Source organism: Sporanaerobacter sp., from assembly GCF_047830725.1.
Taxonomy (GTDB): domain Bacteria; phylum Bacillota; class Clostridia; order Tissierellales; family Sporanaerobacteraceae; genus Sporanaerobacter.
In genome coordinates this window covers 1,384,113-1,441,783 of the sequence record NZ_CP181252.1, presented here as the reverse complement: position 1 = coordinate 1,441,783, position 57,671 = coordinate 1,384,113, and the positions used below count along the sequence as shown (strand labels likewise).

General features: G+C 31.8%; 50 protein-coding genes, 1 tRNA gene and 3 other annotated features (1 of these 54 only partly in view). Of the genes, 2 read left to right on the top strand and 49 right to left on the bottom strand.

Going from position 1 to position 57,671, the window contains the following annotated elements:
* Nucleotides 1-116: 116 nt before the first annotated feature.
* The 21 genes from tuf to ACFWUA_RS06845 form a co-directional block, all read right to left on the bottom strand.
* On the bottom strand, nt 117-1,310 hold the full coding sequence (gene tuf, locus ACFWUA_RS06945; protein WP_416197330.1) for an elongation factor Tu: 1,194 nt from the start codon (nt 1,308-1,310) through the stop codon (nt 117-119).
* Between the two features lie 72 nt (nt 1,311-1,382).
* Nucleotides 1,383-1,458 (bottom strand) — tRNA-Thr (locus tag ACFWUA_RS06940).
* Nucleotides 1,459-1,518: 60 nt separating this feature from the next.
* On the bottom strand, nt 1,519-2,142 hold the full coding sequence (sigH, locus tag ACFWUA_RS06935; RefSeq protein ID WP_416199185.1) for an RNA polymerase sporulation sigma factor SigH: 624 nt from the start codon (nt 2,140-2,142) through the stop codon (nt 1,519-1,521).
* A gap of 114 nt (nt 2,143-2,256) precedes the next feature.
* A complete protein-coding gene (locus tag ACFWUA_RS06930; RefSeq protein WP_416197329.1) occupies nt 2,257-2,790 on the bottom strand; it encodes an NYN domain-containing protein in 534 nt (177 codons plus the stop codon).
* The gene (rlmB, locus tag ACFWUA_RS06925; RefSeq protein WP_416197328.1) at nt 2,780-3,520 is read right to left on the bottom strand and encodes a 23S rRNA (guanosine(2251)-2'-O)-methyltransferase RlmB; all 741 of its coding nucleotides are present in this window, start codon (nt 3,518-3,520) and stop codon (nt 2,780-2,782) included. The genes ACFWUA_RS06930 and rlmB overlap by 11 nt, the downstream gene beginning before the upstream one ends.
* On the bottom strand, nt 3,510-4,298 hold the full coding sequence (thyX, locus tag ACFWUA_RS06920; protein ID WP_416197327.1) for an FAD-dependent thymidylate synthase: 789 nt from the start codon (nt 4,296-4,298) through the stop codon (nt 3,510-3,512). The genes rlmB and thyX overlap by 11 nt, the downstream gene beginning before the upstream one ends.
* A gap of 23 nt (nt 4,299-4,321) precedes the next feature.
* Nucleotides 4,322-4,747 (bottom strand): Mini-ribonuclease 3, encoded by a 426-nt coding sequence (locus ACFWUA_RS06915; protein WP_416197326.1) that lies wholly within the window; start codon nt 4,745-4,747, stop codon nt 4,322-4,324.
* A gap of 3 nt (nt 4,748-4,750) precedes the next feature.
* Nucleotides 4,751-6,148: a cysteine--tRNA ligase gene (cysS, locus tag ACFWUA_RS06910; RefSeq protein WP_416197325.1), complete on the bottom strand. Its 1,398-nt coding sequence runs from the start codon at nt 6,146-6,148 to the stop codon at nt 4,751-4,753.
* Nucleotides 6,135-6,842 carry a serine O-acetyltransferase gene (gene cysE, locus ACFWUA_RS06905; protein WP_416199184.1) on the bottom strand — a complete coding sequence of 236 codons (708 nt, stop codon included), beginning with the start codon at nt 6,840-6,842 and terminating at the stop codon, nt 6,135-6,137. The genes cysS and cysE overlap by 14 nt, the downstream gene beginning before the upstream one ends.
* A gap of 17 nt (nt 6,843-6,859) precedes the next feature.
* Nucleotides 6,860-7,074: a binding site (T-box leader), on the bottom strand.
* Nucleotides 7,075-7,126: 52 nt separating this feature from the next.
* A complete protein-coding gene (gltX, locus tag ACFWUA_RS06900) occupies nt 7,127-8,614 on the bottom strand; it encodes a glutamate--tRNA ligase (RefSeq protein ID WP_416197324.1) in 1,488 nt (495 codons plus the stop codon).
* 77 nt (nt 8,615-8,691) lie between these two features.
* On the bottom strand, nt 8,692-9,552 hold the full coding sequence (locus ACFWUA_RS06895; protein WP_416197323.1) for a DUF1002 domain-containing protein: 861 nt from the start codon (nt 9,550-9,552) through the stop codon (nt 8,692-8,694).
* Between the two features lie 82 nt (nt 9,553-9,634).
* Nucleotides 9,635-9,793: a hypothetical protein gene (locus ACFWUA_RS06890; RefSeq protein ID WP_416197322.1), complete on the bottom strand. Its 159-nt coding sequence runs from the start codon at nt 9,791-9,793 to the stop codon at nt 9,635-9,637.
* 167 nt (nt 9,794-9,960) lie between these two features.
* Nucleotides 9,961-10,689, bottom strand: a complete 729-nt coding sequence (locus ACFWUA_RS06885) for a LytR/AlgR family response regulator transcription factor (protein WP_416197321.1) — start codon at nt 10,687-10,689, stop codon at nt 9,961-9,963.
* A 16-nt stretch (nt 10,690-10,705) separates the two neighbouring features.
* Nucleotides 10,706-10,828, bottom strand: coding sequence for a cyclic lactone autoinducer peptide (locus tag ACFWUA_RS06880; RefSeq protein ID WP_416197320.1), 123 nt, complete (start codon nt 10,826-10,828; stop codon nt 10,706-10,708).
* Nucleotides 10,829-11,461: an accessory gene regulator ArgB-like protein gene (locus ACFWUA_RS06875; protein WP_416197319.1), complete on the bottom strand. Its 633-nt coding sequence runs from the start codon at nt 11,459-11,461 to the stop codon at nt 10,829-10,831.
* Nucleotides 11,454-12,791, bottom strand: a complete 1,338-nt coding sequence (locus ACFWUA_RS06870) for a sensor histidine kinase (protein ID WP_416197318.1) — start codon at nt 12,789-12,791, stop codon at nt 11,454-11,456. Before ACFWUA_RS06870 ends, ACFWUA_RS06875 begins: the two co-directional genes overlap by 8 nt.
* Before the next feature lie 221 nt (nt 12,792-13,012).
* Nucleotides 13,013-14,740 (bottom strand): proline--tRNA ligase, encoded by a 1,728-nt coding sequence (locus ACFWUA_RS06865; RefSeq protein WP_416197317.1) that lies wholly within the window; start codon nt 14,738-14,740, stop codon nt 13,013-13,015.
* A gap of 49 nt (nt 14,741-14,789) precedes the next feature.
* Nucleotides 14,790-15,003: a binding site (T-box leader), on the bottom strand.
* 59 nt (nt 15,004-15,062) lie between these two features.
* Nucleotides 15,063-15,536, bottom strand: coding sequence for a 2-C-methyl-D-erythritol 2,4-cyclodiphosphate synthase (gene ispF, locus ACFWUA_RS06860; protein WP_416197316.1), 474 nt, complete (start codon nt 15,534-15,536; stop codon nt 15,063-15,065).
* Between the two features lie 10 nt (nt 15,537-15,546).
* Nucleotides 15,547-16,287: a 2-C-methyl-D-erythritol 4-phosphate cytidylyltransferase gene (ispD, locus tag ACFWUA_RS06855; RefSeq protein ID WP_416197315.1), complete on the bottom strand. Its 741-nt coding sequence runs from the start codon at nt 16,285-16,287 to the stop codon at nt 15,547-15,549.
* A gap of 106 nt (nt 16,288-16,393) precedes the next feature.
* Nucleotides 16,394-17,491, bottom strand: a complete 1,098-nt coding sequence (locus ACFWUA_RS06850; protein ID WP_416197314.1) for a PIN/TRAM domain-containing protein — start codon at nt 17,489-17,491, stop codon at nt 16,394-16,396.
* A gap of 191 nt (nt 17,492-17,682) precedes the next feature.
* Nucleotides 17,683-18,171 (bottom strand): CarD family transcriptional regulator, encoded by a 489-nt coding sequence (locus ACFWUA_RS06845; RefSeq protein ID WP_416197313.1) that lies wholly within the window; start codon nt 18,169-18,171, stop codon nt 17,683-17,685.
* A gap of 227 nt (nt 18,172-18,398) precedes the next feature.
* Here ACFWUA_RS06845 and ACFWUA_RS06840 point away from each other — a divergent pair, with 227 nt between their 5' ends.
* The gene (locus ACFWUA_RS06840) at nt 18,399-18,815 is read left to right on the top strand and encodes a DUF1573 domain-containing protein (protein WP_416197312.1); all 417 of its coding nucleotides are present in this window, start codon (nt 18,399-18,401) and stop codon (nt 18,813-18,815) included.
* 80 nt (nt 18,816-18,895) lie between these two features.
* Here ACFWUA_RS06840 and disA read toward each other — a convergent pair whose 3' ends face one another.
* The 7 genes from disA to fusA all read right to left on the bottom strand — a co-directional run bounded on the left by disA (nt 18,896) and on the right by fusA (nt 28,080).
* The gene (gene disA / locus ACFWUA_RS06835) at nt 18,896-19,966 is read right to left on the bottom strand and encodes a DNA integrity scanning diadenylate cyclase DisA (RefSeq protein ID WP_416197311.1); all 1,071 of its coding nucleotides are present in this window, start codon (nt 19,964-19,966) and stop codon (nt 18,896-18,898) included.
* A gap of 3 nt (nt 19,967-19,969) precedes the next feature.
* Nucleotides 19,970-21,328: a DNA repair protein RadA gene (gene radA, locus ACFWUA_RS06830; protein WP_416197310.1), complete on the bottom strand. Its 1,359-nt coding sequence runs from the start codon at nt 21,326-21,328 to the stop codon at nt 19,970-19,972.
* 71 nt (nt 21,329-21,399) lie between these two features.
* A complete protein-coding gene (locus ACFWUA_RS06825; RefSeq protein ID WP_416197309.1) occupies nt 21,400-23,832 on the bottom strand; it encodes an ATP-dependent Clp protease ATP-binding subunit in 2,433 nt (810 codons plus the stop codon).
* 15 nt (nt 23,833-23,847) lie between these two features.
* A complete protein-coding gene (locus ACFWUA_RS06820; RefSeq protein WP_416197308.1) occupies nt 23,848-24,861 on the bottom strand; it encodes a protein arginine kinase in 1,014 nt (337 codons plus the stop codon).
* Nucleotides 24,862-24,875: 14 nt separating this feature from the next.
* On the bottom strand, nt 24,876-25,325 hold the full coding sequence (locus ACFWUA_RS06815) for a UvrB/UvrC motif-containing protein (protein WP_416197307.1): 450 nt from the start codon (nt 25,323-25,325) through the stop codon (nt 24,876-24,878).
* 68 nt (nt 25,326-25,393) lie between these two features.
* Nucleotides 25,394-25,852: a CtsR family transcriptional regulator gene (locus tag ACFWUA_RS06810; RefSeq protein WP_072745007.1), complete on the bottom strand. Its 459-nt coding sequence runs from the start codon at nt 25,850-25,852 to the stop codon at nt 25,394-25,396.
* A gap of 200 nt (nt 25,853-26,052) precedes the next feature.
* Nucleotides 26,053-28,080: an elongation factor G gene (fusA, locus tag ACFWUA_RS06805; protein WP_416197306.1), complete on the bottom strand. Its 2,028-nt coding sequence runs from the start codon at nt 28,078-28,080 to the stop codon at nt 26,053-26,055.
* Between the two features lie 268 nt (nt 28,081-28,348).
* On the opposite strand from fusA, the gene hisC reads away from it, so the two are divergent.
* Nucleotides 28,349-29,431 (top strand): histidinol-phosphate transaminase, encoded by a 1,083-nt coding sequence (gene hisC, locus ACFWUA_RS06800; RefSeq protein ID WP_416197305.1) that lies wholly within the window; start codon nt 28,349-28,351, stop codon nt 29,429-29,431.
* Nucleotides 29,432-29,510: 79 nt separating this feature from the next.
* Here hisC and ACFWUA_RS06795 read toward each other — a convergent pair whose 3' ends face one another.
* From ACFWUA_RS06795 to ACFWUA_RS06695, 21 genes are all read right to left on the bottom strand, one after another.
* Nucleotides 29,511-29,894, bottom strand: coding sequence for a hypothetical protein (locus ACFWUA_RS06795; protein ID WP_416197304.1), 384 nt, complete (start codon nt 29,892-29,894; stop codon nt 29,511-29,513).
* Between the two features lie 341 nt (nt 29,895-30,235).
* On the bottom strand, nt 30,236-30,862 hold the full coding sequence (locus ACFWUA_RS06790; protein WP_416197303.1) for a hypothetical protein: 627 nt from the start codon (nt 30,860-30,862) through the stop codon (nt 30,236-30,238).
* Nucleotides 30,863-31,910: 1,048 nt separating this feature from the next.
* Nucleotides 31,911-32,114 carry a hypothetical protein gene (locus tag ACFWUA_RS06785; protein WP_416197302.1) on the bottom strand — a complete coding sequence of 68 codons (204 nt, stop codon included), beginning with the start codon at nt 32,112-32,114 and terminating at the stop codon, nt 31,911-31,913.
* Between the two features lie 208 nt (nt 32,115-32,322).
* Nucleotides 32,323-33,831: a hypothetical protein gene (locus tag ACFWUA_RS06780; RefSeq protein ID WP_416197301.1), complete on the bottom strand. Its 1,509-nt coding sequence runs from the start codon at nt 33,829-33,831 to the stop codon at nt 32,323-32,325.
* Nucleotides 33,832-33,919: 88 nt separating this feature from the next.
* On the bottom strand, nt 33,920-37,021 hold the full coding sequence (ileS, locus tag ACFWUA_RS06775; RefSeq protein ID WP_416197300.1) for an isoleucine--tRNA ligase: 3,102 nt from the start codon (nt 37,019-37,021) through the stop codon (nt 33,920-33,922).
* 118 nt (nt 37,022-37,139) lie between these two features.
* Nucleotides 37,140-37,353, bottom strand: a binding site (T-box leader).
* 59 nt (nt 37,354-37,412) lie between these two features.
* Complete coding sequence (locus tag ACFWUA_RS06770) at nt 37,413-38,402, bottom strand: lipoate--protein ligase (protein WP_416197299.1); 990 nt, start codon at nt 38,400-38,402, stop codon at nt 37,413-37,415.
* Between the two features lie 160 nt (nt 38,403-38,562).
* On the bottom strand, nt 38,563-40,257 hold the full coding sequence (gene lpdA, locus ACFWUA_RS06765) for a dihydrolipoyl dehydrogenase (protein ID WP_416197298.1): 1,695 nt from the start codon (nt 40,255-40,257) through the stop codon (nt 38,563-38,565).
* Nucleotides 40,258-40,270: 13 nt separating this feature from the next.
* On the bottom strand, nt 40,271-41,290 hold the full coding sequence (locus ACFWUA_RS06760; RefSeq protein WP_416197297.1) for a dihydrolipoamide acetyltransferase: 1,020 nt from the start codon (nt 41,288-41,290) through the stop codon (nt 40,271-40,273).
* Nucleotides 41,291-41,302: 12 nt separating this feature from the next.
* Nucleotides 41,303-42,298, bottom strand: coding sequence for an alpha-ketoacid dehydrogenase subunit beta (locus tag ACFWUA_RS06755; RefSeq protein ID WP_416197296.1), 996 nt, complete (start codon nt 42,296-42,298; stop codon nt 41,303-41,305).
* A 13-nt stretch (nt 42,299-42,311) separates the two neighbouring features.
* Nucleotides 42,312-43,274, bottom strand: a complete 963-nt coding sequence (locus ACFWUA_RS06750; protein ID WP_416197295.1) for a thiamine pyrophosphate-dependent dehydrogenase E1 component subunit alpha — start codon at nt 43,272-43,274, stop codon at nt 42,312-42,314.
* A 38-nt stretch (nt 43,275-43,312) separates the two neighbouring features.
* Complete coding sequence (locus ACFWUA_RS06745) at nt 43,313-44,263, bottom strand: sugar-binding transcriptional regulator (protein WP_416197294.1); 951 nt, start codon at nt 44,261-44,263, stop codon at nt 43,313-43,315.
* A gap of 359 nt (nt 44,264-44,622) precedes the next feature.
* Entirely contained in the window at nt 44,623-45,270 is a 648-nt protein-coding gene (locus ACFWUA_RS06740) for an L-ribulose-5-phosphate 4-epimerase (protein WP_416197293.1), read from the bottom strand.
* A gap of 65 nt (nt 45,271-45,335) precedes the next feature.
* Nucleotides 45,336-46,673 (bottom strand): PTS galactitol transporter subunit IIC, encoded by a 1,338-nt coding sequence (locus ACFWUA_RS06735; RefSeq protein WP_416197292.1) that lies wholly within the window; start codon nt 46,671-46,673, stop codon nt 45,336-45,338.
* Nucleotides 46,674-46,692: 19 nt separating this feature from the next.
* Entirely contained in the window at nt 46,693-46,977 is a 285-nt protein-coding gene (locus ACFWUA_RS06730) for a PTS sugar transporter subunit IIB (protein ID WP_416197291.1), read from the bottom strand.
* Nucleotides 46,978-47,073: 96 nt separating this feature from the next.
* Entirely contained in the window at nt 47,074-47,538 is a 465-nt protein-coding gene (locus ACFWUA_RS06725; RefSeq protein WP_416197290.1) for a PTS sugar transporter subunit IIA, read from the bottom strand.
* Nucleotides 47,538-50,501 carry a sigma 54-interacting transcriptional regulator gene (locus tag ACFWUA_RS06720; protein ID WP_416197289.1) on the bottom strand — a complete coding sequence of 988 codons (2,964 nt, stop codon included), beginning with the start codon at nt 50,499-50,501 and terminating at the stop codon, nt 47,538-47,540. Before ACFWUA_RS06720 ends, ACFWUA_RS06725 begins: the two co-directional genes overlap by 1 nt.
* 208 nt (nt 50,502-50,709) lie before the next feature.
* Nucleotides 50,710-51,522: a Cof-type HAD-IIB family hydrolase gene (locus ACFWUA_RS06715; RefSeq protein ID WP_416197288.1), complete on the bottom strand. Its 813-nt coding sequence runs from the start codon at nt 51,520-51,522 to the stop codon at nt 50,710-50,712.
* A gap of 15 nt (nt 51,523-51,537) precedes the next feature.
* Nucleotides 51,538-52,770, bottom strand: coding sequence for an NAD(P)/FAD-dependent oxidoreductase (locus ACFWUA_RS06710; RefSeq protein ID WP_416197287.1), 1,233 nt, complete (start codon nt 52,768-52,770; stop codon nt 51,538-51,540).
* A gap of 121 nt (nt 52,771-52,891) precedes the next feature.
* Nucleotides 52,892-54,157, bottom strand: a complete 1,266-nt coding sequence (locus ACFWUA_RS06705; RefSeq protein WP_416197286.1) for a uracil-xanthine permease family protein — start codon at nt 54,155-54,157, stop codon at nt 52,892-52,894.
* Between the two features lie 243 nt (nt 54,158-54,400).
* Nucleotides 54,401-55,270, bottom strand: a complete 870-nt coding sequence (locus ACFWUA_RS06700) for a radical SAM protein (RefSeq protein ID WP_416197285.1) — start codon at nt 55,268-55,270, stop codon at nt 54,401-54,403.
* A gap of 10 nt (nt 55,271-55,280) precedes the next feature.
* Nucleotides 55,281-57,671, bottom strand: partial view of a ribonucleotide reductase N-terminal alpha domain-containing protein gene (locus ACFWUA_RS06695; protein ID WP_416197284.1) — the 3' portion only. It continues 1,101 nt past the right edge of the window; the window shows 2,391 of its 3,492 coding nt (coding positions 1,102-3,492); its start codon lies beyond the right edge, outside the window; its stop codon occupies nt 55,281-55,283.

Below are 57,671 nucleotides of genomic sequence, written 5' to 3'. Positions count from 1 at the left end.
TAAACTTTTCAATCTATAAAAGTTTATGTAATTTTAGACTTTTTATCCACTTTTTATAACTATTTACCCTTAAAAAAGACTAGGTCAAAAGACCCAGTCTTTCTATAGATTACAAACTACTTAATAATCTTTGAAACAACTCCTGCTCCTACAGTTCTTCCACCTTCACGAATAGCAAATCTTAGTCCTTCTTCCATTGCTATTGGTGTGATTAATTCAATGAAGAATTTAGCATTGTCTCCTGGCATTACCATTTCTGTTCCTTCTTCTAGTTCTATGTTTCCTGTTACGTCTGTTGTTCTAAAGTAAAATTGTGGTCTATATCCATTAAAGAATGGTGTATGTCTTCCACCTTCTTCTTTTGTCAATACATATACTTCTGCTTCAAATTTTGTATGTGGTGTGATGCTTCCTGGCTTTGCTAGTACTTGCCCTCTCTCTATTTCTGTTCTTTGTACTCCTCTTAGTAGTGCTCCTATATTGTCTCCTGCTTGTGCTTCGTCTAGAATCTTTCTAAACATTTCTACTCCTGTTACTACTACTGTTCTTGATTCTTCTGATAGTCCTACTATTTCTACGTTGTCTCCTACTTTTAATACTCCTCTTTCTACTCTTCCTGTTGCTACTGTTCCTCTTCCTGTGATACTAAATACGTCTTCTACTGGCATTAAGAATGGTTTGTCTACGTCTCTTTCTGGTTCTGGTATTTCTGCATCTACTGCTTCCATTAGTTCTACTATCTTGTCTCCCCATGGTCCTTCTGGGTCTTCTATTGCTTTTAGTGCTGAGCCTACTATTATCTTTGTGTTGTCTCCATCAAATTCATATTCGTTTAATAGTTCTCTTACTTCCATTTCTACTAGTTCTATTAGTTCTTCGTCATCTACCATGTCTGCTTTGTTTAAGAATACTACTATCTTTGGTACTCCTACTTGTCTTGACAATAGTATATGTTCTCTTGTTTGTGGCATTGGTCCATCTGCTGCTGATACTACTAGTATTGCACCGTCCATTTGTGCTGCTCCTGTGATCATGTTCTTTACATAGTCAGCATGCCCTGGGCAGTCTACGTGTGCGTAGTGACGATTTGCTGTTTCGTATTCTACGTGTGATGTGGATATTGTTATTCCTCTTTCTCTTTCTTCTGGAGCTTTGTCTATATTGTCATAACTCATTACTTCTCCTGAGCCAAATCTCTTGTTTAATACTGTTGTGATTGCTGCTGTTAAAGTTGTTTTACCATGGTCTACGTGACCTATTGTTCCTATATTTACGTGTGGTTTGGTTCTCTCATAATGTGCTTTTCCCATTTTTTATTCCTCCTTAATTTTAATATAATCGGACAAGAAAACCCAGCCGGGCGTTTCTTTAAATATTTACTTTGGAGCCCACGACCGGATTTGAACCGGTGACCTCTTGCTTACCATGCAAGTGCTCTACCTACTGAGCTACATGGGCACTTATAACCACTGTAAATTATTCTACTATCTAGTAATATTATTGTCAATAGGAAAAAATTTAATCTTCTTTAAGTTCTAAATATCTTTCAAGTTTTCTTTTTACTCTTTGCAGTGCATTGTCAATACTTTTAACATGTCTATCTAATTCCACTGCTATTTCTTGGTAAGATTTGCCTTCCAAATAAGCCATAAGTACTTCCAATTCCAAATCGCTAAGTATCTCACCTATCTTGCATTCCATACTCATCAGCTCTTCTTGACTAATGATGAGTTCTTCAGGATCTGTAATCTTTACTCCTGAAATCACATCTAAAAGAGTCCTATCTGACTCCTCATCATAGATAGGTTTATTCAACGAAACATAAGAATTTAACGGAATATGTTTTTGCCTAGTCGCTGTTTTTATTGCTGTAATTATTTGTCTTGTGATACAAAGTTCTGCAAAAGCTTTAAAAGAAGTGAGCTTGTCCTTATTGTAATCACGAATAGCTTTATAAAGGCCTATCATTCCCTCTTGTATAATATCTTCTTTGTCTGCTCCAATTAAAAAATAGGAACGTGCTTTAGCCCTTACAAAATTTTTATACTTGGTAATGAGGTACTCCAGTGCTTGAGGATCACCATCTTTTGCTTTTTCGACAATATCCTCGTCATCTATGCTATCGTAATACGAAGTATCCAGTTCACTGTATAAACCTAGTCCCACCAAGCATCCCCTCCGCAAAATATTAAGAATATTTAATATTGCCTATTTCAATTACTTAAATTATAATTAATTCATTTTGAATAGTCAAGCTTATTCCTCACTATTTCTCCATCTTTCAAGTTTTTTGATTGTTTCATCATCAAGTCTTCCAATCATTAAATCATTGATTTGATTTTTTTTCCTGCTTTTATTTTTGATTAATTTTTTATAGTTTTCTATCTCTACTTCCAATTCTCTTGCTGAAATCCTTGTACCACCTCTACCAAGAACTACTTGTTGCTCCATCCAATCAGATGTAGCTACTCTCACTCTTTTCACTCGTCCTATAGAGTCAAGGGTTCTCTCTATAAACTGATCTGCGGTTTCATCTTCTTTTGTATACACTACCTCTACACCGTTTATCATATCTTTTTTACCACTATTTCCTTTAACCATATGAGCATCAAATACTACTATAACCTTTATATCTGTATAATGCTGATATTCAGCCATGATATCTATAAGCTCATTTCTTGCCATTTCTAAACTTATTTCGCTCAATGCCTTTAATTTCTCCCAAGCATTAATTATATTGTAGCCATCTACAAATAAATATTCTTTTGGCCTCGAATGATTACTTGCCATAGTGCTCTCTTACCACTTCATATATTAGTATAGAGGCAGCATTGGAAGCATTCAATGAAGATATGTTACCCATCATAGGTATCTTAACTAAAAAATCACAATTTTCTTTGACCCTTTTCCCAATACCTTTTCCTTCACTACCAATGACTATGGCTTTAGGACCATTAAAATCCCTTTCAAAATAATATTCACTTCCATCCATATCTGCACCATATATCCATAAACCTTTTTCCTTTAGTTCTAATATGGCATTTGTTATATTATTTACTTTTGATATAAGCATATGCTCTACTGCTCCTGCTGAAGCTTTAACTACAGTCTGAGTAATAGTAGCTGATCTTCTTTTAGGTATTATTATTCCATGTACACCACCGCACTCAGCAGTTCTAATGATTGAACCTAAATTGTGAGGATCTTCTATTTCATCAAGTATAACTATAAAAGGATCTTCTTTTAAAGCATTGGCTTTATTTAAAATATCATCTATAGAACAATAATTAAAAGAAGTAACCAATGCTGCTACACCTTGATGTGGAACTCCATCTGATATGCTATCCAATTTATTTTTATCTACATATTGTATTGGAATCTTTTTCTCACTAGCCATACCAAGTATTTTATTTATGGAACCTTTTAAATCCCCTTTGGCGACAAATAATTTTTCTACTCCTCGATCAGATTTTATGGCCTCTAGTACTGGATTTCTTCCTACAATATAATCAGATCCCATTTTTTTCACTCCCATACATATACTTTTCTTTTACCTCATCCATTTTCCCGCAGGTCATCTTGCCTTCAGGGCATGGTCCTATCAAACAGCTAGGTCCAGCATTTTTAAAAAGAATTGGATACACTTTTTTTACTTCCATAAGCATCTCATAAGCAAGTTCTCTTATCTCCCATTGAGCTCTATTACAACATCTCAATCTAAAAAAATTGTAAAGACTTCTAGCATTCATAGTAAAAACTATTTTTGTCTCACAAGCATTTGGAAACACATATCTAGCATCTTCTATGGCCATTTTTTCAGCCATGTTTTTAGCTTTTTTTTCTTTGTATCCTTCTTTCAGAAAATCACTTAAATGTCTTTCAAATAATAAATCTGTTATTTTTTCATAATATTCCTGATCTTCTTCCATAGCTTTAACAAACAAGCTTCTGGCTTCAGGTATACTTTCTATGGATGGTGGTATTATATAATCAAATTGTTCTAATTTCACATACCTTTGAGACTGTTGAGAATAACTAGCTATTCTGTGCCTTACAAGCTGATGTGTAAGGACTCTCGATATACCTTCCACCCCAAAAGTAAACGTAACATGTTCAAGAGGAGATTCATGTCCTAAATTCATAAGCATATTTAGAAAATCATCTACTTTCTGATCATCTAAATTGTCTTCAATTTTGTCAATTCCAACTGATGAATAACAAAGTTTGGCAGCTGAAGCCACTAACTTTTCACCATCTGGAGTATATCTTAAAAGTTCAACTTTAAGTTTGCTACTCACCTATATCACACCTTCTAATATTATTAATTATATTCCAATACTATTTTTTGAAACAATTCCATCATTCTCTCTTGTCTTCCGGTCAAATATAAAAATCCTATCAAGCTTTCAAACCCTGTAGCATATTTGTAGTCTATTAGTTCTGCATTCTTGGGAGATGAATAAGTCTTTGCATTTCTTCCTCTTTTGACAATAGCTTTTTCTTCTTCTGTCAATTCATCTTCTAACTCATGGACAATATCTGATTGAGCCTTTGCCTTAACATATTTTATAGCTTCTTTGTGGAGTTCATGTACAGGTAAATCTCTTTCTAACAAATAAGTCCTTATAAAAAGCTCGTATACTGCATCTCCTATATAAGCTAACTGCAAAGGAGACAACATTGAAGCCTCCCTAGCAGTTAATTTTTTATTCATATTTTTAAATACATCATATATTTTTTCTTCCATAGGCTAAATCCTCTTCCATTTCACTCCTTCTTTTGTATCCTCAATGATTATTCCTTTACTCTTTAATTCATCTCTTATTTCATCTGCTAGCTTATAATCTTTGTTGGCCCTAGCTTCACTTCTTTTCTGTATAAGTTCCATTATCTCATCATCCAACAATTCGTCAGTTTTGGATAATATTCCCAAAATATCTGAAAGTTCCATAAAAACACCATAAGTATATTCTATCAGATTTTTTGAATTTTTTTCATCAAAATTTGAATTTGCTACTTTAACTATTTCAAATAGTGAAGCTATGCTATCAGCAGTATTTAAATCATCTTCCATACTTTGTATGAATTCAAATTTATATTTATTTATTTCTTCTTTTATATTCAATTCTTCTTCTGTCAAATCTCTATCTATAGTCTTCTCCATTAAATACTGCAAGTTTTTCTTTCCATTGTATAGCCTTTCCAATCCCCTTTGAGATTGAGCTAATAGTTCTCTACTAAAATTTATAGGATTTCTATAGTGTGCTGACAATAAAAAGAATCTTAAAACTTCCAAATCAAATTCTCTGCTTACATCCCTTACAGTAGAAAAATTTGATTTGGATTTAGACATTTTTACATTTTCAACATTTATCATAGCATTGTGAAGCCAGTAATTTGCAAAAGGCTTTCCTGTAAGAGTTTCAGATTGAGCTATTTCATTTTCATGATGAGGAAATTGTAAATCTTCTCCACCAGCATGTATATCAATAGTTTCTCCTAAAAATGTCTTTGCCATTACTGAACACTCAATATGCCAACCAGGTCTTCCTTTTCCCCAAGGGCTATCCCATGAAGGTTCTCCTGGCTTTTCTTTTTTCCACAAAGCAAAATCCATAGGATTTCTCTTTTCTTCGCTTATTTCAATTCTAGCACCACTCATCAATTCTTCTATATTTTTCTTCGAAAGTTTCCCATAATCTTTAGCCTTTGTTATATCAAAATATACATTCCCATCTACATCGTATGCTGCACCTTTTTCAATTAAATCTTCTACAAATTCAATTATTTCTTCAATATGATCTGTAGCCCTTGGATGTACAGTTTCTTTTTCATCTAAAAGTAGTCCCTTAGCATCTTTGTGAAATTCAGCAATATATCTATCTGCTATTTCTTTAACTGTTGTTCCTTCTTCATTAGCTTTTTTGATCATTTTGTCATCTATATCTGTAAAATTGACTAAATATTTTACTTCATACCCTTTATATTTAAAATATCGTTTCAATGTATCAAATACTACCAATGGTCTAGCATTTCCTACATGAATATAATTATAGACTGTTGGACCACAAACATACATTGTCACCTTTCCCTCTTCAATTGGCTTAAATTCTTCTTTTTTCCTTGTCAAAGTATTATACAATATCATGTTTAGCATCTCCTTCCATCTTATAAATATAATCTTCCAAATCAGCTATTCGTTTTTTCATGCATTCAATTTCTTGAAATACTGGATCTGGAAGTCTAACTTGGTCAAGATCAATTTCTTCCCTTTTATTTACACATTTAAGCTTTTTATTATCCTTTACAACAATTCTACCAGGTACTCCTACTACAGTACAATCTGATGGCACTTCTTTCAATACCACAGACCCCGCTCCTATTTTAGAATTGTCTCCTACAGTAAATGGCCCCAATACTTTGGCTCCAGAGCTTATAACTACATTGTTTCCAATAGTTGGATGTCTCTTGCCTTTTTCTTTCCCTGTTCCACCCAATGTGGCTCCTTGATATATAGTTACATAATCTCCAATTTCAGTAGTTTCTCCAATTACAACTCCCATACCATGATCTATAAAAATACCCTTTCCAATTTTGGCTCCAGGATGTATTTCTATACCCGTAAAAAATCTACCAATATTGGAGATCATTCTTGCTAGCAAGTAGAATCTTATTCTATAAAAAAAATGAGCAATTCTATAAAAGAATAGAGCATGAAATCCTGGATAACAAAGAACCGCCTCAACCCAACTTTTTACAGCTGGATCTCTTTCTCTTATGGCTTTTAAATCTTCTTTTATAGTATCCAACATCTTCCTAACCTCCTCATAAAAATTAAAAATAAAAAATCGTCTCAAAAAACAGAGACGATTTAATTCGCGGTTCCACTCTGATTGGAAAAATATTCCCAACTCAAAGACAATAACGGTGTCTACCGATATGCTTTACTAGAATTTCAAGCACATAGTTCAAAGGTGCACTTCAACTTAATAAGAACCCGAGGTTTCTCTCAGCTAGGTAAAAACCTCTCTCTGTGAGTATATTAAATCTACTTTTCCTTTTCATAACTTTTTTATATCAGATTGTTAAAGAATATATTACATTATTTAATCTAAATATTCAAGACCTATTTTAAATAATTATTTTCTACATATTCTATGCGTTTTAATATATTTTGTTTGCCCAAAACATATAAAATATTTACAAGCTCTGGCCCATGAAGATTTCCAGTAAGAGCTGCTCTCACAGGCATATATAAATTCTTTCCTTTTATTCCTGTCTTTTTTTGTATTTTCTTCATGAACCCACTACAAAATTCTTCATCTAATTCTTCAATTTCTCCTAATTCCTCTCTTATAGCTTCAAACAAAGTAGGAACTTGTTCACCTTTAAGAACTTCTAAAACTTCGTCACTTTCAAGTTCTACCTTATCTTTAAAGAAAATCTCTACCTTATCCACAATTTCTTTTACTGTAGATAAACTTTCCTGTACAGTAACAACCATTGCCTTTATCCAATCATATCTTTTAAATACATCTTCATCCGTTATATAATTAGCTTCTTTTAAATAAGGTATAGCTAAATCCGTAATCCTTTCAGAACTTGAACTTCTTATATAATGACTATTTACCCAATTTAGTTTATCTTTATCAAAAATTCCTCCAGTTTTTGAAACTCTTTCAAAGGAAAATTCATTTATCAACTCATCCATAGAAAGAATTTCTTCATTTCCTTCTGGGCTCCATCCTACAAGAGCAAGATAATTAACTAATCCTTCTGGAAGATAGCCACTAGCTCTAAAGTCTTCTACAGAGACATCTCCTTGCCTTTTACTTAATTTTTTCCTATCTTTATTTAATACAGTTGGAAGATGGACATATTCTGGAGCCTCCCAGCCAAAAGCTTGATATAAAAATACATGCTTTGGTGCTGATGGCAACCATTCTTCACCTCTAACTACATGAGTTATATTCATAAGATGATCATCTACAACTACAGCTAAATGATATGTGGGAAAACCATCGGATTTTAAAAGAACTTGATCATCTAAGTCATTTGTATTTATAACTATATCCCCTCTCACAATATCATGAAATTTGATATCCACATTTTGAGGCAATTTTAGCCTTACTACATATTCTTCTCCATCGGCAATTCTCTTTTTTGCTTCTTCAATTGAGATATTTCTACAAAAACCATCATACTTAGGCACAAGCCCTTTTATTTTTTGTTCTTCTCTTATTTTATCTAATCTCTCTTTAGTACAAAAACAATAATATGCATATCCTCTTTCAATGAGTTCATCTATATATTTTCTATAAATATCTAATCTTTCAGATTGGATATATGGACCATATTCTCCTACTTGTGTAATTTGTCCATTCTCATCAAGAGTTACGCCTTCATCTATCTCTATTCCAGCCCATTTTAGAGAATTGACTAAATTTTCTATAGCTCCCTCTACAAACCTAGTTCTATCTGTATCTTCTATTCTCAATATAAATTTTCCATTGTTATGTTTTGCAAATAAATAATTATATAGTGCAGTCCTAAGCCCGCCAATATGTAAATATCCAGTTGGACTTGGCGCAAATCTAACTCTTACATCATCCAATTTATAGCACCTCCTAAATAGTCTACCAATCTATTATATACTACCTATATATGAGCATCAAGAAATAAGAACTCTCATTATCCAAAAAGCTTACTAAAAAGTTGTCCAAAATAGTCAATAATCCTATTCAATAAAGACTTTATTTCTTCATTCTGCTTTGAAATCTTATCTATTTTCCCTGATATATCTTTAAGTTGAGTTCTTATATCATTTAAATCTAAATTTAATTTTGCAATTCTCTTCATGAGAGCAACAACTTCATCTGTCTGTTCATCTGTCAATTCTACACCCAATTCTTTTGCTGCTGCCTGTACTGCTCTTCTTATATCTTTCTTGCTTCTTATATTGTTTGCAACCACATTTATTTTTATGTTTTCAATCAATTCGCTAGCCTTTTCTTGACCTATTTCATTTCCAAGCATTGCAGTTTTAGCTATTTCTTCACTAGCAACTTCTTTTTCTTTTTTGGTTAAACTTTCTCCCGTAATATCTTCAAAAGCCTTCATGATTCCTGTAAGAGCAGCAGTTCCTGAAACTTTCACAGGACTTGCGACAATTACCTTTGCATCTTTTATTCCTGCAGTAATCAAGGCATTTTTATACATATCTTCTGTAACCCAAGTTATATTGTGAGTTTCTACAGTTATACCTTCTCCTTCTTTTAATTTTTCTACATAAGCACATGATAAAGCTCTAGTCCCTAAAAGTTTAGCATCTATATATTTCCCTAAATACTGTCTTTCTTCTTCATTGGTCACTTCTACTATTTCTATATCTTTATCCACACCAAAATAACTTAATATCTGATTTTTTTGAGAGTCTGTCAAGTTTTTACCTATACTTACAACTCTATCTGTAGTAGATACTCCATCTGCAATTGCAAAACTAGAAAACAATAAAATAAACACCATTAAAATAGAAGTTATTCTTTCAAACATGATATCACCTCGAATTTGTTTTTATAATACCATATATCATAGAATAACTTATTATTACAAATTTTACAAGGGCAAAATCGCTTTAAATCACTCTTTCAGAAAAGTTTTCCAAAAATTCTTCTTTTACTTTAGTATTTTTTATATATTCTTCTTCGCTTATGAGGCCTTCCTTTTTCAAGGAATCCAGCATGAATATGACTATAATACAAAGATCCTTTAATTCATTTTTTATAAGACCCATAAACACACACTCCTTCAGCAATTTAACTTTAACTTAACTTTAATTTTCTATAAAAATATTAAAAACCCTCCAGCTTTTCACAACTGTCCTATTTTCATGTTTAACCAGCCACCTTTCATGTAAAATTAGGCACAAAAATAGTACGCCAATATTGGCGTACTATTTTTTTACAATATCCATTTTTTTAACTCTTCTTTAAATTTCCCATATCCTGTTCTGCTCATGTATGCTACCTTATGACTATTTAAAAACTTAATTTCATATGTTCTTTCCCCAACCTCTTTTATTTTATCTATTTTGTCTTTATTTACAATATAAGACTTGTGAACTCGCAAAAAATTATTTCCTAATTTTTTCTCCAATTCCTGCAAAGTATCTTGAACAGAATAAAAATTTTTCCCATCATGTATAAAAGTCTTTCTATTAGCCTTTTCTATATATGATATATCATCTACTGGTACAAAAAGCATCTCATGGCCATTTTTGACTACAATTTTCTCAATACCTCTTTTCCCATCCATGAAATTTTTTTCTAGGTTTCTAGTTAAAGTCACTATGGTTTCTATAAGTCTCTTGACATTTATAGGTTTCAAAATATAGTCATAAGGATGTACTTCAAAAGCAGATACTGCATACTTAGAATGTCCAGTGACAAAAACCATTTTTGTTTCAGGACTAATCTTTTGAATCATTCTACCTACTTCCAAACCATTTAAATCATCGCCTTCAAGTTCCATATCAAGAATAGCTATTTGTGGATTTTGAGCTATAACTATATCTACAGCATCTCTACTATTTGATGTATCAAATACTTCAGATTCAGTAGAATTTTCCAGTATGATTTTTTTGATAAATTTTCGAGTATAGACCTCGTCTTCTAAAACAAGAAATTTCATTAAAAATCATCCACTCCTACTTCTTTAGACAATTAGGCACATCTGGTTCATAAAAAATAAACACGCTAGCAGCATTAGCTCCTGTAGAAGCAACTATCCCTAATATTGATGCGAAAATAGAAAGAATACCTTTAATCATTTATTTCACCTCCTCAGTTTTTATAAATATTTTATTTAAAAAATTGTCTATTTCATTTATCGTCCAGTATCCAAAAGGAGTCATAAATAAAAGACTTTCAAAGGCTCCCAATGTAATAGCTGGAATATAGGTGTCTTTCCCGTGCTTGTCCAAAAATATTATAAGTATTAGCCAAGATATTAAAACAACAGTAGTTTTAATTTTTTGCTTTTTTATTTTCTCTTTTTCTTTTATAGGTTTTTTCTTGGTATCAGCAGGAATCCATTTAAGAATAGCTGCCACTCCTAAAGCCAATGTTATATAAAAAAGTATCTCATGAACAATTAAAACTTTGTCTAAAGAAGCTATTTCCCCTGAAATCAAAAAATTTACAACTCCAAAACTTAAACATCGCAAATAAGTACTAAAATGTACCCCTCCACCAAAATGACGAAAAATAGCAAAAGATACAATACAAAACATAGTATATTGAAAAATTCCTAAAAAGAAAGATAGTATAGCTATGACTAAAAATTTAATGACAGAATTCAAGATTATTTCCAAGCCATAAGCCCAAATTTCAACATCTTGTTTGCTTCCATCTAGTTTTTTAGCTAATTTAGTTGAAATTTTTAAAGCAAAATCTCTATTCACTTACTTCACCTTCTTTACATAGAAACATTATTTGAAAAACAGTATTTTCTTGACAATATACCTCTATAGTACCACCATATTTTTCTATAAGATTCTTGGTCAAAAACAATCCATATCCTCTTCCTACTGAACCTTTGGTAGTATATCCTGGCTCAAATATTTTATCTATTTCTACTTCAGATATCTTTTCTCCATTGTTAGACACTTCAAGAACATATTTGTCATATACATAATTGATTGCCAATACTACTTGTCTGTCATTTTTTTTCTTCATGACAATTTCAAAGGCATTGTCCAAGAGATTTCCCAATACACTACATAAATCCCAAGAACTTATCTTCAGTTTACTTAAGATGCAATTTATGGAAAATCCAAAATCTATATTGTTTATTTCTGCTACTTTTCTCTTTTCATTTATGAGAGCTGTCAAGGCCATATTCCCCACATATATGATATCATCTGTTCGACTATAGTTTTGGCTTAAACCATCAATATATTCCTTTGCAGATTGTATCTCATCTAAATAAATCATAGATTGAATGGTCTGAATATGTCTTTTATGTTCATGATTTTGAGTTCTCAACACATTGTACAAGCCTTCTATTTGTTTGAGATGAGTTTTTAAAAAATTCATTTCAATCTTATTTTCTATATCATCCCCAAGACCTTTTATAGATAGCAAAACAAAAATAGTTTGTATGCTAATAGCATAGTTTATAAAAATATACTGTTTACCTAAACCATAAAATTTATAAAACAAATAAAATGTCTGATTTATAACTAAAATAAGAATTCCTTGCATGAGTATTGTAAATAATACCAATATTGATTTATCTTTTAACAAAGTTTTTTCATCATTTTCATACATTTTTAAGTCGAATATGTAAATCTTTTTTTTATCTATATATACATATAATTCAACCATCAATATCCCACAAGGAACAAAATAAACCACATTTAGCCATGGATTTTGCATTAAACTTTCTGTATCACTTTTAAATATTGCAAATAAAATTGGAACTATTAAACTTTGTAATAATCCATTTATCAAAGAACTAGTTGAAATACAAATAAAAGAATATGTAAATTTTATTTGTAAAATCATTTTTATTAAAATTAAAGAAGATAATATAAATATAGCTGTGTGAATCCCATAAATCGTAGCATTTTTTCTCGTAAAATATACAATTATAGAAACTATACATGATATCAAAAAAAATTTTCTAATATCCACATCTAAATTAAATAGTTTAAATCCAAGTATCAAAGTAAGAAACATCTCAGGAATAGACTGAAATAGTACAACATACCAAGGTATTGAATACAACATAGACTTTCCACCTACAATCAATATTAAATTCAATATCAATATTCTACATTGTAAACAAATATCCTCTATATTTTTATGCTTATCATACAACTTTTTTCGTCAATATACTGCTTTTTTCGATAAATATAATACCAACACACATTAAATTTCTTAATTTTTTTAATTTCCTTCAACGAATTCTAACTGTCCAACGCAAAATAAATTAGGGCGTTAAAAACGCCCTAATTTATTTTTAATCCTTCTCTTTCAAACTCTTCTTCAATTTTACCCAATATTTCATCTACATGTATTTCGATTTTGTCATCACTACTTCTTAAAGAATATTCTACAATATTCTCACCTGCTTTTTTACCTACAGTTATTCTGATAGGAATTCCTATTAAATCTCTATCTTTAAATTTGACTCCTGCTCTCTCATTTCTATCATCTATTAATACTTCTAATCCTCTTTCTTTTAAAGAAGAGTATATCTTTTCTCCTAAATTTATTTGTTCTTCGCTTTTTATATTCACTACAGTTACAATCACATGATATGGGGCCACAACTAATGGCCATATGATTCCATTTTCGTCATGATATTGTTCTACTATAGCTGACATGCTTCTAGAAACTCCTATACCATAAGAACCCATAACAAATGGCTTTTCTTTGCCATTTTCATCTAAATAAGTAGCACCTAAACTTTCACTATATTTAGTTCCTAATTGAAATATATTCCCTACTTCTATTCCTCTATCCATCTTAAGTATCTTTCCACATTTTGGACAAATATCGCCCTTTTCAATCAGCAACAAATCTTTTACAACTTCACCTTTGAAATCTCTTCCATAGTTTACATTCTTGATATGATAATCTGTTTCATTAGCTCCTACTATAAAGTTTTTCATCTTGGTTATTCTTTCATCTATCAATAGTTTTACTTTTTCTTTTAATCCTATAGGCCCTGCAAATCCAACTTCTGCTCCTGTAATTCTTTTAACAGTTTCTTCATCTGCCAATTCCAATTCATGTTCTGCTATGCCCAAGTAATTGCACAATTTTACTTCATTTAATTCTCTATTGCCTGGCAAAACCACTACAACAACTTCGTCTTTAGCCTTATATACTAACGTTTTAGCAAATCCATCTTTTCCTCTATTGAAAAAAGAAGCTACATCCTCTATTGTCTTTGCATTTGGTGTATGAACTTTTTCCCAATCTAGTTCTTCTTTGTCCTGTTCTCCAATATTATAGACCACTTGAGCTTTTTCATCTGTAGCAGCATAGTCACAATTGTCACAATATGCAATTAAGCCCTCTCCAACTTCTGACATAGCCATGAACTCATGGGACACCTTTCCTCCCATAGCCCCTGTATCTCCCTGAACAACTTTGTAGTATAATTTTAGTCTATCGAAAACTTTTTCATAAGCTTTCCACATGATTTTGTAAGACTCTTCTAGTCCTTCTAGATCTTTATCATAGCTATAAGCATCTTTCATGATAAATTCTCTACTTCGTATGAGACCAAATCTTGGCCTCTTTTCATCCCTATATTTAGTTTGAATTTGATACAAATTCAAGGGAAGTTGTTTATAAGACTTCACTTCATCTTTTATAAGATTTGTAAAATATTCTTCATGAGTTGGTCCTAAACAAAATTCTCTGTCATTCCTATCCCTCAATTTGAACATTTCAGGACCAAAATTATCCCATCTGCCACTAGCTTCCCACAATTCTTTAGGCTGTATGGCAGACATCAAAAGTTCCTGTGAACCTGCAGCATCCATTTCTTCTCTAACTATTTGCTCTATTTTTCTTATAACTCTATACCCAAGAGGCAAATATGAATAAACCCCAGAAACTAATTTTCTCATCATCCCTGCTCTTAAAAGCAATTGGTGACTAGGTATTTCAGCCTCAGATGGCACTTCTCTTAAAGTTGGTAAATACAATTTAGACATTCTCATCTCTAATTCCTCCTTTAACTTTTTGGGAATAAAAAAACCTCCATCTCAAAATAGAGACGAAGGTATGCTTCGCGGTACCACTCTAATAGATTTAACATTTTAAATCCACTCGAAAGTTATAACGGAACTACCGTTTAGACCTACTTCTTTTCAATCTAAAAACTCAGGGACGGGTTCAATATAAAGAGGGTCAGAAATCTTCCACCTTATGATTTCCTCTCTTTTGACCATTCATATTTACTATTTCCCTTCACTGTAATGTATTAAATTAATTTAATTATTAATATAATACTAAAAAAAGATTTTTATGTCAAATAAAAATTTAATTTTTATTCAAAATACATACGCAATGAGCAGATATTCCTTCCTCTCTTCCTTCAAATCCAAGCCATTCTGTAGTAGTAGCTTTTATACTTATGTTGTCTATAGATATATTTAAAACTCTTCCTATGTTTTCTCTCATATTATGTATATAAGGTGCAAATTTAGGTCTTTGAGCCACTACTATACAGTCTATATTTCCAATTTCATACCCATTACTCAACATTATATCATAAACTTTCTCAAGAAGAACCATGCTAGATATATCCTTATATGCAATGTCTGTATCCGGAAAATGTTTTCCAATATCCCCCAAAGCCATTGCTCCTAAAATACTATCCATAATAGCATGAATTAAGACATCTGCATCTGAGTGACCTAATAGTCCCTTTTCATGAGGAATTTCTACTCCTCCCACAATTAATTTTCTTCCTTCTACCAGTTTATGAACATCATATCCTATACCTATTCTCATACAAACCACCCTATCTACCTTCAAATACAAAATTTCTTTTCTTAAAAATAATTTCTTTGCCTTTCAGCATGGATTCCGCAACTATTAAATCATCCGGAGTAGTAATCTTTATATTCTCATAAGAACCCATAATCATCTTTACATCAACTCCAATCCTCTCCACAAGCATACTATCATCAGTTCCAGTAAAATCGTCATCTAAAGCAGCTTTATAAGCTTGCATAATGATATGTCTTAAAAAACATTGGGGGGTTTGAGCTGCCCATATTTGACTTCTATCAGGAGTATTCATTACATCATTGTTGTCACTCACTATTTTTATAGTGTCTTTGACAGGTACTCCTACAACACAAGCTCCATATTTAATTACTCCTTCAATGCCATCTTCAATATTCTTAACTTTTATAAAAGGTCTTGCTCCATCGTGAATTAAAACTATTTCACACTCTTTATCTAAAGCCAGCAATCCATTATATACAGAATCTTGTCTTTCTTTTCCACCCTTAACAACCTTACTAACCTTTTTGAAATCATATTTTTTAACAATTTCTTTTTTGCAATATTCAATTTCGTCCTCTTTAGCCACTATAATTATCTCATCTACATATTTGCACATTTCAAATTTTTCCAGTGTATGAGCTAATACAGGCTTATTATCAATAAAAATAAATTGCTTATTTATTCTACTTCTCATTCTGTTGCTCATGCCTGCAGCAGCTACTACAACTGAAACAAAATTGTTTTCATACATATTTTTCACCTCTTAGTCATTATAGCATATTGAAAAATATTCAGAAATAGATTTGCGAAAATATGTTATCCTAAAAACAAAAAATATTAGGGTCTAAAACTAGACCCTAAACCGCTCTATCTACTACTGATTTTGGTTTAGCAAATATCATTCTCCCAGCAGAAGTTTGCAACACACTAGTCACTAAAACATCAATAGTCTCCCCAATATGTTTTTTACCACCTTCCACTACTATCATAGTTCCATCATCAAGATATGCAAGACCTTGACCTATTTCCTTTCCATCTCGTATCACTTGCACTACCATTTCTTCTCCTGGCAAAACTACTGGTTTAATAGCATTGGCAAGTTCATTTATATTTAGAACTTCTATTCCCTGCACTTCTGCTACTTTATTTAAATTGTAATCATTTGTAATAACTTTTCCTTTCATCTGCTGAGCAAGCTTTAAAAGTTTTGAATCCACTTCTTGTACTTCTTCAATCTTTTTATCACAAATAACAACTTCTATATCTAATTCTTTTTGAATTTTATTTAAAATATCAAGTCCTCTTCTTCCTCTATTTCTCTTTAGAGAATCTGATGAATCTGCAATACGTTGAAGTTCTTCAAGAACAAATTCGGGTATTATAAGAGGTCCTTCTACAAAACCAGTCTTACATATATCAGCTATTCTTCCATCTATTATAACACTAGTATCCAATATTTTAGGTGATGACTTGCTATTAGCCTTTACCTTTTCTTTGCTAGCATTTTTCTTAAAACCATTTAATGAATTTGTAAAATCATCCCTATTCCTAGTTGGAATCTTAATACCCAAATATCCAAATATCAAATACAATACAATAGAAACTATAACTCCTAAATAAGGGACTTTTATGTTATAAAACGGTTGACTTAAAAGATATGCTATAATTAACCCCACTATCAAGCCAACAGAACCTAAAATAATATCAGATGCAGGTCTGTTTTGAATTTCCACTTCTAAAAAATAAATGAACTTTTGTATGCCCTTTATGAAATACGATGATAAAAAAAAGAAAATAATTCCAGAAATAGCCATTATAATGACGAAAACAAAAAATGCAAAAAGTCCACCATCTGCTAATCTCAAAACTCCAATGTTTTTTAATCCAGCTGTAATCCCATATCCAATTAGAACTCCTATTAAAGATATTACAAATTTAGCAATTTTATCAACCATAAATTCACCTCCTCCTTAATATTATATATTTCCATAATAATAAATTATATAACAAAAAATTATAATTATATGATTTTTTAAATCTAGGACAGGAACTGCCCAAAGTTAAACCTACGAAAGACGCATAAGACTTAATTCCTAGAAAATGTTCTAGGAAACAGTAAAAACCCACTTATATGAGTGGTGGTAATTCACAGTGAAGGGCAATTTATGGCTTCATCTATTAGCGTTTCTGTTTGCTGTCTATCTATTCCCTTTGCCAGCACTAATTCGCTTACAAGCATTTGCTTAGCACTATTTAACATTTTTCTCTCACCCGTTGACAACCCTTTTTCAGCATCTCTTATCATGAGATTTCTAACTACTGACGCTATTTCATAAATATCCCCACTTTTTATTTTATCCATATTTAATCTGTAGCGTCTATTCCAGTTTTGAGGCATTTTAGTCTTACTTCCTTTTAGCACTTCAAATACTTGCTCTATTTCTTCGTCATCTATTATCTCTCTTATACCTATTTCTTTTACATTATCTACAGGAACCATTACTTTCATATCTCCAATAGGCATTTTCATTATATAGTATTTTCTTTTTCTTCCTAATATTTCTTTTTCTTCAATAGCCACAATTACACCTGCACCATGCATAGGATAAACAATTTTGTCTCCTATATTAAACATAACAAAACCTCCCAATATAATTCTCACTACTATAATAGTATACAATAATAGGGAATGAATGTCAAATTTATTATTTTACCACATAGCATGATATCTTGTCAACTCAAAGTTACTTCAATAATTTTCTTCTCAAACCATTTAATAAAATATAAGAATTATTTGACAATGACTTGTCCACATAAGTATAATAAAAATATAAATTAAATAATTTGACTGGGGTGGGAGAAATGGACAAAAATATTGAAAACATAGATACAAATATAAACTGTAATGCTTTTCAAGAAATGACATCTAATGTACTAATAAGACACAAAAGCATTTTAGATATAATCACTAAACTAGATGAATACAACGCTAGAATTAACAGAGCTGTAATTAAATCCGTCACTTCTTGTGGCTGTATTTCAATAGATGCAAAAAAACAAGAATACAATAGTGAATCTTTGGAAGAACTCAAAAAATCACTAAAAAGCCATTTAGAAGGAGAGCTATGTGAAGTTTGTAGTGAAAAAATAGAAGAAGAAATAGGTTCTTACTTGTTCTATTTAGCAGCTCTTTGTGACACATTAGGAATGAATTTGTCCGATATATTTAATAATGAATACAACAATCTCAAAACTCTAGGAATATATAATCTTAAATAAAAAAATTTTTTATATAAAAAACAAAACTTTCACATGGGTTATAAAATTAAGAGCTAAATTGGAACTTCCCAGTTTAGCTCTCATATTATGTGTCTATCTAAAAATATTTGTTCTTGAAATCTCCTTAAAGCTTCCTTGATAGTCCTAGCTCTCACTTCACCTATACCTTCAACTAAATCCAATTCTTTTGTTGAAGCCTTCAATATTTTTTGAAAACTCCCAAACATCTTTACCAAATTTTCCAATACTCCTATTGGAAGTCTTGGTATTTTACCTAATATCCTATATCCTTTAGGATAAATGCTTGTATCTAATGCTGAAATTCCACCATCATAGCCCATTGTCCTAGCTATGGTATAAAAGTCTAAAAGTTCCTCTGAAGAAAGTTCTCTTATGGATTTTCTTATTTCGTCATGAGATTTATTTGGCCAATTTGAATAGTCTTTTATGATATTTATTCCATCTTCCACCACTCCACTCATAAGCTCATCTAATTGCATACTTATAAGTCTTCCTTCATTTCCCAGTTCCAAAATATATCTTTCTATTTCATCTGATATTCTCATGACCATTTCCAATCTCTGAATAACTTTAACCATATCATACACTGTAACCAAATCTTCAAACTCTAAGGCAGTCAAATTCCCCATATCTTGATTTAATACATTTTTGTATTTTTCCAATGTTTGTATAGCTTGATTTGCTTTATCTAGTATTTCGCTAGATTCTCTTAATACATATTTGTTGTTTCCTTTATATAAAGTAATGATATTTCTTCTTTGAGAAATAGCTATAACCAACGTGTCCGTTTGCTTTGCCACTCTTTCTGCTGTTCTATGGCGTATACCTGTTTCTCTTGATAAAATAGACTGATCTGGAATGAGTTGAGCATTGGCATAAAGTATTTTTTTGCAGTCACTGCTGAGTATTATAGCTCCATCCATCTTTGCCAGTTCATAAAGATAGGCAGGTGTAAAATCACTATTTATATTAAAACCTCCATCAACAATTTTTAAGACCTCTTCATTATCTCCTACTACTATCAAAGCACCTGTTTTAGCTCTGACTACACTTTCAAGTCCTTCTCTTAAAAGAGTTCCTGGTGCTACTATTCTCATAGATTTATACATGTCTTTTTGGGAATCTTTCATAATCTATCCTCCTAAAACAATTTCCAATGCTTCCTCTACACTGCCAACGCCAATTACATCTATGCCTTCTATCTTGTTTAAATCCTTAATATTTATACTAGGTATTATAGCTCTATCGAAACCAAGTTTCGAAGCTTCATAAATTCTCTTATCTATAAAGCTTATTCTTCTAACTTCGCCCGTAAGCCCCACTTCTCCCATGATAACAGTATTTGAATCTATATATATGTCTCTATAGCTTGAAGCTATAGAAGCTATAATTCCTAAATCTATAGCTGGTTCTTTTGTTTGAAGACCTCCTGCAATATTTATATAAACATCATTGTCTTGCATATTATACCCTATCTTTTTCTCAAGAACTGCAACCATCAGAACAACTCTATTATAATCTATTCCCATAGCTGTTCTTCTAGGCATGCCAAAGGCTGTGGAGCTAACTAGGGACTGTACTTCCACAAGCATAGGCCTTGTACCCTCCATACTAGGCACTACAACAGTTCCAGAAGAATTTTCTGGTCTTCCCGAAAGTAGAACTTCCGATGGATTTTTTACTTCTACCAATCCTACATCTCTCATTTCAAACATTCCTATTTCATTGGTAGAACCAAATCTATTTTTAACAGCTCTAAGTATTCTATAGCTTTGATACATTTCACCTTCAAAATATAGTACTGTATCTACCATATGTTCCAAAACTCTAGGCCCTGCTATAGACCCTTCTTTAGTTACATGCCCAACAATAAAAGTAGCAATGCCTTTTCCTTTAGCTATTTTCATCAATATATGAGTAGCCTCTCTTACTTGACTAACACTTCCAGGAGCTGAAGCTATTTCACCATTGTATACCGTCTGAATAGAATCTATAATTAACACATCTGGCAGTATTTTCTCTATTACATTTCTTATTATATCCAAATTTGTTTCTGATAAAATATATAATTCATTAGATTTTAAATTTAATCTTTCAGCTCTCATTTTCACTTGCTTAGGCGACTCTTCCCCAGATACATACAAAATTTTTAGTCCTTTATTTGAAAGATGATTTGCCACCTGTATCAATAGAGTAGATTTCCCTATTCCAGGGTCCCCTCCAACCAATATTAGTGAACCCTTGACTATTCCTCCTCCCAAAACCCTGTCTAGTTCTTCCATATCTGTTTTTATTCTATCTTCTTCATCTATTTCAACATCTATAAGCTTTTCTACAGATACACCTCCTTGTACTATGTTTACTTTGTCCTTTTTTTCATATATTTCTTCTACAAAACTATTCCATTCGTTGCAGGATGGGCATTTACCCAGCCATTTAAAAGTTTCATATCCGCAATTTTGACACACAAATTTAGTTTTAGTCTTCCCCATAGCACCACTCCTCATCAATTGCTATCAACTATATCCTACTATATTTCTTCTATAAATAAAAGAACCTATATCTAAGATACAGGTTCTTTATTAAATAAGAGTTTATCATCTTTAAAGTCAATGAATATATTGTCATCTCTAGACACATTGCCTTTTAGTATTTCTTCTGCCAATTGATCTTCTATCATCTTGGTTATAGTTCTTTCTAGAGGTCTAGCTCCATAAACTGGATCAAATCCTTTTTTACTAATATATTTTTTAGTATCTTCACTAACATTGATACTTATATCCATCTTCTTAAGTCTCTTTTCTAAATCTTTTATCATGATATCTACAATTTCACTTATATTTTCTTCGCTCAAAGGATGGAATACAATAATCTCGTCAACTCTATTTAAAAACTCAGGTCTAAATGTTCGTTTCAATTCCTCTGTAACATTTTCTTTTATTTTTTCATATTCTTCTTTTTCTTCTTCTTTTCCAGATGAAAATCCTAATACATTTTGCTTTTTAAGAGTCGTAGCTCCTACATTAGATGTCATAATTATAACTGTATTTTTAAAATCTACAGTTCTTCCCTTGGAATCTGTAAGTCTTCCATCATCTAATATTTGAAGCAATGCATTGAATACATCTGGATGTGCTTTTTCTATTTCGTCAAATAAAACTACAGAATATGGTCTTCTTCTAACCAATTCTGTCAATTGACCTCCTTCATCATATCCTACATATCCTGGTGGAGAACCAATAAGTTTAGACACAGAATGCTTTTCCATATATTCAGACATATCTATACGTATCATAGCATCTTCATCACCAAATAATGCTTCCGCCAGTGCCTTTGCAAGATAAGTTTTCCCAACTCCAGTTGGCCCTACAAATATAAAAGTTCCTACAGGCTTTTTAGGATCCTTAAGACCTACTCTAGCCCTTCTTACAGCACTTGCTACCGCCTCAACAGCTTGATTTTGACCTATAACTCTTTCATGAAGTATTTCTTCTAAATTTAGAAGCTTTTGACTTTCTTCAGTAGTCATCTTTGTTACAGGCACACCTGTCCAATTTGATACAACCTTAGCTATTTCTTCGTATTTAACTTCCAAAGTTGTAGATTTCTTTTCTTGCTCCCATCTAACCTTTTCATTCCTTAATTCTTCCTTAAATTCCTTTTCCCTATCCCTTATTTTAGCAGCCTTTTCGTAATTTTGAGTATTTATAGCCTCTTCCTTTTCCTTAGCCAATTCTTCAAGCTTTTCTTCAATTGTCTTTAAATCTTCAGGTACTGTAATAGACTTTAATCTCACCATAGAAGCAGCTTCATCTATTAAATCTATAGCCTTATCTGGTAAAAATCTATCTGTAATATATCTGTTTGAAAGCTCTGCTGCTGCACGAATAGCTTCATCTGTAATATTAACTCTATGATGAGCTTCATATCTGTCTCTTAAGCCTTCTAAAATCTTTATAGTATCTTCCACAGTAGGTTCTTCTACCATGATAGGTTGAAGTCTTCTTTCTAGTGCTGAATCTTTTTCAATATATTTTCTATACTCATCTATAGTAGTTGCACCAATAACTTGAAGTTCTCCTCTTGCAAGAACAGGTTTCAATATATTTGAAGCATCTATAGCTCCTTCTGCTGCACCTGCTCCAACTATTGTATGCAATTCATCTATAAATAAAATTACATTTCCAGATTCATTTATCTCTTTCATTACAGCCTTAAGTCTTTCCTCAAACTCTCCTCTGTACTTAGCTCCTGCAAGCATACTTGGCAAATCCAACGCAACAACCCTTTTATCTTTAATTATTTCTGGCACTTCGCCCTCTACAATTTTTTGTGCCAAACCTTCAGCTATAGCAGTTTTTCCTACTCCAGGTTCTCCAATCAAACAAGGATTGTTTTTGGTCCTTCTACTTAACACCTGTATAACTCTTTCAATCTCTTTTGTTCTACCTATAACAGGATCTATTTTGCCTTCTTTAGCCAAAACATTTAAATCTCTACTGTATTTATCTAAATTTGGTGTAGTACCTTCTGTTTCACCTTGGCTAGATTTTGAATAATTTTCTTTTAGCATTTCTATGACATTTGATTTAAGTCTTTCAATATCAACTCCAAGATTTCTTAAAACAGCTATTGCTACACCTTCTCCTTCTCCAATAAGACCTAAAAGTATATGCTCTGTACCAATATAATTGTTTCCTAAATTTCTAGCCTCTAAAAAACTTAACTCAAATACCTTTTTAGTTCTAGGAGTAAAACCCAATATTTCAGTCTCATAATTCCCGTATCCAACCATATTTACTACTTGTTGTCTAGATGTCTCTAAATCTACTCCTTCATTAGCTAATGCCTTAGCTGCAATACCTTCACCTTCAGCAATAAGACCTAGTAGCAAATGTTCAGTTCCTACATAATTGTGTTTAAATCTCTGTGCTTCTTCTTGAGCCAATAGTATAGATTTTTGTGCTCTTTCTGTAAACCTGCCAAACATCGCCATTATATTCCTCCTCTTCTAAATTCTTTCCCTTATCAATTCGGCTCTCTTTATATCTCTATTTTCTGCAGTCAAATCAGTTCCGAAATATTTTTGTAGACTTGCAGGCTGAATAAGTATCATTAATTTATTTATCTCTTTAGATTGTATATCTTTAATTATACCCATTTCTATTCCCATTTTTACATCCGAAAGAAGAGACATTGCTTCTTTAGATGAAAGAATTCTTGAATATTTAAGAGTACCCATAGATCTAAATACCTTATCTTCTATTTCAATTTGCCTTGTATTAAGCAATTTATTTCTAACTTCTCTTTCTTTATCTGCTATTTGAATAATGACATTCTTAAGCTTTTGAATAATTTCCTCTTCTGTTTCTCCTAATGTAGTTTGATTAGATATTTGAAAAATATTTCCCAAAGCACTAGTTCCTTCTCCATAAAGCCCTCTAACGGTAAGTCCTATTTGGCTTAATGCTTGATAAATATTGTTCATATATCCTGTAAAAACTAGCGAAGGCAAATGTATCATAACAGAAGCTCTCATACCGGTTCCTGTGTTTGTAGGACAAGAAGTAAGATAACCAAATTTTTCGTCAAAAGCGAAATCCAAACTTTCTTCAAGAATATCATCTATATTGTTAGCTGTGCTCCACAATTCTTCCAAATTTAATCCTGATGAAAGACATTGTATTCTTAGATGATCTTCTTCATTAATCATAATAGTGACGCTTTCATCATTTTTTAAAAGAAAACTAGCCTTTTCTTGATTTTGTACAAGATTTGGGCTAATTAAATGTTCTTCTATAAATACATTCTTTTCTAAAACAGAAAGATCATTTAATCTATAAAATTTATAATCATTAAAGCTATCAGTTTTTTTTGCTACATTTAATATTTTTAAACTTATATCTTCTGCTTCTTGTCTACTCATTATTTGAGGAAATTTGAAATTTTCTAAGTTCCTAGCAATTCTCACTCGACTACTAATGACCACGTCATTTTCTGCTCCACTGTCATCTAGCCATCTCATAATTTTTATCACCTCTAATTACTTTCAATTTGTTTTTGAAGAGATTTTATTTTATCTCTAACTTCTGCAGCCTTCTCAAACTCTTCATTTTTAATTAAAACATCTAACTGACTCTTAAGTTTACTAATTTCCTTTTTTATACCAATAGCTCCTCCAGCTCTTTTAGGTATTTTACCTATATGGGTATCATGTCCATGAACTTCTTTTAACAGTGGTATAAGTTTTGATTTAAAAGACTCATAACAATGAGAACAACCAAATTTACCTGATTGTTTGAAACTTGAATAACTCATACCGCATACATCACATTTTATATCAACAGTTTCTTCTTTAAGTGGCTCTCCTTGTATATTATCTATAAGCCCTGTTAAGAATTTATGAAACGAAAAAGTTGTATCAAAATCAAATTCTTTATGTTTCTTTGCACATTCATCACAAAGATGAAGTTCAGTTATATCTTCCATTAACTATTTTTGTAAAATGCATAGTCGCAGGATTTTTCCCACATTCTTGGCATAGCATAATATCACTCCTATTCTTTCAACAAAATCAATAACATATTCTTTAAAATATTAGCCCTCAGTACATTCCTGTCAGTAGCAGGAGAAAGCGATCTATCTCCAACAGCTACTTTCATCAGATTTCCTTCTCTTTCTGTTATAATGCCCTCTTCCATAAGACTATTTATTATACTATAGGCTTTTGTTTTGGTGATAGAATCTCCTATGGCATTTACAATCAAATTATTTATATTATCATCATCATCTATTCCTACCTTTACAATTTTTATATACCCACCTCCGCCCCTTCTACTCTCAACATAATACCCCATATATGGAGTAAATCTAGTTGTAAGCACATAGTTGATTTGAGAAGGAGCGCAATCAAAATAATCAGCCAATTCATTTCTCTGAATTTCCACAATACCATCTTCAGTTTCTTCTAAAAGTTCCTTTATAAATTCTTCTATTATATTGCTCAATCTTGGCATTTTTACACCTCTCTTTTGACTTTGACTTTCTTTGTCCTTCTAAATAGATTTTTACTTATATTCATACATTTTTCAATAGGCATTTAAAGGTATAAAAGAAGGTACCATGAAAATACATGATGTTTCTTCATATATTCTCTTGATACCTTACTATTTCTCTATTTTTCTCAATAAACTTTTCTTCTTATTTTCAACTATTTTTATTCTTTTTCAGCTTTTGCTTCTTCTATTATTTTTTCGCTTATATTTGATGGAACTTCTTCATATCTTGCAAATTCCATTCTAAAACTTCCTCTAGCTTGAGTCATACTTCTAAGATCAATAGCGTATTTAAACATTTCTGCCATGGGAGCTTCAGCCATAACAAGTTGTAAGCCATCTTCTTGTTGTTCCATTCCAAGGATTCTTCCTCTACGTTTGTTCATATCTCCCATTATATCTCCCATATACTCTTCTGGTATAAGTATTTCTACCTTCATGATTGGTTCTAAAAGAACAGGTTTTGCTGCCTCCATACCCTTCTTAAATGCAAGAGATGCAGCTATCTTAAATGCCATTTCGTTTGAATCTACTGGATGATATGAACCATCAAACAACACAGCTTTTATATTAACTACAGGATATCCTGCCAATACTCCATGTTCTAAACATTCTCTAATACCTTTTTCAACTGCTGGTATATATTGCTTTGGTACAGAACCCCCAAATATTTCTTCTTCAAACACAAATTCTTCTTCACATGGCTCAAATCTCATGTGAACATCTCCATACTGACCTGCTCCACCTGATTGTTTCTTGTGCTTACCTTGAACGCTGGCAGTTCCTTTTATAGTTTCTCTATAAGCAATCTTTGGATCTGTAAGATTTACCTCTACTCCAAAAGTATTTTTAAGTTTATTCACAATAACAGCAAGTTGCATATTTCCTTGACCGCCAATTAATTGTTGCTTAGTCTCACTATTCCTTTCAACTACAAAAGTAGGATCTTCCTCTGTAAGTCTTTGCAATGATGAACCAATTTTGTCTTCATCGCCTTTTGATTTTGGTTCCACAGCTAAAAACAAACAAGGTTCTGGATACTCAATCTTTTCAAATTGTATAATATTTGCCTTATCGCAAATTGTATCTCCAGTTTGAGTTATTTGTAATTTTGAAGTAGCACCAATATCTCCAGCTAAAATTTCAGATACTTCAATTTGATTCTTACCTCTAAGTACAAATAATCCTCCCAATTTTTCACTATCATCTTTGTTTGGATTGTATATTTCTTGATCTTTCGTTATTTTACCCGATAGCACTTTAAATACGGAAAGTTTCCCAACAAATGGGTCAACAATAGTTTTAAATACAAGAGCAGAAAAAGGTTCTTTTGAATCAACTTTTCTCTCTATTTTTTCTTCTCCTCTATATCCAATATTGGGCCCAACTTCATTTGGTGCAGGAACAAATCTCTTAACCATGTCTAGCAATACTTCAACACCTATAGCTTTTTCAGCACAACCTACTATCACTGGAACAAGATCACAATTCATAACAGCTAATTTTAACCCTTTTTCAAATTCTTCTTTTGTAAAGTCTTCTCCTTCAAAATATTTTTCCATCAGTTCTTCATCTGTCTCTGCAACTTTTTCTTTAAGCATTTCTCTTATTGAGCTAGCTTCATCTGCAAGTTCTGCTGGAATCTGTCCCTCATCTATTATATCAACTAGTCCCTTAAAGTTTTCTGCCTCACCTATTGGCAATGTAAATGGCACTATTTTATCTCCAAAATTTTCTTTCAATTGATCTAATACTTTTTCAAAACTAACGTTTTCCTTATCCATTTTATTCAAAAATATCATTTTAGGAATTTTATGTTTTTCTGTGTACTGCCAAGCTTTTTCAGTTCCTACTTCTACTCCAGCTGAAGCATCTACCAATATAATTGCTGCTTCGCTTGCACGTAATGCTCCATACATCTCCCCTGCAAAATCAAAATATCCAGGTGTATCTAAAAAATTGTATTTTATATTTTTCCACTCAGTAGGAATTACAGAAGCCCCAATAGATACTTTTCTAGCTATTTCTTCTTTGTCAAAATCTGAAACTGTATTTCCGTCTTCAACTCTGCCTTGTCTTTTTGTCACTCCTGTAACAAATAAAATTGCTTCTGTCAATGTTGTCTTGCCACTACTTCCATGTCCTATTAAAGCTACATTCCTGATTTGATCTGTTTGATATACTTTCATTATATCTTTCCCCCTTAGCCAGTCTATTATTTTTTATCAATTCTAAATATTCTACAAAGATTTTAAAATTCCTTTTAAAACCTTATAATCAATTTAAAATTTAATATTTCCCTAGAAAACCAATTTATGCAGGAAAAATAAATATCTAGTATTAATTTGAATTATATCATGAATTCCACAATTATCCTAGTGATTTTTGAACTTGCCTATAGATGATAGTACTGTTATACTAAAAGATGGATAATAATATTTGAAGGGAGCTGGTTTTATGAATATATCATATAGAGAGGAACTTAAAGGGCTATCACCTTACAAACCAGGAAAACCTATTGATGACGTAAAAAGGGAATATGGTCTAGAAGAAGTTATTAAACTAGCATCAAATGAAAATCCTCTTGGTTGTTCAGAAAAAGCAAAAGAAGCTGTGAAAGCTGCATGTGAAAATCTATCTATTTATCCTGATGGCAATGCAACTTTACTTAAAGAAGCATTAGCTAAAAAATATAATATTAGTACTGATGAAATACTACCAAGTAGCGGCTCCGATGAAATGATTGATCTAATTGCCAAAACATTTATAAACAAAGGCGACGAAATAATAATGGCAGATATTACCTTCCCAAGATATATAGCTACTACAAAGATGATGGGTGGAATCCCTAAAATAGTACCTCTTAAAAACTATACTTATGATTTGGATGGAATGCTAAAGGCTATAACTGATAAAACAAAACTTATTTGGCTATGTAATCCAAACAATCCTACAGGAACTATGGTTTCTGAAAAGGACATCATAAACTTCTTTGACAAAGTTCCAGAAAATGTTGTGATAGCTTATGATGAAGCCTATAGAGAATATGTGACACGAGAAGATTATCCAATGGATAGTATTAAATTTGTGAAAACCTATCCAAATGTATTGGTTATGAGAACCTTTTCCAAAGCTTATGGCCTAGCTGGCATAAGAGTTGCTTACACTGTTGCCAACAAAGAAATAGTGGAAAATATAAATAAAGTAAGAGGACCTTTCAATGTAAACTCTCTAGCTCAAGTGGCTGCTATTGCAGCATTGGAAGATGAGGAATTCCTTCAAAAATGTTTTGATGTGAATGTTGAAGGGAAAAAATACTTATATGATGAATTTGAAAAAATGGGGCTTTTCTTCCCTCCTTCTGAAACTAATCATATATTTGTAGATGTTAAAAAGAATGGAAATGAAGTTTTTGTGGAAATGCAGAAAAGAGGAGTTATTATAAGACCTATGGAAGGAAATTTCATTAGAGTTTCCATAGGGACTATGGAAGAAAATAAGAAGTTTATTGAAGTACTTAAGGAAGTTTTAAACAATTAGTTCATAAGCCAAGGAAATCCTTGGCTTATCTTTTTGTAGAAACTTTACAATTGGAAATTTCATTTAAGCTATTTTATATCTAGTCTAAATCAATAGAATCAATATCAGGTATAGGTCTGCCTTCTTTTCTTATTTCATTTCTTATCCACTTGCCATCTATTTTTTCAGAGTATCTTGCCACATTTGTTCCATCTCCTTCTTTATAAAGAACTACAACTTTATCCCGATCTTTATTGATTAAAAAAATAGGTACAAGTAAACCAATGGGGGAATTTTCTAACTCATCAAACTCTGTTGATATATCATTGCCAAAATTAGTTGTGTCAGAAAATTTTATTATTTCAAAATCATCAGGATCTATAGAAAAAGATGTAGAACTTCTTACATTATCTCCCGCAAAACTATTTAAAAGATCTTCATGGGCATCTTGTAAACGAATTTCTACTTTTAAATTTGAGATCAAAATCTTTCAACTGATAATCTGCCGTTGTAAAGCTAAAACTTGGAATTCCCTTTCATAAGATGTCCAAGTACTGTTGATGAAAATAAAGGTTCTGACCTTAAATGGAAATTATTCGCTCTTCTTTGATGGAAAATTCTTGATTAGCCAAATAATTTAATATTTCTGCTACTAATTCCCTTGATGGATCAAAACAAACTTCTCCATTTGATATATATTCTATAAAATTTTCTTTTGTTTTTACTTTTTTTGAATTATTTTTTCTTAACTTTCTCCTGTTTTTAAATACTCAAAATTGCTAAATGAATATCCTATAAGCATGTAAAATGTTTTTCTAACTATCTTTAATAAATATTTGCATATGCAGTATATGTTGCTCCTCTTGCGGCATCAGAAGCTTGATTTTTAAGAACAACATAATAGTATTCCATTCCATCTGTAAATGCTCTTACTTCATATTTTTTTGTATCATGATTATATTCAGCAGCTATAGTTCCACCATATCTTCCATCTTTGTAATAAAAATCTGCATCAAATACTCCGTCTGCATCAGCATCAAAATCTCCTTGTTTAAAATAATACTTAGTATATGTGGAATTCTTTGTTCCACTCCAATTTCCTGTAAAAGGATAGTTTGGAGCTTCTTTAGTTGGTGCACTTGTAGCCATTAACTCTATTTCCTTCGATGTTTTGGGCTCATATTTTAACATACCAGTTTTAGCTTCTAATTTTGAACCTGTTTCTTTATATATTTGTTCAGAAACCTTTTTTTGCTCCTCTACAAATGATAGTTGCTTTACAAATTTCCCTTTTTTAATAATCAGTTTTGCACCATTCCCAATTTCAACTATAGTAGGTTGATTTTCCTCTTCTTTAATTGTATCTGATTGTTCGGCAAATGATAGTACCCCAAATAGCATTGTCAATACTAATGTTAATATGATAATTATCGTTTTTTTAAACATTTTCATCTTCCAAATCTCCCTTCATTTATAGTACATGCCTATAAGATATCTTCAAACAGTAAAACTAAAATTTCTAATCTTTGTAATTTTTGTCCCCTTGCACCCTAACCCAAAAAGGAGTCTTACAAAAAACTTCATCATTGTCATACAAAAACTCCTTGAATTTTTCTACAAATATTCTAAAATAAAATCCTTAATTTCATCAATTGTAGATCTTGCTTCATATTCATAGAAATAGGATTTTAACTTATTTCATACATTTTCTTGTGGATTCAACATTGGTGAATAAGAAGAATGTAGAATAAATCTCATAATACATATTGTCCCAAATTGATTTTACTGTAACATTACTGCTACACCTATTTTTTTAGTTTCATAAAAAATCCTCTTCATTATTATTTAGTTTCTTATCTATATAACGTACGAGAAAAAAACGGGGACACGTTTTTTTATTATTTTGAAATATTTTCTGCAATTTTTAGAATCTCATCTCTATTTAAGTTCCCTAGGATATGGCATTCAATACCGTCCTGATACTATATTAAGTAAGTTATTTTGTCAGTTTGCCATATATACGCTTGAGAGCCTTTAAAAGTAAGCGTCAAATCCACCCCACATTTTAAAGGAATACTTTCTATGAGATTAATACCTTTAAACATCACTAAAGGTTACCGTAGGTAAAGCAACTATTGAAGTAATCAAAGGATTAAATCCAGATACTTTTAGAGATATTATGAGGATACTTTCACAATGTTAAACATAAATCTCATTGTAAAAGCTAAAATGCCAAACATTGTTTTAAAGGGTAGTTTTGTATCACCTTCTTTGTTGGCATATGTAATGGATTTCTTCAAGTAGATGGATATCCAGCATACGACGCTGCAGAAAATGTAACCTTAGTCGGGTGTTTTGTTCTTACAAGAAGAGTTAGATACTCTTCTCCTTGGTCAGATTCAATTCCACAAGAATGTAAAATTCCTAACAAAGAATAAGTATAATGTATAGTCTTCATCTTTAATATTATTTTTTTCTACATAATACTTTTCATATTTTTCTAGAGCAATCTTTTCAAAAGGTGTTTTGTAATCATCTGATACTTTAAAAGCTCATACTTCCCACTGACTTTTTTAGCTATTCCAAGTATATCTTCCTCTGATACATTTTTTGTACTTGTATTTATACTTATAGCTATTGCAGATACTAAAATTGCTGTAATAACTAAAACACTTACAAGTATCACTTTATGTCTTTTCCCCATAATTTCATCCCCTAATATTTTTGGTATTTTACCGGCAAGTGAAAATAATCTTCTAAACTATCTAATTTATACATTAAATAAATATTTTTTCCAGCATCTTCTTTTGCGATTTTTCAACATATTTCTTTGTATAAATGAAAAACAACCTAGAACTAAGTATAGGCTACTTATGTTCTAGGTTGTTTTGTCTAATTTTCAATTTGTTTTTTTATTCTAAATACCATTTAAGTGAAAATTTATCTCCGCTTATTCTTTCAAACAATTCTTCATATTTATATAATCCAGATGGTTTTATCACTTCATTTATGAGAAAATCTCCAAATTCTTTTGGTTTTTCAGCAACTGAATTTACATTGTATTTTTTATAAAATACTTTTTTGAGCATTTCACAGGTTACATCTCCCATGAAATAGTTGTGCATATATATTGGATGTGTTGTATAGTGAATTCTATATGCAAAAGGTGGTTCTTCACTATATGGTTTATCTCCAAACAATTCTCCATTTAATTTAAAATATAGATTGTATATATCATCTAGAGATTTTATATCATTTTTATACAATTCATGATCAAGGAAAATGTCTCCTACAAATCTTAGATAATCAAGTTTCTCATATTCTTGCATTTCTTCAAATTGCTCTTTTACTGAACTATCAAAGAAATTCTTATAGAACAATTCATCATATAAAAATCCACCAAATAAATTTGCTATTCCTTCTGTGACTATTCCACTAACCCCTGCGTTTAGAATGATTTCTTCTGGATCTAGTAAAAACGAATGTACTCCATGACCTGTTTCATGAAGAAGTACTCCATATTCATGATATTTGTTCTTCACATTGGCAAGTATTCTTGAATCTACCCCATTTTTTATAGGGAAATTGTATCCCCATTCTGATTTATTTTTTCTTGGAAAAATGTCATAGGTAATATTAAATTTGTCAATATCTATGCCAAAGTTTAAGAAGAAATTTCTCACATAGTCATAATAATTTGACATATCTACAGTAGTATTAAGTGCTGGAGCTATTTTAGATTTTACATATGCTCCATCCCAAGGCATAAGTTCTTCTTCATTTATGAATCTTCTAGCATATTCCCCTCTTTTATTGTTTAAAGTATCAATATATGGATTTAAATCTTCTTTCCAATTGTCAAAAATGCTTGGAGATAGTTCGTTCATCTTTAACTTATGCTCTACAAAATTTTTATCTCCATAGGCTTTGGCATATTCTTTTCTTAAATTGATTAAATCTATAAATCCTCCATCAACAAGAGGTTTATTTATTTGGTTTCTTGCAAAATATGCCTTTTTTCTTAAATCTCTATCTTCCTCATTGGAAAGTATTTGAGCTATTTCTACACTAGAAACTTCTTTTCCGTCTATTTTAAATCTAAAGGTATTAAGTATCATAGAAAGTTCGTTGGTCTTTTTTTGGATTTCTAAATTTAAATCATTCAATTCTTTACTTAAATGATATGGTTTAATCATATTGTATACAATTTCAACTCTTCTTTTATCCTCTGGATTCAAATCTTTTTCCTTGTACTCAAGAACTAATTCATAGTTTTTCTTATCTTCTAAAAATTCATTTATTTCTTTATATGCTTCTTCTATGCCAAAATCATATCCTACAGTATATTGAACCCATGTAAGTTTGCTTATATTTGTCTCCATTTCATCTAATTTTTTAGCCATATTTAAAAGTCTTTCCATAAAAAACACCCCCTTGTAAATTAGGATAGATGTTAAACATCTATCCTAATTAATTATATCACATTTATTTCGACACTAGAAATAAATTTTATTCTGCTTTTTCCAATTTGATCCCTGTTTCATGACCATTTAAATCTTGTTTTTCAAAGGAATCATCATTTACTTTTTCTATGGAAACTGCCAATGTTTCTTTCATTATATATTCTCTATAGATATTTATAGCTTCTTCTATATCCTTATCTCCATCATAATATATGTTTATATTGTCTAACATTTCATATCCATTGTTCTTTCTCATCTGTTGAACTTTTGATATAAACTCTCTTGCATATCCTTCATTGATTAGTTCAGGAGTCAAAGTGGTATCAAGAATTACAAACAAGTTATTTTCCATTGCTACGTCAAAACCTTCTTTTGAAGAAATAGTCACCATGACAAAATCCTTTTCTATTTCTACATCTTCTCCACCTAAATTCAAAGTGATTTTTCCTTCTCTTTCTAATGTTTCAACTGTTTCATGAGCATCTACTTCACTTAGTGCCTTCCCAAAAGCTTTTATCTTTGGTCCCAATACTGGTCCTGCTACTTTGAAGTTTGGCTTTAAAGTATAGTTCATAAATTGAGATAAATCTTTTTCAAATACTACTTCCTTTACATTTAATTCTTCTTTTATAAGAGGTACCAAATCTCCTATAAGTTTTTCATATTTCCCATCAATTAGAACTTCACTTAAAGGCTGACGTACTTTTATCTTGGCTGCTTCTCTTGAAGCTCTTCCAAGTCCTACTAAATCTCTAACTAAATCCATCTTCTCTTCAAGTCTTAAATCTATCAAATCTTTATTTACCTTTGGATAATTAGCTAAATGGACAGACATTTCTCCTGTCAAATTTCTATACATTTCTTCAGCTGTAAATGGTACAAAAGGTGCTATCATCTTGCTCAATCCTACAAGGACTTCATAAGTAGTCTTATATACAGCTTTTTTATCTTCATCCAATTCTGTAGCCCAAAATCTTCTTCTTGAACGTCTAATATACCAGTTGGATAAATCCTCATTGACAAATTCTTGAATTCTCCTTACAGCCCTTGTCAAATCATATTGACTCATGTCTTCTTCTACATTTTCAAGTAAACTATTGTATTTAGAAAGTAACCATCTATCTAATTCTGGTCTATCACTATATTCTACATTGAACTCTCTTGGATCAATTTCATCTGTATTTGCATAAAGAGTGAAGAAATTGTATACATTTCTTATAGTCCTAAAAAATTTACTTTCTACCTCTTTTATGCCTTCTTCATCAAATTTAGTTGGAGTCCATGGTGGTGATACATAAAGTATATACCATCTTAAAGCATCTGCTCCATATTTATCAAATAGACTAAATGGATCTACTGTATTTCCTTTTGATTTAGACATCTTCCTGCCTTCTTTATCCAATACAAGATCATTCACAAGTACTCTCTTGTATGGAGATTTCCCTGTGATAAAAGTAGATATAGCAAGTAATGAATAAAACCAGCCTCTAGTTTGATCTATTCCCTCGCATATAAAATCTGCAGGAAATAGTTTGTCAAAATTTTCTTTGTTTTCAAATGGATAGTGATGCTGAGCAAATGGCATAGAACCGCTGTCGAACCATACGTCTACTACATCTTTTACTCTGGTCATAGTAGCACCACATTTTTCACATTTTATATGAACATCATCTACATAAGGTCTATGAAGTTCTATATTTTCATCTATATTTTCTATAGCCTTTTCTGCTAATTCACTTCTCGAACCTATACTTGTAGTATAACCACAATCATCACATCTCCAAATATTTAAAGGGGTTCCCCAATATCTAGTTCTTGAAATAGCCCAATCATTTAAATTTTCTAGCCAATTTCCAAATCTCTTTTCTCCTACAAAAGCTGGATACCATTCTACGCCATTGTTGTTTTCAATAAGTTTATCTTTAAGCTTGGTGATTTCAATATACCAACTAGGTTTTGCATAATATAATAATGGTGTATGGCATCTCCAACAATGAGGATAATTGTGTAGCATTTTTTCTTTTCTAAATAACTTCCCATTTTCTTTCAACCACTGAATGATTTCTGGATCTGCATCCATGACAAATTTCCCCTTCCAAGGAGTTTCTGTAAACTTGCCTTCTTCACTTACAGGTTTAAGAACTGGCAGCTTGTATCTAACACCTGTATTGTAGTCGTCTTCACCAAAAGCAGGAGCAGAGTGAACTATTCCAGTACCGTCTTCAGTAGTTACATAATCAGCTACAGTGATAAAAAATGCTTTCTCATTGGTTTTAACAAAAGGTATAAGTTGTTCATACTCTACATATTCCAAGTCTTTACCTTTCATTTCTTCAAGAACTTCATATTCATCCCCTAGCACTTTATTGGCTAAAGTCTTACTTACATAGTATATTTCATCATTTTGCTTAACTTTTATATAAGTTTCTTCTGGATTCACAGTTAAGCACACATTGCTTGGCAATGTCCAAGGAGTAGTAGTCCATGCCAAAAAATATTCATCCTTATCTTTTCTCTTGAACTTAACTATTACAGTTTCTGTTTTTATCTCTTCATAACCTTGAGCTACTTCATGGGAAGCAAGACCAGTTCCACATCTCGAACAATAAGGAAGTATTTTATGTCCCTCATAAATATATCCTTCTTTGAAAAACCTATCAAGTATCCACCATACAGATTCAATATAGTCATTGTCCAATGTAATATAAGGATGATCTAAATCTATTTCATAGGCCATTCTCTTCGTCATTTCACGCCATAAACTTTCGTATTTAAAAACTGATTCCTTGCATTTTTGGTTGAATTTTTCAATACCATATTCCTCAATATCTTGTTTTTTATTTAACTTGAGTTGTTTTTCTACTTCAATTTCTACCGGAAGACCATGAGTATCCCACCCAGCTTTTCTTTTTACTTGATACCCTTCCATAGTCTTATATCTACAAACAACATCCTTTAAGGTTCTAGCCATAACATGATGAATACCAGGTTTTCCATTGGCTGTTGGAGGTCCTTCAAAAAATACGAACTGATTGTCTTCGTCTCTAGAGTTTATACTCTTTTCAAGTAAATTTATCTCATCCCAGTAATCTGATATTTGACTTTCTCTATCCTTTACTGGCAAATTTGATAATTCTTTAAAAGCCATTTTTTTCATCCTCTCTATATTTTATTAAATTTTTAATTTGGTAAATTTGGTGGCAAACAAAACGTCCCCTTGCCACTTTTGGGGACAAAATAAAACGTCCCCTTGTCACTTTGTAACAAATAGGGACGAACATGCCGCGGTACCACCCACATTATAAGTATATACCTTATCTCTCATTAAATCATAACGTGAATACACGAGATATCTTACTATATATTTTCAGATATCCAGCTCAGAGGTGATCTTCATAAAAGTTAAGCAACAATCTCTCACCAATTAATTGTTTCTCTGTATGCGATCCCTTTTATTACTCTCCTCATCAAGGCTATTCAATATGAAATTCTATTTTGAATAATGATACATCAAAAACAAGACCTTTGTCAAGACACCTTTAGTCAATAATAGCTTTTAAAAGTTCATCTTGAGAAATTCCTGAAAAATAGTAGCCTACATCAATATCTTTTAGTATTCCTTTTATTTCATCCTCACTATATTTTGCACCTACTAGTTTTTCTTCTACATCTTTCAAATCTCCATGGCCAAAAAAGTCCCCATAAAATTTGATATCCTTGATAAATCCATTATCTACATCTATAAATATTTCTACTTTTCCACTTGAAAACCTTCTATCTTTTCTTATATTGAACTCTGGCGATTGTCCATAAGTCCAATCCCAAGTCATATATCTTTCTTCCATCAATTTATTTATGCTTTTTAAATCTTCTTCTGTTAATTCATATACTTCCATATCCTCTTTATCTTTAAACATATGTTTTAAAAGAAGTTCTTTAAATTCTTCTATAGTGATATCTTCCTTTAAATAATCCTTTATATTTGTAACTCTACTCCTTACTGATTTTACTCCCTTAGATACTATTTTATCTTGTGATACTTTTAGAGCTTTAGCTAGTACATCTAGCTCCACATCAAAGAGTATAGCACCATGATGAAGTACTCTTCCTTTTTTCATATATTGAGCATTTCCACAGAACTTTTTCCCATCTATAACTATATCATTTCTGCCAGTAAATTCTGCCTTTATACCTAAATCAGCCAACACTTCTATTACTGGTTGAGAAAAAGTCTTAAAATCAAAACCCTCAGAACCTTTATTTTTAGATATTATAGTGTAATTTAAATTGCCCAGATCATGATAAACAGCTCCACCGCCTGAAAGTCTTCTTACTACATTGATATTATTTTCTTTGACATATTGAGTATTTATCTCCTCAATGGTATTTTGATGTTTCCCAACTACAATTGTGGGCTCATTTATCCACAACAAAAATATCTCATCAAATTGATCTAAATAGTTAAACACATATTCCTCTAAGGCCAAATTAAATTGAGGCTTATTGCAATCATTTTTTATATAAATCATAGCTTACCTCCAAATATATTTTTAGCTTATCAATAAAAATTATAAACTATATTCTTCTAAAAAGCAAAACCTGTATATAAATATTCTCAAAAAAGCCTCTCAAGTTTATATTGGTTATTTTACAATATATAAACCTGAAAGGCTTAAAAAATAACATAGGCTAATTTTTTTTAGGTAGATGTATTGCCTTTCCTAGTGTATCAGCACAAGCTTCTACAAAAGCTTCAGAAAATGTTGGATGTCCATGAACTGTTTCTAAAACTTCATGTACTGTAATTTCCATTTCCATAAGAACTGCTGCTTCATTTATCATTTCTGCTACTCCAGGCCCTACCATGTGAACTCCCAATATTTCTCCATACTTTTTATCTGCTATAACTTTAACAAAACCTGTAGTTTGCCCTGAGGCCAATGCTCTTCCATTTCCTATAAATGTGAATTTACCAACAGAAATATCATATTTTTCTCTTGCCTCATCTTCAGTAAGTCCTACTGAAGATGCTTCTGGCATAGTATAAATAGCAGATGGAATATTAGCTAATTTTACTCTTTCTTTTCCGCCCATAGCATTTATTGCAGCTACTTCGCCCATTTTGAAAGCTGCATGAGCAAGCATCTTTCTACCATTTATATCTCCTGGTGCATAAATTCCTTCTACACTAGTTTCCATATAATCATTTACTTTTATTCTTCCTTTTTCCATTTCAAACTCAACTTCTCCCATACCGGCTAAATCTGGAACTCTTCCTATCGATAATAATGCTTTGTCTGCTACTAAATCTTCTTTTCCTTCTAATTTCAATATAAGCTTCCCATCTTTTTCAACTATCTCATTTAACTTAGTAGAAGTATGAATTTCTATTCCCTTGCTAGTCAATACATCATATAGCACTGTAGATACATCTTTGTCCATATTTGGCACTATTCTATCCATCATTTCAATTATTGTTACATGGCTTCCAAAGGAATTAAAAGCTAATCCCAATTCTATACCTATAACTCCTCCGCCTATAACTGCCAGTTCCTTTGGAACTTCTTTTAAATTAAGCAACTCATCACTTGTCAAAACCAATCTACTTTCTATCCCTGGAATTTTTATTTTAGCTACTTTAGAACCACCTGCTAAAATAATTTTTCTTCCTTCAATGATTTCACTATCATTTATAGATACTTTTTTATCTTTAGTTATTTTACCTATACCTTTATATATATCTATTCCATTACTCTTCAAAAGTCCTACTACACCATTAGTCAAAGTCATGACTACTTCATTTTTTAGTTCAACAGCTCTATCCATGTCTACACTTACATTGGAGTTTTCCAAAACAACTCCTCTTCTTCCTGCAGATTTTATTTCTTCAATTATTTCAGCATTCTTAAGATAAGTCTTAGTTGGTACACATCCTCTATTTAAACAAGTGCCACCAAATAAACTTTTTTCTACTATTGCAACTTTTCCACCTAGTTGAGCTATCTTTATAGCTGCTACATACCCAGCTGGTCCTCCACCTATAACTATTACATCATAGATATCATCATCTTTTTCTACTTTTGTTTCTGGAACTTTAACTTCTTCTTTTGCTACTTCATTGTTTTCTGACTCTTTAATGATTTCTCCTTTTTCTCCTATATATCCTATAGTAGTTATAACTGGAACTGTTTCTCCATCGTGTTTCAATATCTTTAGCAAATATCCTGAAGTTTCTGCTTCCACTTCCATATTTACTTTATCTGTCATTATCTCAAGTAAAACTTCTCCTCGTTCTACATATTCGCCTTCTTTTTTATACCACTTTATAATTTGCCCTTCTTGCATGTCCATACCTGCTTTAGGCATTATTACTTCTGTTGCCATGACTATTCCTCCTTTATATAAGCATAGCTACTGGATTTTCTAGTAGATATTTTAAATCTTGTAGGAACTTAGCACCTACTACTCCATCTATAACTCTATGGTCTACTGTCAAACTCAATATCATCATAGGTCTAATATTTATTTCTCCATTCACAGGAACTACCTTATCTACTATAGTATTTACTCCCAATATTGCACTATTAGGTTGATTTATAATTGGATTGAAATGGGTTATTCCATACATTCCTAAATTACTTACTGTAAATGTACTTCCCTGCAATTCATCTGGTGACAATTTCATATTCATAGTTCTTTCTACTATATCTTTTGTTGCTAGAACCATTTCGGTTAAACTTTTCTTATCCGCATCTTCTATAACTGGAGTTAGAAGTCCACTTTCAAGTCCAACTGCCATAGCTAAGTTTACATATTTATGAAGTATAATATTTTCTCCATCTTCTGATATACTTGCATTTACCAATGGATGTTTAATTAAGGCTTTAGCCGTAGCGAGCATTATTATATCTGTAATAGTGATTTTCTTTCCTGTTTCTTCTAAAATCATCTCTTTTACTTTTGCTCTTAGTGCTTTAACTTCTGTCATATCTACTTCTGTATTTAATGTAAAGGTTGGAGCAGAAAAATAGCTTTCACTCATTCTCTTAGCTATTATCTTTCTCATATTGGTCATAGGAACTATTTCAATTCTTTCATCTTTAGCTTCTACATTTTCTTCATTTTCTTCATTTTCTTCATTTCCTAATGCTCTTAGTACATCTTCTTTCATTATCTTGCCATTAAATCCGCTACCTGCAATAGTCTCCAATTCCAATCCTTCTATCTCAGCAATTCTTCTTGCAAGTGGTGAAACCTTAAGGGAATCTTCTTTATAATTTAGTACATCTATTTGTTGTATTCTTCCCTTTGGACCAGAGCCTTTAACTCTTGACAAATCAATTTCTCTTTCTCTTGCAATCCTCCTTGCTGCTGGAGTTGCTCTTACTTTTATTTTTTCTACTACCTCTGCTACCATCACGATTCCCCCCTATCGGTTCATAACTTTGAGTACTGCTTCTCTTATTTGTTCTTCACTTGGAACTATTGCTTTTTCTAATTCAGGGTTGTATGGTACTGGCACATCTAATCCTGCTAATCTAACTATTGGTGCATCAAGATAATCAAAAGCTTCACTTTCCACTATAACTGAAGCTATCTCTCCTAAATATCCTCCAGTTTTGCATGCTTCATTTACTAATACTACTCTTCCTGTCTTCTTTACTGATTCAATTATCAACTCTTTATCTAAAGGTACTAGAGTTCTAGGATCCAATACTTCTACACTGATACCTTCACTTTCCATTTCTTCTGCTACTTTTAGTGCCCTTGGAAGCATTCTACCATAGCTAATGATTGTTACATCTTTTCCTTCTTTCTTTATTTCACCTTTCCCTAGAGGAATTACAAAATCTTCATCTACAGGAACTTCACCTTTTACTTTATAAAGAGTTTTTTGCTCAACAAATACTACTGGATTGTCATCTCTAATTGCTGCCTTTAAAAGCCCCTTTGCATCTTTTGCTGTACCAGGTACTACTACTTTTAATCCAGGTACATGACAGAACCAAGCTTCTAAACTTTGAGAGTGCTGAGCTGCTGCTCCTGTACCTGAGCCACCAGGACATCTTAAAACCATTGGAACTTTAGCTTTCCCACCAAACATATACCTCATTTTAGCAGCTTGATTTACCAATGCATCCATCGCTATTGTTGAAAAATCCATAAACATGATTTCAGCTATTGGTCTCATCCCTGTAACTGCTGCTCCTGCTGCTGCTCCTGCTATTACAGCTTCTGATATAGGAGTATCTCTAACTCTTTCTTCGCCAAACTCTTCTAACATCCCTACAGATACTCCAAAAGCACCACCATATAAGCCTACATCTTCACCCATCAAAAATACATTTTCATCTCTTCTCATTTCCTCAACCATTGCCAATTTAACAGCTTCTTTATATGTCATTTCCTTCATTTCATTTGACATTTATATTCCCTCCTTATGCATATACATCTTCTGTTACAGTTTCGATTGGTGGATTTGGACTATTGTTTGCAAATTCCACTGCATCTTCTATAGCTTGTCTAGCATTTTTTTCTATTGTATCTAGTTCTTCTTCTGTTGCTATATTGTTTTCCAACATATATTTTCTAAATCTCTTTATTGGGCATTTCTTTTTCCATTCTTCTACTTCTTCTTTACTTCTATATACTTGAGCATCTGATTTAGAATGACCTAACCATCTATATGTCTTACTTTCGATCAATACTGGACCTTTTCCACTTCTCACATACTCACTAGCTTCTTTCACTGTATTATAAACTGCTATAGCATCATTTCCATCTACTATATATCCTGGTATTCCGTAAGCATCAGCTCTTTTAGCAATATCTTTGATATTCATTGATTTTTCTATAGGTACACTCATACCGTATAGATTGTTTTCACAATAGAATATCACTGGCAATTTCCAAACAGAAGCTAAATTCAATGCTTCATGAAAACTTCCTTCATTTGAAGCTCCATCTCCAAAAAAACAAAGTACAATTTTGCCTGTCTTCTTCATTTGTTGAGTAAGAGCTGCTCCAACAGCTATTCCATGTCCTCCACCAACTACTCCATTAGCACCTAAATTCCCTGCTTCTACATCGGCTATATGCATGGAACCACCTTTTCCCTTGCAATATCCTGTATATTTCCCTAGTAGTTCAGCCATCATCTTATTTAAATCTATTCCTTTCCCTATAACTTGACTATGACCTCTATGAGTAGAAGTAATTAAGTCATCACTATTTAAAGCCATACAAGAAGCAACACCTGATGCTTCCTCACCTACTGATAAATGGGTTGTCCCATGAACCATTCCTCTTGCGAAAAAGTAGCTTACCTTTTCTTCAAAGGCTCTAGCTTCATTCATTCGTTTGTACATTTCCAATAATGTTTCTTTACTAATATCAGTCATTCATATCCCTCCTGATTTATTTAAAATTTCAATTTATTTTAATTTTCTTCATACTCTTTTAAAATACTCCTAGCAACAACTTCATCAGTAACAAGTACATCCATAAGTCTTCCCTTAAGAGCCCCATGAATAGCTTTAATTTTTTTATCTCCTCCTGCTACCGCAACTATAGTTGGTATTTTCCTTAATTGTTCCAAATTGAGAGCCACAGTTCTGTCTGAAAAAATATTTTTTATATCTTGCCCATTTTTATCAAAAAAACAAGTACTTATATCTCCAATGACTCCAGCATCTAGCAACTGTTTTATATCATCCTCTTCTAAAAGTCCTATATCTGCCATAGTTGAAGAAGCTATACTTCCTATCCCTACTATAGCAATATCAGCCCTTTCACTAGTTTCTATTACTTTTTTTATGCTTTTATCGTTAAATATCAAATTTCTAACTTCCTCAGTAGCAACAAATACTGGAGCATATAAACCCAAAGAACTTGCACCTAAATTTCTCGCCATAGTATCTGCTATTACATTGGAATGATAAATATTCATTTCATTTCCAATTCCACCAACCAGCGGGGATATAACTATATTGGTCTTTCCATTTGACCTAATCCTACTTGCTATCTCGTACAAAGTTCTTCCCCATGAAACAGCTATTGTCATATTGTGGTCAATTATTTGACCTAAATATTCTATAGCTCCATCAGCCAATTGGGTTATCAATCCATCTTCATTCTTTGAAAGTCTGGGTATTATTATAGCTTTCTTTAGTCCAAATATCTTTTCAATCTTTCTTTGTAAATCAAAACAATATAGTTCTGAATCTTTTATTTCTATTCTTACAATTCCCTTTGCTCTTGCTTCATTGAGCATCATAGATACCATAGACCTTGAAATCCCATACTCTTTAGCTATTTGATTTTGACTCATTTCATCTATATAGTACATATAAGCTATTTCTGCAAGTTTCCTTTCTTTAGTTTTATCCATCCAATATCACCCTTATCATATATATCATTTGATACAATTCATGCTTTCTTTCAATTTCATTATACTACTTTACTGACATATGTCAATACTATTGACATATGTCAGTAAAGTAGTATATATATTAAAATTTCTTTTCCCCATTTTCCTATTCCAATATAGACATTTTTCTATTATTCTCAATATATCTTTTATCTTTACTCCTCTAGGATTTTTTAATATGGAGTGGGACTCAAAAGTTTTTTCAATCAATTTCCCATATATATCTTCTTTCATTGAAAATAATGTATGTATAAAAAGACCCAGTTTATTATACCAATTTTAGTAATTAATACTGGGTCTTAAAAACCTATATAAAAAATTTATCTTTGTCCATAGACATTTTTAAATAAATCATTAGCTCTTTTCACTTCTTCTTCTGGCAATCTGATTGGTTCACCAATAGCCTTAGCCAAATAATATACCTTGCTGGCATCTTCTAGCATTACAGCTGCAACTAGTGCATGGTGAGGGTCTTCTCCAAAAGTAAATACACCATGATTTTGTAACAAAACAGCTTTTTGATCTCCAATTTTTTCAATTATATTTATTCCCAATTCTTCAGAAGCCACAGGAGCATATTTAGCAACAGGGACTTCTCCTCCAACTTCATTTGCCATAGTTGTAGATACTACCGGTATACTTTCATTTAATACAGCAAAACAACTGGCATATGTAGAGTGAGTATGAATAATTCCATTTATATATTTTTTTGCTCTATATATTTGAAGATGTGTTATTAAATCTGAACTAGGTTTTCTGTTCCCTTCAACTATATCTCCATCTATATTTACTATAACTATATCTTCTGGTTTCAATTTTTCGTATTCCATTCCACTTGGAGTAATAGCTATCAAACCTGTTTCTCTATCTCTTCCGCTGACATTTCCTCCAGTTAGTGATATCAATTTATATTCTTTCAATTGAATTCCTATTTCTATGATTTGTTTTCTAAATTGTTCTAGCATCATTTATATCACCCTTTTTATTAAAGTATAAGTCAGAGAATTCTCTGACTTATACTTATTATTTATTATTAATTTTCAGAGTTTTGATTCATAATTCTCTTTCTATTATAAATTGCAAGTCCTAATGCAATAGCAACCATGATTATTGTTCCAACAACTTTAAATTCCATAGTTCTTGTAAACATCCATGACAATGGATTTGCACCATCGCAAATACTTGAAATCATAGTAGCTCCTTCTGGCATTTGGAATTTAGCATTTACTGCCATTTGAGTGTGTAATGGAGCTAAGTTTGTAGCAATTAATAATCCAGTGGATATCGTTATCAATCCAATGATGAAAGTTCTAAACACATTTCCTTTTGTTATTGGAACAAGCATTACTAGCATAAATGGTATAACTGCTAAATCAGCAAAAGGTAAAACTTTATTTCCTGGAATAATTGCTGCTAACAATATAGTTACTGGAACAAGTACTAGTGATACAGCAAGAGTTACAGGATGTCCAACTCCAACAGCTGAATCTAGTCCAATATACATCTTGCCTTTTCCTTTGTATTTTCTTTCTATTAAGCCTTGAGCTGCATCAGATATTGGCATAAGTCCTTCCATCAACATGGCAGCCATTTTAGGAATTAAAACTAGTACAGCACCTAATGTAATACCTGTTTCAAGAACTCCTTTTATATCATAACCAGCACCTATTCCTATCAATATTCCTAGTATAGTACCTATCAATATAGGTTCACCAAACACACCAAATTTTTCTTGTAAATCTTCTGCATCTATTTCAATTTTATTTATTCCTGGGATTATATCAAGTATTTTATTTAATACAATAGCTATTGGAACGAATGCTCCTGAAAATCCATGAGGTAATGAAATTCCTGGAAGTCCATTATATTTTTCAATTCCTGGTGCAGTTAAGTCTGCAATAACCATTATGATAATCATGTCTAGTACTGCTGCAAGTATACCTAATGCTGTACTACCAGTAGCACCTTGTACAAGTGCACCAGTAAAAGCAAAATGCCAATAATTCCAAATATCTATATTTACTGTTTGAGTAGTATTTGTCACTAACATCAAAATGTTTACTATCAATCCCATTGGGATTATTATAGCACCTACTCTTGAAGCAAAGGCTATAGCTGCAGCTGCTGGCCAACCAACATCTATAACTGTCAAATTTAATCCTAATCTTTGAACCATTTCTTGAGCTGCTGGTCCCAAAGTATTTCCAAGAAGGCCAATAACTAAATTCAATCCAACAAAACCTACTCCTACAGTCAAGCCTGCCCTGAGAGATTTACCAAATTTAGCACCTAATACTAATCCGAAAATAGTTATTATAATGGGCATCATTACTTGTGGACCAAGTCCAACAATAAAATCTAATACTTTCATCCTCCCACCCTCCTATTATTTATAAATTTAGTTTTTCAATTACTTCGTCAACAACTTTGTCAATTCCCACTCCAGTCAAAAATGGAAGTCCAGATATAACAGGTGTTGAAATTTTGCTAGATACTTGAGTGGTAGCAACTATCAAATCATAGTCTGCTGCCTTTGCACTCAATTCTGCTACTTTACATTGAGTAATAGAAACATTACCTGCTTTGCCTCTCTTTTCTAATTCTTTTTTTAATTTGTCTGCAGCCATAGTAGATGTGCAGATACCTGTTCCACATGCAACTAATATTTTAGCCATTTTTTCTCCTCCTTTCGATTAATTAATATTTATTTATATCATGGTTTTTTCTTAAACTATAAGAAAAACTTCCATATTTCAAATTGATGTTGACATTTATATTGCATTAGAAAATGATTTCATTATTTCTTCTTTAGTCTTAGCTTGTCTCATCTTTAAAAGAATAGACTTGTCCTGAAATATTGACATAAGTTTTTGCAACATTTCAATCTGGCCTTTTGGCTCGTCTAAAGCCATCATAAAAATTATATTTACATTTACATTTTCCTCAGGCATTCCCATCATTTGAAATACAACTGGATTTTTCAACACTCCAATAGCCATGGCACCTTTTTTTACATGAATAGCGTCTGTATGAGGTATTGCAACTCCTACTTCTTCTGTTGGTAAACCCGTTGGAAATACCTTTTCTCTATCTAATATTGCATTTATATAGCTTTCTTTTACATATTCCCTTTTATATAATTCTTTGGCCATTTTTTCTATAGCTTCTTCTCTATCCTTTGCTTCAATATCAATAAAAATTAATTCTTCTTTTAAAAGTTCCATTGGCTCCTTCATCAAATTACCCTCCCAAACAATTGTATTATTTCATCAAATTTAGTAGATTTTTTTAATTTTTCATAGTTCCCTTTCTTATGGAAAAAATCACTTATTTCTCTCACAAGTTCAATACAACTTTCATCAAAAGCAAGCAATGCTACAACTCCTGTTTTTTCTCCATCCCAATCTATTTCATTTTTCAATATACCTAAACCAATTCCAGGTTTTATAACTCCTGCTGGATCTCCATGAGGAATTGCTACTCCTTTAGTTAAATTTGTTGAACCCATTCTTTCTCTATCTACTACTGAACTAAAAAAGCTCTCATTAACATAATTGTTTTCATAAAGAAGTTCAGAAAGTTTTTTTATAGTTTCTTCTTTTGAACTTGCCTCAATGTTAAATATCGTTGTCCTAGGATCTAATATATCTATAAGTTTTAATTTTTTACTCCTATTTACATCTGATTTAGTATCAAATAAAACTTCTTTAATTTCCTCTTCAATGTTGCCTGATATAATGTTTTCTAATGGTATATATGGTATTCTATCTATTTTAGGATCTACTGTTCCTATAATAGCCAGTATCTCATTGGTCTTTTCTATATTCTCTATTATTATATTTACATCTTCATATACAGCACCTATAGGAATTATATTTACTGACTCATCATATTCATTAACTAAATCCTCTATCAATTCCTTTATCTTTTGAGCTGATCCTTGACCGGTTATGCACATTGTCAAAATAACTTTAGGTTTATTTTTATCTTTTCCTTTTCTAGTTGTCAATTTTGTTGCATATTTAGGTTCTTCTTCTAATGCATCTGCAATTTCATCTAAATCTGCATCAGGAAGAATAGATCTTCTAACCGCCTCTACAACCATCAAAGTATCAGTTCTTGCAATACTCCGAGTTCTAATTCCAGTTCTTTTAGTTATCAATTCTCCAAAAGTCACTAAGGACCCCATATCCACCAGTAAAAGAACTCCTTTGCCTTCATCTGCAATTTTAGCCATTTCTGTAGCTCTTCCCAAGGCCACTTCTGGTTTTTCATCTAGAGCCATTTCTATAGCCTTTACATGATTTACACCTAGTAGCTTATTGGCCACTTCAGCCATACCACTTGCGACATTTCCATGGGATATGAGTATTACGCCTACTCGTCCTTCAACTTTGTTTTCTTCTTCTCTTGTCATTCTCAAATACATTGTTATAAATCCTGCTTCATCCTCTGAGAGTTCTACATTTAATTCTTCTTCAATAATATCTACCATCTCTTTTGCAACTTTAAATTCTTCTTTATACTCTCTTTTTATTTTGTCAATTTGTGGATTTTTTGCTTCTTTCCCTTGTTTAACTCTTTCAATAGTTGTACTCAAATGAGCAGCCAATACATAATATAAATCATCAGCATTTATTCCTAATCTCCATCTAGCTACTTTGATTATCTTCTCAACCACATTCATTATTTCAGGCCCAACTATTTTCATTAAATCCTTTTTTTCCAAAGGCCTTGTGTTGCGTCTAACTTTATTCATTAAATCCTCTAATTTACCTTCCATTTCAACTCCAATGATATGATTTATAGCCTCTTGATTTATATTCTGTTCATTTAGCTCATTATATCTATTTTCAATATATCCATATATTTCATTTGGAAGAATATATAAATTTTCATAAGGTGTCATCTTCATAGGATTATTGTCAGGATGTATGACTATATCTATATTGCCCGTCAATTCTTGCATTTCTTTTCTATTATTTCGTATCTTAAGCAGACCTTTCTTGGCACTCAAAGGTAATTCATTTATACTAACTTCCATTACATTTCCACGATTCACGACACAGTTAAGAAAACTTCTAGCACAAGATACCTGTATATCACTTCTAAGCTGTCCTATGTTTCCTGGACAATCATATAATAGCAATGCTCCTAGTGCCTCATTTGTAACCTTAACTGAATTTTGCGTCCTATTAGCTTCTTTTCTGTAAAATTCTTTTATTATATCTAATCTTTCATTCAATGGCCTCTCACTTAAAGTCGGAAGTTCAATTACCATTGGAATTCTTCTTCTAAAAGTAGCCAACAATGTTGAATCTGGATTTTCAGTAGTAGCTGCAATGATTGTAACTTGCACATGCCTCTCTTTATTTGTCTCCCCTAGTCTTCTAAATTTGCCCTTATCTATAATATAAAATAGCAATTCTTGACCTTCTGGAGGTAAGCGGTGAACTTCATCTAGAAAAATAATACTTTCATTGGCTTTTTCTACCAAACCTTCCTTATCTTCTTCTGCTCCTGTAAAAGCACCTTTTGCATAGCCAAACAATTGAGCCATGAGAAGTTGGGGATTATCTGCATAATCTGCACAGTTAAATATAATAAAAGGCATTTCTTTAGAAATAGTTCCAGACTCTTTAGCAAATTCATACATTGCAGCAGCTAATTCACTTTTACCTACTCCTGTAGCTCCTAATATTAGTGTATGAAGACCATGAGGAGGATAGAGTACAGCTGCCTTTGCCAATTGAATATGTGGTTTTAAACTGCCTTCTGAACCTATGATATTTTTAAAAGCTTTATAACCCTCTTCTGGTTTGTTTAGACTAATTGAATTTGTTTTATCATTTTGTATAGAATTGTCAACGTTCTCATTTGTATTTTTAATACTTCCTTTTTTTTGAGTCTCGATTTCTTTTTTGCATTCCCTGATAGTATGCCTAGAAACCTTAAATCCCATATCATTTACTTTTTGAGTCAAGTCTCTTTCTGAAATATTTTCATTCTTCTCCAATATAGAATTTACCACATCAACTAGATTGTTCATCCTTCTTTCTCTGGAATTTGGTATGCCCAACTCATTTCGCAAGTTTGTTACCAATTCTCTGCTCACTTGAAGAAGATCTGAAATTTGTTCATCTGTATAAGGATTTTTTTTATCTTCTCTTTCTATTAGTCTTTTTAATTTTTCTTTCATTCTTATCATCCTCACTTGTCATATATGCAATCATCGTGCCAACATTATGAAACCATTTTCCAGGTTGAATTTTAAATATTTTTAACAGCTATATAACATAAAAATCCACACTATAACTAATTGTACCATACTTTGTAACTATATATACCGCAATAGCTTACTAATTCAACCACTTTTTTCTGAAAGTAAGGCATAAAAAAGAACCTATCTATTCTCCCCAGTATTTTTTGATAACGTAACTCACGCCATCTTCACTATTTGATAAAGTTATAAAATCTGCACTTTTTTTAACAATACTTAATGCATTTTCCATTGCTATTCCCACACCTGCATATTCAATCATAGAAATATCATTTTCTCCATCTCCAATAGCTATTATTTCATCTCTACTTATACCATAGCTTTCTGCGATTTTAGCCATAGCATGTCCCTTGCTTGCTAAACTATTATATACTTCTAAAAAAAACGGAAGCGAAAACTCAGCCTTAATATCATCTTTATATGCTGATAAATTTTTTTCTTTAAACATAGTCAATATTTCATTGTCTCCTGATTGCAATATTTTCCCTACATTTCCCCACAAATTGTTTTTATCAAGAAATTCATATAAATTTCCTACTTCTTCTATTCCGCTAGTAGTATATTTTTCAAATAATTTAAATCTATCATCATCTTTATTGGATACATATAGCTTATTCCTTATGAATACTACATTGTATATGTCTTTTTCTATACATATTTCAATTATTTCTCTTGTAACCTTAGAATCTATATTTTGTTCATATATTACTTGTTCTCCTGTATAATCTGTAATTATAGCCCCATTAAATCCTACCAAGCAATCCTTTAATCCTACCTTTCTACCAATAAGGGCTATAGAAGAAGGCTCCCTTCCTGAAACCAATATGATTTTTACACCCTTATCTATCAGCTTATTTATATTTTCTATATTAGTTTTAGATACCTCATGATTTGGATCTAAAAGTGTACCATCTAAGTCTAATGCAAGTATTTTGTACATGTTTTTCCTCCTTTTTTAATCTAATGCTGCATTTAGCCCAGCTACATAGCCAGATGACCAGGCCCATTGAAGATTGAAGCCTCCGCAATCTCCATCTATATCAACTATTTCTCCAGCGAAATATAAATCCTTAATCAATTTAGATTCCATGGTTTTGCTGTCTATTTCATTTGTATCTACCCCTCCAGCAGTAACTTGAGCATCAGCCCAAGATTTACTTCCAACTACCTGAAATCTCCAATCTGTCAAAACATCAGCTATTTTCTCTATTTCCTCATTGGATAAATTTGCAATTTTTTTATCTTTATCAATATTTATTTCTCTTAAAATCACATTTATTAACCTTTTATTTATGAGCCCAATAAGACCAATATCAATATTTTTTTTTGGCATATAGCTAAATCTCGTCTTCAAGTATTCAAACAATTCTTCTTTTTTCCTGCTGTTTATTATAGATATTTTAAGTATTGGCTTTTCTCCTCTACTTAAAATTTCTAATGCACTCCTACTCAATTGCAATATTGGCGGACCCGATATGCCATAATTGGTAAATAAAATGTCCCCTGTATCTTCTTTTATAACCTTTCCCTTATGTAAAAGAGTTGCTGTACCTACTACTTTCACTCCATCAATGGCCTTTAGAAAATCTCCCTCTAATTTCAATTGAACCAATCCCGGAAATACTTCTACTATATTATGACCAAATTTTTTTGCTAAAGTATACCCATTCCCATCAGAACCAGAAGAAGGCATGGCTTTTCCACCTGTAGCCAATATAACTGCATCTGCATTTTTTGTTCTTCCATCCTCAAATGTTACTAAGAACTTTTTCTTAGCCTTCTCTATACTCTTTACATAAGCATCGCATACAATATCTACTCCAAGTTCTGCCAATTCATATCTTAAAACGTCTAGTACGCTTGATGCTTGAAAGGATAAAGGAAATACCTTCCCATTGTCTTCTATTGTATGAGCAATCCCTAGTCTTTCAAAAAAATCTATAGTTTCTTTTGCTCCAAATTGAGAAAGAGGACTGTATGCAAATTTTGAATTTTTCCCATGATAATTTTTAATATCTGTAAACACATTTGTATAATTGCATCTGCCATTTCCCGTAGCCAATATTTTTTTACCTACTCTTGCATTTCTTTCAAGAACAACTACATTTGCCCCTTGTCTTTTTGCTACAATTGCAGCCATCATACCAGCTGCTCCACCACCAACAACTATTATATTCTTAACTTTCATAGCAAAACTCCTTTTAATTTTATCAATCTTTATCTATTATATCAAAAAATAATATCTTTAAAACAAAAATAAAGATCTTCCCTAATTTAAAGGAAGACCTTTATTTTATATTACTTATATATTATTTATTTACGTTTCTATTTAGCAATGCATTTAGCAACACACCTACTATAGCTGCAAAACTCAAACCTGAAATTTTTACACTTTCATTTATAGGTATTCCTATAACTATTCCAAATTTCTTTTCTATTATACTACTGCTAAGACCTAAAACTATTATCGAAGACATAACTATTATATTCTTCCAATTGAACTTTACCTTATTATTTTTTATAGTCTGTACTCCTACTAAAGATATCATACTAAAAAGCATTATACTTATTCCGCCCATTACAGGTACTGGTATTGTATTTAAAAATGATCCCACTTTTGAAACAAACCCCAGTGCTATAGCAAATACTGCTGCTAATCTTAAAGTAGATGGATCATAGTTTTTAGTTAGTGCAAGAACCCCTGTGTTTTCTCCATAAGTTGTATTTGCAGGTCCTCCTACAAGTGAAGCAGCCATAGTTGCAAGACCATCTCCAAGTAATGTCCTATTTAGTCCCGGATCTTCTATAAAATTCTTTCCTACTACTTGACCATTTGTAGTGATATCTCCTATATGTTCCATGAATACCGCTAGTACTACTGGTGCTATTATAGCGATAGCTCCTATATCAAATTTAGGTGAATTGAAAGGTGGCAATGAAAACACTGGACTTTCCTTTACTAGATTTAAGTCTACTAAACCAAGTTTCAAGGATACCAAGTATCCAACTATTACTCCAGTTAAAATAGCCAATTGCTTAAAAAATCCTTTTCCTTTAAAATTTACAAGTACTGCGACTCCCAATGTAATTCCTGCTACTAAAAAATTGTTGCTAGCCATATTTATTGCCGTTGGAACAAGATTCATTCCTATAACTATAATCATTGGTCCTACTACTTGTGAAGGAAGATATTTTTCTATTTTTTCTACACCTATTTTCTTAATCAAGAAAGATATTATTACATATATAAGCCCTGCTACAAGCATTCCACCTTGTGCATAAGATAAATCTCCATTGTACATTTCTTTTACAGTTAAAATCACTGGTATAAAAGCAAAGGATGAACCTAAAAATACTGGTACTTTTCCCTTTGTACATAGGTGGAATATAAGTGTTCCCATTCCTGCTGAAAAAAGAGCTATGGATGGATTTAGACCTGTAAGCATTGGAACTAATACCGTAGCTCCAAACATAGCTATTAAATGTTGAAGTGCCAACACCACTTTTCTTGATGAACTTTTAAGACTTATTTCTTCTTTTGTATACACATTCTCTTTAATCACATTTTCAGTCATAAAAAAACCTCCTATTTTTAGTTTTAAGGAGATTTTCTAATCTCCTTTTTCAGCCTCACAGGACTGAGTTAAAAGGTTCACAATATTTGATTGCAATAAAAAACTTCTTGCAGCTAGCAAGAAGTTTTGTTTAAAACCCGTTCTATCACAATCTTGCCAGTCTCACAGGACTGAGTTAAAGATTTGTGTTCCTTTTTTTCTTTTCAATTATAGCACCATATTCCCTTTATTGCAATATTTATTTTACAATCTCCTAAATATTTCTTCCTCCTCAAGACCTTCCATTTTAAGTCCTTCTTCTATTTGTGCCAATATAAGATTTTTATCTTTATTTAATGTTCCTCCTAATGCTACATAATTGGAAGCGTGATTGCTTCTAAAAATACAATTATCCACATTTAACCTTTTTACAAATTCTCTAGTTTCCAAAAGAACTTCTTTAGGAGTCAGCAATTTAAATTTTCCATTCAAAACATCATCATAAAATTCTGTCCCTTCTTCTACTAAAAGAGTTAATAACCCTATATAATCAGGATTCATTTCATTTACCACTCTAGCAGATTCCACTACATGTTCCATAGAATGTTCTTTCCCTCCAAGACCAGATATGAGAGTTATGGAAAGTAAAATATCTGCTTCTTTTATTTTTCTACCCGCAGCAATCATTTCAAAAGAATTGACTCCCTTTTTTATTTTTTCAAGAATTAAATCACTCCCAGATTCAACTCCAAGATAAACAATTCCAAGACCTAATTTTCGTAGTTCTATAAGCTCTTTTGTACTCTTTCCAAGTATAGATTTAGGTGAACCATAAATTCCTACTCTCTTACATTCAGGGAAAATTGTTTTTATTGCTTCTAATATCTTTAACAATTCTTCCGTCTTTATAATCAATGCATCTCCATCAGCTAAAAATATTCTCTCTACTTTACTATACTCCTGTCTTCCCAAAATTAAATCTTCTATTATATTTTCAGTTCTTCTTATTCTAAAATTTTTTTCTTTATACATAGAACAAAAAGTACATCTATTTTGAGAACATCCTATAGTAGCCTGAACTATAAGGCTATATGCTTCACTAGGAGGTCTATAAACAGTTCCCTCACATCTCATATCTCCACCTCTAATTACATTTAGAATATCCACAATTCATGCATATCGTACAACCACCTTCATGCCCTATGGGACTTCCACATTCTGGACATAAAGCTGAACTTTTTTCTTCTTTTGTACTAGAAAACTCATCTATAATATCTTCATCTATAGGATCTTCCACTTGTACACAAGTATCCATTGCTTTTTCCAATGCTTTCCCTATAGCATCTGGACAAGATAGTACTTTTATATCTTTGTTTGTGGCTTTTTGCCTTAATGTAGAATGGCATCTAATTCCCTTTAGTTGTTCTATTATTTCCTTTACATCCATACCTGATCTTAAAGCTATAGATATAAGTCTACTAGTAGCTTCGCTTTGACTTGGACAACCTCCTGCTCTCCCTAAATTTGTAAATACCTCACATATCCCATTTTCATCATAATTGACAGTTATATATAAATTTCCACATCCTATCTTTACCTTTTCAGTTATACCCCTTGTTATTTCTGGCCTCAGCCTTGGCTTCACAAGTGGAAGATTTCCTACAGCAACTTCTCTCTTCTTTTCTTTCTTTCCAGTACTTAGTACTTGATTTTCTCTACTTCCATCTCTGTAAATAGTCACACCTTTACAACCCAATTTATAAGCTAGCATATATACTTCTTCTACATCCTCTTTTGTTGCTTCATTTTTAAAGTTTACAGTTTTAGAAACAGCATTATCTACATGATTTTGAAAAGCTGCTTGCATCTTTATATGCCAAAATGGTATTATATCATGAGCTGTAACAAATACCTTCTTTACATCTTCGGGTATTTCTTCGATATGTTGAATAGTCCCTTCCCTAGCTATTCTCTCCATCAATTCTTGTGAATAAAACCCTCTTTCTTTAGCAATCCTTTCGAAATATGGATGTACCTCCAGCAACTTGTCATTATCCATTACATTTCTAATGAAGGATATGGCGAATAGTGGTTCTACCCCACTGCTTGCTCCCGCTATAATACTTATAGTTCCCGTTGGAGCAATGGTAGTTGTAGTTGCATTCCTCATCTTCATTCCAGTTTCATAATAAGTACTCATTTCATATGCTGGGAATACTCCTCTTTCTTCTGCCAATCTCATAGATTCTTCTTTAGATATTCTATCAATGAAACCCATCAATTTATCCGCCAAATTCACAGCCTTATCTGAATTGTAAGGAATACCTAAATAAAACAATAAATCCGCAAATCCCATAACTCCAAGACCTATTTTTCTCGTCTTTTTAGTCATCTCATCTATTTCTTTTAGAGGATATTTATTCATATCTATGACATTATCTAAAAAATGTACTGAATTTCTTACAGTAGCTTCTAATTTATCGTAGTCAATTTTATATCCATTTGAATCTTCTACTACCATCTTAGCTAAATTTATTGAACCTAAATTGCAAGATTCAAAGGGCAAAAGTGGTTGTTCCCCGCATTGGTGAACCACTATTCCATTACAAATCATAGAATGTGTGGTAGGCTCTGTCAAATCATATACTGTTTCTTTTCCAATATAGTCAGTAGAAATAACCATATCATAGTTTTTTTCTTTATAAAAAGACTTAAATTCTATGCTCTCAAGAGCTCTTTGTTTTTTCTCACTCATAAACCCTATAGTTTTTGCAAATCTATCCCGTGATTTTCCGAATATAGCCAATTCATACAACACACCATCACAATCATACTGCCTCTCCTCACCACTTACAGTAGTATATTTAAATACTCCTTCTCTTGGCTCTCTGGAGCGATCTAATATCGTACTCTTTATTCCCAAATTGATCAATAATTTTTGCACACCTTTTAATAATTCTTTACTTTTAGATGTTAGAACCACCCAAGAACTATTTGCTTTAGGATTGTCTCTAACACTTCCATCCGCTGTAAATAAGGCTTGCAAAAATCCTACAACTACCTCATATGGAGCATTATATATACTTTGAGGCACTTCTTTTTCCTCTGATTTAACAGGTTTTACCCCTAAATCTTTGAAAAATTCTACAAAGTATTTACTATGATACGAAAGATGATAAACACCATTTTCTCTTTCAACTTCTTTGATATCTTTACCATACATATTATTTACAATTGGTTTTAAATAATTTAAAATCTCTGTATCATCTTCTGAGAAAACAAACCCTACTCTCGGATTTTTAGGATCATCCCTTAACCAACCATCACCGATAATCCAACCTAAAGTTTGCCCAAGTTCCTTAGACCACTCATTAGGCAGATTCAACTCGTACATTCTTCCATCGCCACCAATATAAGTATTTTCCGTTCTAAAAGGAAGATTGTACTCTTTTGAAAAAACTCCTTCTCCAGATTGTATTAAAACTTCATCACCATTCTTTATTTCACTAAGTTCTTTCCAACCTTCTGGTGTTAA

Excerpts from the sequence above, each read along its gene's own strand:
- tuf (WP_416197330.1), bottom strand. The coding sequence starts at position 1,310 with ATGGGAAAAGCACATTATGAGAGAACCAAACCACACGTAAATATAGGA.
- ACFWUA_RS06930 (WP_416197329.1), bottom strand. The coding sequence starts at position 2,790 with ATGGCAAGTAATCATTCGAGGCCAAAAGAATATTTATTTGTAGATGGC.
- rlmB (WP_416197328.1), bottom strand. The coding sequence starts at position 3,520 with ATGGGATCTGATTATATTGTAGGAAGAAATCCAGTACTAGAGGCCATA.
- ACFWUA_RS06915 (WP_416197326.1), bottom strand. The coding sequence starts at position 4,747 with ATGGAAGAAAAAATATATGATGTATTTAAAAATATGAATAAAAAATTA.
- cysS (WP_416197325.1), bottom strand. The coding sequence starts at position 6,148 with ATGATATTGTATAATACTTTGACAAGGAAAAAAGAAGAATTTAAGCCA.
- ACFWUA_RS06895 (WP_416197323.1), bottom strand. The coding sequence starts at position 9,552 with ATGTTTGAAAGAATAACTTCTATTTTAATGGTGTTTATTTTATTGTTT.
- ACFWUA_RS06890 (WP_416197322.1), bottom strand. The coding sequence starts at position 9,793 with ATGGGTCTTATAAAAAATGAATTAAAGGATCTTTGTATTATAGTCATA.
- ACFWUA_RS06885 (WP_416197321.1), bottom strand. The coding sequence starts at position 10,689 with ATGAAATTTCTTGTTTTAGAAGACGAGGTCTATACTCGAAAATTTATC.
- ACFWUA_RS06880 (WP_416197320.1), bottom strand. The coding sequence starts at position 10,828 with ATGATTAAAGGTATTCTTTCTATTTTCGCATCAATATTAGGGATAGTT.
- ACFWUA_RS06870 (WP_416197318.1), bottom strand. The coding sequence starts at position 12,791 with ATGTTGTATTCAATACCTTGGTATGTTGTACTATTTCAGTCTATTCCT.
- ACFWUA_RS06865 (WP_416197317.1), bottom strand. The coding sequence starts at position 14,740 with ATGAGAATGTCTAAATTGTATTTACCAACTTTAAGAGAAGTGCCATCT.
- ispF (WP_416197316.1), bottom strand. The coding sequence starts at position 15,536 with ATGAGAATAGGTATAGGATATGATGTTCATAAACTGGTAGAAGGAAGA.
- ispD (WP_416197315.1), bottom strand. The coding sequence starts at position 16,287 with ATGTATGAAAACAATTTTGTTTCAGTTGTAGTAGCTGCTGCAGGCATG.
- ACFWUA_RS06850 (WP_416197314.1), bottom strand. The coding sequence starts at position 17,491 with ATGGTTGATAAAATTGCTAAATTTGTAATATCTTTAATAGGAGTTCTA.
- ACFWUA_RS06845 (WP_416197313.1), bottom strand. The coding sequence starts at position 18,171 with ATGTTTAATATAGGAGACAAAATTGTTTATCCTATGCATGGTGCAGGT.
- ACFWUA_RS06840 (WP_416197312.1), top strand. The coding sequence starts at position 18,399 with ATGGACAAAAATATTGAAAACATAGATACAAATATAAACTGTAATGCT.
- disA (WP_416197311.1), bottom strand. The coding sequence starts at position 19,966 with ATGAAAGATTCCCAAAAAGACATGTATAAATCTATGAGAATAGTAGCA.
- radA (WP_416197310.1), bottom strand. The coding sequence starts at position 21,328 with ATGGGGAAGACTAAAACTAAATTTGTGTGTCAAAATTGCGGATATGAA.
- ACFWUA_RS06825 (WP_416197309.1), bottom strand. The coding sequence starts at position 23,832 with ATGGCGATGTTTGGCAGGTTTACAGAAAGAGCACAAAAATCTATACTA.
- ACFWUA_RS06820 (WP_416197308.1), bottom strand. The coding sequence starts at position 24,861 with ATGAGATGGCTAGATGACAGTGGAGCAGAAAATGACGTGGTCATTAGT.
- ACFWUA_RS06815 (WP_416197307.1), bottom strand. The coding sequence starts at position 25,325 with ATGGAAGATATAACTGAACTTCATCTTTGTGATGAATGTGCAAAGAAA.
- ACFWUA_RS06810 (WP_072745007.1), bottom strand. The coding sequence starts at position 25,852 with ATGCCAAGATTGAGCAATATAATAGAAGAATTTATAAAGGAACTTTTA.
- fusA (WP_416197306.1), bottom strand. The coding sequence starts at position 28,080 with ATGAAAGTATATCAAACAGATCAAATCAGGAATGTAGCTTTAATAGGA.
- hisC (WP_416197305.1), top strand. The coding sequence starts at position 28,349 with ATGAATATATCATATAGAGAGGAACTTAAAGGGCTATCACCTTACAAA.
- ACFWUA_RS06790 (WP_416197303.1), bottom strand. The coding sequence starts at position 30,862 with ATGAAAATGTTTAAAAAAACGATAATTATCATATTAACATTAGTATTG.
- ACFWUA_RS06785 (WP_416197302.1), bottom strand. The coding sequence starts at position 32,114 with ATGGGGAAAAGACATAAAGTGATACTTGTAAGTGTTTTAGTTATTACA.
- ACFWUA_RS06780 (WP_416197301.1), bottom strand. The coding sequence starts at position 33,831 with ATGGAAAGACTTTTAAATATGGCTAAAAAATTAGATGAAATGGAGACA.
- ileS (WP_416197300.1), bottom strand. The coding sequence starts at position 37,021 with ATGGCTTTTAAAGAATTATCAAATTTGCCAGTAAAGGATAGAGAAAGT.
- ACFWUA_RS06770 (WP_416197299.1), bottom strand. The coding sequence starts at position 38,402 with ATGATTTATATAAAAAATGATTGCAATAAGCCTCAATTTAATTTGGCC.
- lpdA (WP_416197298.1), bottom strand. The coding sequence starts at position 40,257 with ATGGCAACAGAAGTAATAATGCCTAAAGCAGGTATGGACATGCAAGAA.
- ACFWUA_RS06760 (WP_416197297.1), bottom strand. The coding sequence starts at position 41,290 with ATGGTAGCAGAGGTAGTAGAAAAAATAAAAGTAAGAGCAACTCCAGCA.
- ACFWUA_RS06755 (WP_416197296.1), bottom strand. The coding sequence starts at position 42,298 with ATGTCAAATGAAATGAAGGAAATGACATATAAAGAAGCTGTTAAATTG.
- ACFWUA_RS06750 (WP_416197295.1), bottom strand. The coding sequence starts at position 43,274 with ATGACTGATATTAGTAAAGAAACATTATTGGAAATGTACAAACGAATG.
- ACFWUA_RS06745 (WP_416197294.1), bottom strand. The coding sequence starts at position 44,263 with ATGGATAAAACTAAAGAAAGGAAACTTGCAGAAATAGCTTATATGTAC.
- ACFWUA_RS06740 (WP_416197293.1), bottom strand. The coding sequence starts at position 45,270 with ATGATGCTAGAACAATTTAGAAAACAAATCATAGAAATAGGAATTCAA.
- ACFWUA_RS06735 (WP_416197292.1), bottom strand. The coding sequence starts at position 46,673 with ATGAAAGTATTAGATTTTATTGTTGGACTTGGTCCACAAGTAATGATG.
- ACFWUA_RS06730 (WP_416197291.1), bottom strand. The coding sequence starts at position 46,977 with ATGGCTAAAATATTAGTTGCATGTGGAACAGGTATCTGCACATCTACT.
- ACFWUA_RS06725 (WP_416197290.1), bottom strand. The coding sequence starts at position 47,538 with ATGAAGGAGCCAATGGAACTTTTAAAAGAAGAATTAATTTTTATTGAT.
- ACFWUA_RS06720 (WP_416197289.1), bottom strand. The coding sequence starts at position 50,501 with ATGAAAGAAAAATTAAAAAGACTAATAGAAAGAGAAGATAAAAAAAAT.
- ACFWUA_RS06715 (WP_416197288.1), bottom strand. The coding sequence starts at position 51,522 with ATGTACAAAATACTTGCATTAGACTTAGATGGTACACTTTTAGATCCA.
- ACFWUA_RS06710 (WP_416197287.1), bottom strand. The coding sequence starts at position 52,770 with ATGAAAGTTAAGAATATAATAGTTGTTGGTGGTGGAGCAGCTGGTATG.
- ACFWUA_RS06705 (WP_416197286.1), bottom strand. The coding sequence starts at position 54,157 with ATGACTGAAAATGTGATTAAAGAGAATGTGTATACAAAAGAAGAAATA.
- ACFWUA_RS06700 (WP_416197285.1), bottom strand. The coding sequence starts at position 55,270 with ATGAGATGTGAGGGAACTGTTTATAGACCTCCTAGTGAAGCATATAGC.